The sequence below is a fragment of the Thermus sp. genome (assembly GCF_056332225.1).
Window position 1 is genome coordinate 1 of sequence record NZ_JBWGQW010000014.1, and the last position, 42,039, is coordinate 42,039.

The window sequence follows — 42,039 nt, forward strand, 5'->3', positions numbered from 1 at the left end:
TACTCCAGCACGCCCAGGTAGGCGTAGAGGTCGGGGCCGCCGGGAAGGATTTCCACCACGAGCTCGGGGAACTTTTCCGCCACCTCCTCGGCCTTCTCCTTGGGGGTGTTGGGCCCGAGGAAAAGGGTGAGGACCTCCTTCCCCTCCTTGGCCAGGCGGATGAGGCCCTCGAGGACCTCCTCCGGGGTCTCCCCCACCAGGACGAGCCTCCCGTCCAGGAGGCCGATGGGCTTGTCCTTCAGGACCTTGAGCCCGTCCACCTCGGCGTCGCGGCTGGCCCAGGTGACCTCGAGGGTCGCCGCCCCCTTCATGGCTTCCTCCATCTCGGGAAGGAGCTCCTCGGGAAGGCTTTCCGGGGTGTAGCGCACCGCCGCCGCCAGGCCCTGGCCCAGGGTGCGGCTCTTGAGCACGAAGGCCTCCTTCCCCTTCTCCTTGGCCAAAGCCGCCGCCCGCTCCGCCGCCAGGAAGACGTTGGGGTTGTTGGGCAGGAGGATCACCTTGGGGTTGGGCACGCTTCGGATGGCGGAAAGCAGCTCCTCCACGCTGGGGTTCTGGGTCTTTTCGCCCGCCACCACCCTGGCCCCCAGGCTGCGGAAGGCCCGGGCCACCCCGTGCCCCAGGGCCACCGCCACCAGGCCCGTGGGGGGAGGGGCCTCGTCCAGGAGGCCCGCCATGGCCAGGATCTCCGTGTGCTGCTCGGCCATGTCCTCCACCTTGGTGCGCACCATGCGCCCAAAGCGGGCCACGGTGGAAAGAAGGCCATCGGGGTCGTCCGTGTGGATGTGCCCCTTCACGTAGCCCTCGGCCCCCACCACCAGAAGGGAGTCCCCAAAGGGGGCCACGGCCTCACGGATGCGCTCTATGGGCACCTCCACCCCCTCCATGAGGAACTCGGTGCAGTAGCCAAAGGCCTCCGTGGCGAAGGCGGTCTGGGCGTAGCGTTCCACCTTGGGGGGCTCGGGAAGGGGAAGCCTAAGGGCGTAGCCCCTCAAGCCCTCCAGGAAACGCACGTACCCCGCCCCGCCGGCGTCCACCACCCCCGCTTGCTTAAGGACCGGCAGAAGCTCAGGGGTCCTCTCCAGGGCCTCGCGGGCGGCCTTCAGGGCGTTTTCCAAGACCTCTTCCAGGGTCTCCCCCCTGGCCCCCTCCCCGGCCGCCCGGGCCACGGTGAGGATGGTCCCCTCCACCGGGCGCATCACCGCCCGGTAGCCCGTCTTTGCCCCAAGGCGCAGGGCCTCGGCCAGGGCCTGGGCCTCCAGGGCCTCCCTCTCCCGAACGGCCTCGCTGAAGCCCCGGAGGATCTGGGAGAGGATGACCCCGCTGTTGCCCCGGGCCCCGAGGAGGCTCCCGTAGGCGATGGCCCGGGCCACCTCGGGCATCCTCGAGGTGTCGGCCAGGTCCAGCTCGCGCCTTGCGGACTGGAGGGTAAGGTGCATGTTGGTGCCCGTGTCCCCATCGGGCACGGGGTAGACGTTGAGGGCGTTGAGCTCCTCCACGTAGACCGCGAACCAGTCCGTGGCGTAGCGGAAGGCCTCCGCCAAGGCCTCAGGTCCCCAGCTAGCCACCCCCCACCCCCACCACGTGGACCTGCACCTGGGAGAGCTCCACGCCGGCAAGCTTCTTTGCGGCGAACCCCACCCGCTCCGCCAGGGACTCCACCACCGTGGGGATGCGGACCCCCGGGGCCACCACCACGTAAAAGTCCACCTGGTACTTCCCCGGGGCCTGGGGGTCAGGGCGGACCAGGACCCCTTCGCTGGCCTCCTGCCGCCCCAGGATCCGCACCACCTGCTCCTTCAGACCCGCCGGGGCCATCCCCACCACCCCCGGCACCTCGTGGGCCGCCAGGGCCAGGAGGGAGGCCAAAGCGCCCTCGGTGAGGGTGATCCGCCCTTGCATCCTACCTCCTCAGGGCCTCCTCCGGAGGCGTGTAGGGCAGGCCGAAGGCCTCGGCCACCCCGGGGTGGGTGAGGAGGCCCTTGTGGGTGTTGAGGCCCTTGAGGAGGGCCTCGTCCTCCAGGAGGGCCTGAAGCCCCTTCTCGGCGAGCTTCAGCACGTAGGGCAGGGTCTGGTTGGTGAGGGCGAAGGTGCTGGTCCTCGGCACCGCCCCCGGCATGTTGGCCACGCCGTAGTGGACCACGCCGTCCACCACGTAGGTGGGCTCGGCATGGGTGGTGGGGCGGATGGTCTCCACGCACCCCCCCTGGTCCACGGCCACGTCCACGATCACCGCCCCCTCCTTCATCAGGGGGAGCATGTCCCGGGTAACGAGCTTGGGGGCCTTGGCCCCGGGCACGAGGACCGCCCCGATGAGGAGGTCGGCGTGCTGGACGCTCTTCTTGATGTTGGCCTCGGTGGCGGCGAGGGTCACCACCCGCCCGCCGAAGACGTCGTCCAGGTACTGGAGGCGCCTGTGGTTCACGTCCAGGATGGTCACCTGGGCCCCCATCCCCAGGGCGATCTTGGCGGCGTTGGTGCCCACGGTCCCGCCCCCCAGGATCACCACGCTGGCCGGGGCCACCCCCGGCACCCCCCCGAGGAGGACCCCCCGGCCCCCCTTGGGCTTCTCCAGGAACTGGGCCCCCACCTGGGGCGCCATGCGCCCCGCCACCTCGCTCATGGGCACGAGGAGGGGGAGGGAGCCATCGGGGAGCTGGACGGTCTCGTAGGCGATGCCCGTGACCCCGCTACGGAGCATGGCCTCGGTGAGGCCGCGGTCTGCGGCCAGGTGCAGGTAGGTGAAGAGGACGAGGCCCTCCCGCAGGAAGCCGTACTCCTCGGGCAGGGGCTCCTTCACCTTCACCACCATCTCCGCCCCCCAGGCCTCCTCCCGGCTCACCAAGAAGGCGCCCGCCCGCTCGTACTCGGCGTCGGTGAGGCCCGAGCCTAGCCCCGCTCCCCGCTCCACCAAAACGGTATGCCCCCGCCTTACCAGGCTTTCCGCCCCCCCGGGGGTAAGGGCCACGCGGTTTTCCAGGGTCTTGATCTCCTTGGGTACGCCGATCACCATGCTAGACCTCCTTCACGAAAACCCGCTTGATCTTGAGCTTGAAGCCGTCCCCCTCGGCGATGGCCAAAAGCCGCCTCCGGGAGTCCACCAGGGTCACGTAGCCCAGGGCGGGGATGGGGAGGGGAATGCCCTCCAGGACCCGCCGGGCCTCGGTGTGGGAGAGCTCCACCACGGGAAAGGGAAGGGCGTCCACCTCGGGAATGGCCTTGTCGGGGGCAAGCTCCCCAAGCCTCACCGCCCGCTCCAGGCCGATTTTGCCGATGCGGGTGCGCACCAGGCCGGAGAGAAAGGCCTTGGTCCTAAGTCTCTCCCCGAGGTCCCGGGCGAAGGCCCGCACGTAGGTGCCGGGCCCCACCACGAGCCGCACCACGGCGGTGGGGTAAGGCCCCAAGGGCTTGGGAAGCTCCACCTTCCGCCCCCCCTTCTCCGCCAAGCGCCACCCCCTCGCCGAGGGGGCGATGGGGTGGGGGGTGGGCTCGGGGTCTAGGGCGAGGAGCTCCACCTCGAGGTACCGCACCGGCCTTGGCCCAAGCTCCAGGGGCTTGCCCTCCCGGGCCGCCTCGTAGGCCCGCTTCCCCCCCACCTTGATGGCGGAGAAGAGGGGGGGCACCTGCTCCTTGACCCCGAGGAAGGAGGCCAGGGCCATCTCCAGCTCCCGGCGGTCAAAGCGCACCGGGGCCTCCTCGCTGATGGGCCCCTCGGCGTCCAGGGTGGGGGTGGTGGCCCCAAAGGAAACCCAGGCCAGGTATTCCTTGTCCTCTGCGGAAAGGAAGGGGACCAGCTTGGTGGTCTCCTCGGAGACCAGAAGGAGAAGCCCGGTGGCCAAGGGGTCCAGGGTGCCCGTGTGCCCTACCCGGCGGGTAGAGAGGCGCTTCCTCGCCTCCTCCACCACGTCGTGCGAGGTGAGGTGGAGGGGCTTGTCCACCGCAAAGAGGGCCATGCCTAAGGGATTGTATCACCCACTAGAATGGTAGGGTGGACCTGGAAGGGCGGTATCCCAGCCTAAGCTTCGCCTGGCCCCGGCCCGGGGTGCTGGAGATCACCCTGGCGGGCGAGAAGCTGAACGCCCTGGGGCCCGCCGCCCACCGGGAGCTCGCCCGGGTGTGGCGGGACCTGGAAGGGGTGGAGGGCCTGCGGGCTGTCCTCCTTAGGGGGGCGGGCGGGGTCTTCTCCGCCGGGGGCTCCTTCGGCCTCATTGAGGAGATGCGGGCCTCCCGCAGGGCCCTCCTCCGGGTCTTCCGGGAGGCGCGGGAGCTGGTGCTCGGGCCCCTGGACTTCCCGAGGCCCGTGGTGGCCGCGGTGGAAGGGGTGGCCGTGGGGGCGGGGCTCGCCCTGGCCCTCGCCGCCGACATCGCGGTGGTGGGGAAGAAGGCGAGGCTTCTGGACGGCCACCTCCGCCTCGGGGTGGCGGCGGGGGACCACGCCGTCCTCCTCTGGCCCCTCCTCGTGGGCATGGCCAAGGCCAAGTACCACCTCCTGCTGAACGAGCCCCTTTCCGGGGAGGAGGCGGAGCGCCTGGGCCTCGTGGCCCTAGCGGTGGAGGACGAAAGGGTCTACGAGAAGGCCTTGGAGGTGGCGGAAAGGCTCGCCCAAGGCCCCCTGGAGGCCCTAAGCCACACCAAGCACGCCCTCAACCACTGGTACCGGAGCTTCCTCCCCCACTTTGACCTCTCCCTGGCCCTGGAGTTTTGGGGCTTTTCCGGAGAGGAGCTGGAGGAGGGCCTAAGGGCCCTCAAGGAGAAGCGCCCGCCCGAGTTCCCATGAAGGCGCTCCGCCTCCAGGCCTTCCTCGCCCGAGCCGGGGTGGCGAGCCGCCGCAAGGCGGAGGACCTCATCCGCCAGGGGCGGGTGCGGGTGAACGGCCTGGTGGCCAGCCTCGGCCAGAAGGTGGGACCCCTAGACCTCGTGGAGGTAGACGGGAAGCGGGTGGCCCTGCCCCAAGAAAGGGTGGTTCTCGCCCTCCACAAGCCCCAAGGGTACACCACCACCCGCCAAGACCCCCACGCCCAGAAGACCGTCTTTGACCTCCTCCCCGAGATCCCCGGCCTCCACCCCGTGGGCCGCCTGGACCGGGACTCCGAGGGCCTTCTCCTCCTCACCAACGACGGGGCCCTCACCCACCGCCTCACCCACCCCCGGTTCGGGGTGCGGAAGGTCTACCGGGTCTGGACGGAAGGGGGAACGCTGCCCAAGGAGGCGTGCAGGAGGCTCCTCCTGGGCGTGGACCTCGAGGACGGCCCCGCCCGGGCCCTGGCCTGCCGCCCGGCCCCTGGGGGAGCGGTCCTCGTCCTGGGGGAAGGGCGCAAGCGGGAGGTGCGGCGGATGCTCGAGGCGGTGGGCTACCCGGTAAAGCGCCTCCTCAGGCTAAAGGTGGGGCCCATCCGCCTCGGGGACCTTCCCCCTGGGAAGTGGCGGAGGCTTTCGGAGGAGGAGGTGCGGGCCCTGGAGGAGGCGGTGGGGAAAGGCCCGTTAGAATAAGGGCCATGTTCACGCCGGGGGACGGACCGGTGCAGATCAGCGCCGAGGCCATAAAGAGGCGGGTGGAGGAGCTGGGGAGGGAGATCGCCCGGGACTACCAGGGCAAGACCCCCCACCTGATCTGCGTCCTGAACGGGGCCTTCATCTTCATGGCCGACCTGGTGCGGGCCATCCCCCTGCCCCTCACCCTGGACTTCATCGCCATCAGCTCCTACGGGAACGCCTTCAAGTCCAGCGGGGAGGTGGAGCTCCTCAAGGACCTCCGCCTTCCCATCCACGGCCGGGACGTGATCGTGGTGGAGGACATCGTGGACACGGGGCTCACCCTCTCCTACCTCCTGGACTACCTCGAGGCCCGCAAGCCCGCCTCCCTCCGCGTGGCCGCCCTCCTCTCCAAGCCCCAGAGGCGGCAGGTGGAGGTCCCCATCCACTACCTGGGCTTTGAGATTGAGGACGCCTACGTCTACGGCTACGGCCTGGACCGGGCCCAGTTTGACCGCAACCTGCCCTTCATCACCTCCATCCGCCCGGAGGAGGAATGAGGTACCTGGACCTGCTCACCGCCCTCTTCGCCACGGTCCTCCTCGTCTCCAACGTGGCCTCCACCAAGCTCGTGGTCCTGGGGCCCTTCACCTTTGACGGGGGCACCCTCCTCTTCCCCCTGGCCTACATCTTCGGGGACGTCCTCACCGAGGTCTACGGCTACCGGAAAAGCCGCAGGGTCATCTGGGCGGGCTTCTTCGCCCTCCTCCTCGCCACCCTCACCTTCCAGGCGGTGGCCGCCCTTCCCACGCCGGAAGACGCGGAGAGCCGCCGCTTCGGCGAGGCCTTCGGCCTCCTCCTCGGCCTCACCCCAAGGATCGTCCTGGGAAGCCTCCTCGCCTACCTCCTGGGGGAGTTCGCCAACGCCTACGTCCTGGCCAAGCTCAAGGTGCGCACCGGAGGGCGGTTCTTCTGGCTCCGGGCCCTCGCCTCCACCCTGGTGGGCCAGGGGCTAGACACCGGGGTCTTCCTCCTCGTGGCCTTCTACGGGGTCTTCCCGAGCGAGGTGCTCCTCGCCGTCTTCCTCTCCAACTACGCCTTCAAGCTCGGGGTGGAGGCGGTCATGCTCCCCCTCACCTACGCCGTGGTGGGCTTCCTCAAGCGGGCCGAGGGCCTGGACGTCTACGACCGGGACACGGACTTCAACCCCTTCCGCCTGGCCTGAGCCCCGGAGGAAGTGGCGTAAGCTTTAGGGGGATGCCGGGGATCGCCATCATCGGGGCGCAGTGGGGGGACGAGGGCAAGGGCAAGGTGGTGGACGTCCTGGCCCGGGAAGCCGACTACGTGATCCGCTACCAGGGCGGGGCCAACGCCGGGCACACCGTGGTGGCCGAGGGGCGGGTCTTCAAGCTGAACCTCCTCCCCTCGGGGGTCATCCACCCCCACGCGGTGAACGTCCTGGGGGACGGGATGGTCATTGACCCCTTCCGCTTCCAGGAGGAGGTGGAAAACCTGCGGAAGGAGGGGTTCCACCCCAAGATCCTGGTCTCGGAGCGGGCCCACCTGGTCCTCCCCCACCACAAGCAGGTGGAAAGCCGCCACAACTTCGTGGGGACCACGGGGCGCGGCATCGGCCCCGCCTACTCCGACCGGGCGAGGCGGGTAGGGATCCGGGCCGGGGACCTCCTGGACGAGGCCACCCTGAAAGAAAGGGTGCGCCGCCTCCTCCTGGAGAAGCCCAACTCCACGAAGGAAGCGGGCTGGGACACGGAGGAAAAAGCCCTCGCCGACCTGCGCCGCATGCGGGAGATCCTAGGCCCCTACATCGCCGACACCGGGGCCCTCCTCCAGGAGGCCTGGAAGAAGGGGAAGCGCCTCCTCTTTGAGGGGGCCCAGGCCACCCTTTTGGACCTGAACTACGGCACCTACCCCTACGTGACGAGCTCCCACCCCACCGTGGGGGGGATCCTGGTGGGGACGGGCCTCTCCCACAAGGCCCTCACCAAGGTCTACGGCGTGGCCAAGGCCTACGCCACGCGGGTGGGGGAAGGCCCCTTCCCCACGGAGCTCCAGGGGGAGCTCGCCCACCACCTCCGGGAAAAGGGCGGGGAGTACGGGACCACCACGGGAAGGCCGAGGCGGGTGGGCTGGCTGGACCTGGTGGCCCTGAGGTACGCCTCCGAGGTGAACGGCTTTGACGGCCTGGTGCTCACCAAGCTTGACGTGCTCTCGGGGCTTCCCAAGGTGAAGGTGGCCGTGGAGTACCTGGACGGGGCCCGGCCCGGGGAGGCGAGGCCCGAAGCGGTGCGCTACCTGGAGCTCCCCGGCTGGGGCGACCTCTCCCACGTGAAGCGCCGGGAGGACCTCCCCGCAAACCTCCTCCGCTACCTGGAGCTCGTGGAGGAATACACCGGGGTCCCCGTGGTCCTCTTCTCCACGAGCCCCAGGCGGGAGGACACCTTCGGAGCGGTGAGCTGGGTGTAGCGCCCTCGTATACTAAAGCCATGCCCCGGAGCGCCCCCCTGCGCCGGGCCACCTTTGAAGAGTTCCTGGCCTTGGAGGCCTCCTCTCCCGAACGCCACGAGTTGGTGGAGGGGCTGGTCTTCGCCCTGGCCGGGGGAACGGACATCCACAACCGCCTGGTGACCCGCCTCCTCCTGAAGCTTCTCCCCAAAGCCGAGGAGAAGGGGTGCGAGGCCTTCGCCGAAGGCGTGCTCCTCAAGGTGGGCGAGGCCGCCTACTACCCCGATCTCTTCGTCACCTGCGAGGAAACCCTAAACGGGGCCCCCTTCAAGGAGACCGCCTGCCTGGTGGTGGAGGTCCTCTCCCCGGGAACGGAAGCCATAGACCGCGGGGAAAAGCTTCTCCGCTACCGCGAGCTTCCCGGCCTTCAGGCCTACGCCCTCGTGGCCCAGGAGGCCAGGCGGGTGGAGATCTACCGCCGCCTGCCCGACGGAGGTTGGCGCTACGAGGTGGTGGAAAAGGGCCAGGCAGAGCTTCCCTGCATAGGGGCGGTCCTGGATCTGGAGGAGCTCTACCGGGGACTCCCCTTAAGGAAGGTCACGTAGCGCTCCAGGAGGAGGTAGGCCTCCCCCGAGGCCAGGACCTCCCGGGCCAACGCCACCCCCTCCTTTAGGGAAGGGGTCTTCCCCGCGGCGTAGAACCCGGCCCCCGCGGCCAGGGCCACGGCGTCGGCCAGGGGGCCCTTCTCCTCCCCCTTGAGGAGGCGGCGGGCGAGGGCCGCGTTTTCCTCGGGGCCTCCCCCCTTCAGGGCCTCGAGGGGGGCCCTCCCCAGGCCCACCTCCTCGGGGGTGAGGGTGTAGGCCCCCTTCCCCACCTCCACCACGCGGTTCTCCCCGAGGACGAGCTCGTCCGCCCCCTCCCCGTGGACCACGAGGCCCCGGGCCCCAAGCCGCTCCAGGGCCTCGGCCATGGGGGCAAGCCACTCCGGGCTGAAGACCCCTAGGACGTAGGTGTCGGCCCCCGCGGGGTTGGTGAGGGGGCCGAGGAGGTTGAAGACGGTGCGCACGCCGAGCTCGGCCCGCACCGGGGCCACGTGGCGCATGGCGGGGTGGAAGACCCGGGCGAAGAGGAAGCCGAAGCCCAGGGCCTCTATGGCCTCCCCCACCTTTTCGGGAGGGGCTTCCAGATTCACCCCGAGGGCCTCCAAGAGGTCCGCGCTCCCCGCCTTGGAGCTCGCCGCCCGGTTCCCGTGCTTGGCCACGGCCACGCCCCCCGCCGCCGCCACCAGGGCGGCCAGGGTGGAGAGGTTTAAAAGGCCCTTCCCGTCCCCCCCGGTGCCCACGATGTCCAGAAGGGGACGCCTATGCACCCTAAGGGCCCTCGCCGCCTCCCGCATGGCCCTCGCCATGGCGGCGATCTCGTGGGGCCTTTCCCCCCTCACCGCCATGGCGGCGAGGAGCCCCGCCGCCCGCACCGGGGAGACCTCCCCCGCCATCAGGGCCCGCATGACCTCGTAGGCCTCCCCCTCCTCCAAGACCTCGCCCAAGATCGCCTTCTTCACCGCGTCCATGGGTCCTCCAGGAAGTTCTTGAGGATGCGTTTACCCGCCTCCGTGAGGTAGCTTTCCGGGTGGAACTGCACCCCGTGGGTGGGGTAGTCCCGGTGGCGGAAGCCCATCACCGTCCGCCCCCCCGCCTCCTCCGCCCAGGCGTTCACCAAAAGGGCCTCCGGCACCTCCTCCACCGCCAGGGAGTGGTACCGGGTGGCGGGGAAGGGGCTCGGCAACCCTCGGAAGACCCCGGTGCCGTCGTGGTGGATGGGGCTTACCTTGCCGTGCATGAGAACGGGGGCGGGGACCACCTTCCCCCCGAAGGCCGCCCCGATGGCCTGGTGCCCGAGGCAGACCCCCAGGATGGGGTAGCGGGGGGCGTAGCGCTGGATCACGGGGACGGAAAGCCCCGCCTCCAAGGGGGTGCAGGGCCCGGGGCTGATGAGGATCCGGTCCGGGTCCAGGACCTCCACCTCCTCCAGCTGGAAGCGGTCGTTCCGCCACACGATGGGGCTTGCCCCAAGCTCCCCCAGGTACTGCACCAGGTTGTAGGTGAAGCTGTCGTAGTTGTCCACCACCAAGACCCTCATAACCTCTCTCCCCTTCGCTCCGCCAACGGAAACACCTGCCAGGCCTCCTTACCGGGGCCCCCATGCCGGCAGGGGCCGGCATGAGGGGTATCATAGCCCCTCCTCCGCCATCTCCACCGCCTTGAGGAGGGCCCGCGCCTTGTTCCAGCACTCCTCGTACTCCCGCTCCGGCACCGAGTCCGCCACGATCCCCGCCCCCGCCTGGACGTGCATCCACCCCTTCGCCACCACGAAGGTGCGCAGGGTGAGGGCCATGTCCATGGCCCCGTCGTAGGCCAGGTAGCCGAAGCTCCCCCCGTAGGGCCCCCGGCGGTGGGGCTCCAGCTCCTCAATGATCTCCATGGCCCGGATCTTCGGGGCCCCGGAGACCGTGCCCATGGGCAGGACGCTGGCCAGGGCGTCCAAGGGGGTCTTCCCCTCGGCCAAGACCCCTTCCACCGTGGAGACCAGGTGCATCACGTGGGAGTAGTGCTCCACGTGCATGGGCTCGAGGACCCGCACCGTGCCGAAGGCCGAGACCCGGCCGAGGTCGTTGCGGGAAAGGTCCAGGAGCATCACGTGCTCCGCGAGCTCCTTCTCGTCCTTGAGAAGCTCCTCGGCAAGCCTTCGGTCCTCCTCCTCGTCCTTCCCCCTCGGCCTCGTGCCCGCGATGGGCCGGGTGACCACCTTTTTGCCGTCCGAGCGGAGGAGGCTTTCCGGGCTCGCCGAGACCAAAACCACCTCCCCCAGGTCCAGGTAGCCCATGTAGGGGCTCGGGTTCACGCTCCTCAAGGCCCGGTAGAGGGCGAAGGGGTGGACGGTGAGGGGGGAGGAGAGCCTCAAGGAGAGGACCACCTGGAAGATGTCCCCGGCCCGGATGTAGCGGAGGGCCTTCTCCACCGCCTCGAGGTAGGCCTCCCGGGAAAGGTCCTCCTGGAAGCGGGCCCTCCCCCCCGCCCGCTCCCCCGGCACCCCGGGCAAGGGGCCCTTGAGCCTCCTCTCCGCCCAGGCGAGGCGGCCTTCCGCCTCCTCGAGGTCCCTTCCCGGGGCCACGAGGTGGAGGAGGTTTTTGAGGTGGTCAAAGACGGCCACCACCTCGGGCTCCACGAAGAGGAGGTCGGGGAGGCCCAGGTCGTCGGGCTTGAGGCTGGGAAGCCGTTCGTAGTAGCGGATGAGGTCGTAGGCCGCGTAGCCCACCACCCCGCCGAAGAAGGGGGGAAGGTCGGGGTGGCGCTCCAGGGGAGCATAGACCCGCTCGTAAAGGGCACGCAAGGGATCTTCCGTTTCCACCCGCTCCCCGTTCACCGTGAAGACCCCGTCCTTCAGGCGGAAGGTGCGCCGGGCCCCCACCCCCACGATGGAGAAGCGGCTCTGCCGGCCCCTTTCCACCGACTCCAAAAGGAAGCTCACCGGGGCCTTCTCGGAGAGCTTCAGGTAGGCGGTCACCGGGGTTTCCAGGTCCGCCAGGAGGGTTTTGCGAAAGGGTCTTATGGTCTCCATGCCGCCTCCTAAAGAAAGCCCCGGGGCGTGCGCCCCGGGGGAAAGACCGCCTCCCTCCCGGGGCCTAACCGGGCCACCAGCGAAGGAGGGTCAGGGTCATGCTCCCAGGATAGCCCAAAAGGTTCGCGGGGTCTAGGGGTTTTCCGGGGCGGCCCTAGAAGCGCTCGGCCACGGTCTTCATCTGCAGGAAGTGGAGGAGGTAGTCGGGACCGCCCGCCTTGGTGTCCGTGCCCGAGAGGTTAAAGCCGCCGAAGGGCTGGACCCCCACCAGGGCCCCGGTGATCTTGCGGTTAAAGTAGAGGTTGCCCACGTGGAACTCCCGCCGGGCCCATTCCAGGTGCTCCCGCTTCCTGGAGTAGACCCCGCCCGTGAGGCCGTAGGGGGTGTCGTTGGCCACCTCCAGGGCCTCGGCGAAGTCCTTCACCCGGATCACGGAGAGCACCGGGCCGAAGATCTCCTCCTGGGCGATCCTGGCCTTGGGGGGCACCTCGGTGAAGACCGTGGGGGCGATGAAGTACCCCTCCCCCTCGAGGCGCTTCCCCCCGAGGACGAGCTGCCCTTCCCCCTTGCCGATCTCAATGTAGGCGAGGACCTTCTCCTCCTGGGCCTTGGAGGCCACGGGGCCCAGGTCGGGGTTCTCCTCCGCAGGGCCCACCACGAGCCTCTCCGCCCGTCTGAGGACCCGCTCCAGGACGGGCTCGTAGGCCTTCTCCGTGAGGATGAGGCGGCTCGCCGCCGAGCACTTCTGCCCCTGGAAGCCGTAGGCGGAGACGAGGATGCCCTCGGTGGCGGCCTCCAGGTCGGCGGTCTCGTCCACGAGGATGGCGTCCTTGCCGCCGAGCTCCAGGAAGACCCGCTTGATCCACCTCTGTTCTGGGGCCAGCCGGGAAGCCGCCTGGAGGATCCAGAGGCCCACCTCGAGGCTCCCCGTGAAGTTGATGAACCGGGTCCTGGGGTGCTCCACCAGGTAGGCCCCCACCTCCTTCCCCTCCCCGGGGAGGAGGTTCACCACCCCCGGGGGGAAGCCCGCCTCGTGGAAGATCTCAAAGACCTTGGCGGCGATGACCACCGTGTCCTCGGCGGGCTTGGCCACCACGGTGTTTCCCACCACCACCGGCCCGGCGATCATCCCGGTGAAGATGGCGATGGGAAAGTTCCAGGGGGCGATGACCACCCCGGCCCCCAACGGGATATAAAAGCTCTCGTTGTCCTCGCCGGGGTAGGGCACCACCTCCACCGAGGGGTACTTGTACTTCAGGGCCTGGCGGGCGTAGTACTCCAGGAAGTCAATGGCCTCGGCCACCTCGGCGCTGGCCTCCACCCAGTTCTTGCCGATCTCGTAGACCAAGGTGGCCTCGAGCTCCCGCCGCCTCCTCTTCATGAGGGCCGCGGCCTTGAGGAGGAGGCGGCTTCGGTCCTCCTGGGGCCAGTCCTTCCAGGTCTTGAAAGCCTTCCAGGCGGCCTCGAGGGCGGCCTCCGCCTCCGCCTTTCCCGCCTTGGCCACCGTCCCCACCACCTCCCTCGGCGCCGAGGGGTTGAGGGAGGCGATGCGCTCCTTCGTGTCCACCCACTCCCCCCCGAGGTAGAGGGGGTAGTGGCGGCCAAACTCGCCGCGAACCCGCCTCAGGGCCTCGCGCATGGCGCGCCGGGCCTCCTCCGTCTGGAAGGTCTCAATGGGTTGGTTCCGGAAAGGTTCCACCGTCATCCTCACTTCACCTCCTCTAGCCGGAGACCAGGCTCCTCAGGACCAGGAAGAGGTTCTCCGGCCTTTCCGCGATCCTCCGGGTGAGGTAGGGGTACCAGTCCCGGCCGTAGGGCACGTAGGCCCGCACCGTGTACCCCTCCCGGGCGAGCCTCCTCTGCTCCTCGGAGCGCACCCCGTAGAGGAGCTGGAACTCAAAGCCCTCCCTGGGGATGCCCATGGCCTCCGTGTAGCGCTTCACCTCGGCGATGAGCCTGGGGTCGTGGGTGGCGAAGGCCACGTAAAGCCCCTCCCTAAGGGCGAGCTTTCCCAGGTGCAGGTACTCGGCGTCAATGAGGCGCTTGTCCTGGAAGGCCACCTCCTTGGGCTCCCGGTAGGCCCCCTTCACCAGGCGGAGGTTGGGCCGGTAGGGGAGGAGGTCCAAAAGGTCCTTCTCCGTGCGGTAGAGGTAGCTTTGCAAAACGATCCCCACCCCGGAAAAGCCCTCCTCCCTCAGGGCCTTGTAGACGCGCAAGGTGGCCTCCACCCGGGGGGAGTCCTCCATGTCCAGCCGCACGAAGACCCCCCGGGCCTCCGCCTCCTTGAGGATCTCCCGGAGCAAGGAGAGGGCGAGGTCCTCGGAGAGGTCCAGGCCGAGCTGGGTGAGCTTCAAGGAGACGTACTTGGGCCAGGGCTTCTCCCCCAAGGCCCAGACGAGCTCAAGAAGCCCCCGCTGGAAGGCCCGGGCCTCCTCCTCGGTGCGCACCATCTCGCCCAAAAGGTCCAGGATGGCGTGGACGCCCTCCCGCTCCAGGGCCTCCGCCGCTTTCAGGGCCTCCTCCAGGGTCTCCCCCGCCACGTAGCGCCGCACCAGGCCCTTCGCCCGGGTGCGAATAAGGCGCTCCACCTGAGGGTTGCCCGCCACCTCCAGGACAAAGGACCGGTAGGCCAGGTCTAGGTTCATACCCCTCCTTTCAGCCGCCCCACCACCAGGTCGCGGAAGCGGAAGACGTGGGCCTCCACCGCCCGCCTCGCCCCTTCCGGGTCCTTGCGGGAGAGGGCCTCGAGGATGGCCCGGTGCTCCCGCCTCGTGGCCTCGTCCTGGGAGAGGGTGGGGAGGGCGCTCCGGGCCAGGGCCAGGGTGGCGAGGAGGTCCTCGTAGAGGCGGTAAAGCGTCCGGTTCCCGGATAGCCGCACCAGGGCGCGGTGGAACTCCAGGTCCCGGCGCATCTGCTCGGGGTAGTCCTCCCGGGGGGCCTCGTCAATGGCCCGAAGAAGCCCTGAAAGCTCCTCAAGCTCCCAGGGCGTGGCCCTAAGGGCCGCCTCCCGGGCCGCCTCCCCCTCCAAAAGGGCCCGCACCCCGTAGACCTCCTCCACCTCCTCCGGGGTGAAGGCCTTGACCCTCGCCCCCTTCCCCGGGACGAGCTCCACCAGGCCTTCCTCGGCGAGGCGCATCAGGGCCTCCCGCACGGGGGTGCGGGAGACCCCCAGGTCCTGGGCCAAAAGGGGCTCGGAGAGCCTCTCCCCCGGGGAAAAGCGCCCCGAGAGGAGGAGGTCCTTGAGGTGGCGGTAGACCGCCTCGCGCACCTGGTTGGGGCGGCGGAAGCCCAAGGTCTGCATCCTGTATACAGGATGTACCAAGCGTACCCAAAAGTCAAGCCAAGGGCGGCTCCTAGGGCCACCCCTGGCCTTTATTGAGGCTATTTAGCAGGCTGAGGCAACGGTTGCCCGTCCGGGCCGTATTTGAAGTAAGAGGGCGGAATACGACGAATTAGTTCCTCAACGGCCTTGCTCACCATTACAGCCAGGGCCTTACCCTCCACCCGGAAAGCGGCCACAACGGCGCCCGTCCTCACATCAACCGCACGGAAATCCACAGCTACGAAATCCACAGCTACGTACGCTTTCTTCTGCCCTCCTCCCAAAACTCCCAAGAGGCCTCCCATCAAGCCTCCGCCACGTGTACCCCCAGCATCTGTTTCGAAGGCCGTGATGGTCCCAGTTATCAAAATCTCCGCCCCTTGCAGCTGCTGGGCCTGGTTACCAATTTGGCTCTCCTTCTGCAGCTGCTCTAACACAGATCGTTCGTAAACAATGAAATGATTGGAGTTAATAAGGGCGGTAATAAGCATATCGGATATGCCAGCGCCCACGTCACCCTTACTGGTTGAAACCTCAACGCCGAAGAGCTTACCCAGAATAGCCACACCCACTTGTGAGGAGTCCACACCTGGGCCACACTTTTCTGCCTTGCACGGAAAGGAAGCCACGACTACCTTCGCCCGGGGCCCCGTGTAGTCAAGGTAGGGGTTATCTGGGAAAAGCCCCGAGTCCACCTTGGTTGTTACCTGGGGTGCGCAAGCGCCCAAAACTACCGCTCCAACCAGAAGAAGCCAGGTCCTCCGCACGAAACCTTTACCTCCTTGCTCATCCACCCCCATGGGGGGGTCGGTGAACAGTCTATTAGATATAGTAAAGGGAGAGCAAGCCCACTCAAACCTGACGAAAGATTTTTGGGTGATGATGTCGGCTTTTCCTCTCTAGCCTAGGGCTTTTTTAGCATTTCTTTGAACCATCCCCCCACCGCTTCCAGTAAGGTCCAAATCGCACCTCGTGGCTCCTCGCCGCCCCCTCGGGGCCGGGGTCCACCCCGAGCTCCTTCGCCAGGAAGTAGCGGTGGTCCATGACCCAGAGGTAGAAGTCGGCCTCAGTGCGGCCTGGGAAGTCCTTAAGGAGTCCCAAAAGAGCGTGAGAGGGCGGACAAGCGCCCCTGGACAACCGGGCGCCCGAGGGGTTAGATAGGGCCATGGCCTTGGACCTGCGGACCCGCGTGCAGGCAGAGCTGGAAAGGCTTAAGCGGGAGGGGCTCTATATCCGCCCCAGGGTCCTCGAGGCCCCCCAGGAGCCCATCACCCGGGTGGAGGGGCGGGAGGTGGTGAACCTCGCCTCCAACAACTACCTCGGCTTCGCCAACCACCCCTACCTCAAGGAGCGGGCCCGCCAGTACCTGGAGCGGTGGGGGGCGGGAAGCGGGGCGGTGCGCACCATCGCCGGAACCTTCCCCTACCACCTGGAGCTGGAGGAGGCCCTGGCCCGCTTCAAGGGGACGGAAAGCGCCCTCGTGCTCCAGTCGGGCTTCACCGCCAACCAGGGGGTGCTGGGGGCCCTCCTCCAGGAGGGGGACCTGGTCTTCTCCGACGAGCTGAACCACGCCAGCATCATCGACGGCCTCCGCCTCACCAAGGCCACCCGGCTGGTCTTTCGCCACGCCGACGTGGCCCACCTGGAGGAGCTCCTCAAGGCCCACGACACCGACGGCCTCAAGCTCATCGTCACCGACGGGGTCTTCTCCATGGACGGGGACATCGCCCCCCTGGACCGGATCGTCCCCCTGGCCAAGCGGTACGGGGCGGTGGTCTACGTGGACGACGCCCACGGCTCGGGGGTCTTGGGGGAGATGGGGAAGGGGACGGTCCACCACTTCGGCTTCCACCAGGACCCCGACGTGGTCCAGGTGGCCACCCTCTCCAAGGCCTGGGCGGGGATCGGGGGGTACGCCGCGGGGGCCTTGGAGCTCAAGGAGCTCCTCGTCAACAAGGCGAGGCCCTTCCTCTTCTCCACGAGCCACCCGCCCGCGGTGGTGGGGGCGCTCCTCGGGGCTTTAGAGCTCATCCAGAAGGAACCCGAGCGGGTGGAAAGGCTCTGGGAGAACACCCGCTACTTCAAGCGGGAGCTCGCCCGCCTGGGCTACGACACCCTGGGGAGCGAGACCCCCATCACCCCGGTCCTCTTCGGCGAGGCGCCCCTGGCCTTTGAGGCGAGCCGCCTCCTCCTGGAGGAGGGGGTCTTCGCCGTGGGCATCGGCTTCCCCACCGTGCCCCGGGGCAAGGCGAGGATCCGCAACATCGTCACCGCCGCCCACACGAAGGAGATGCTGAATAGGGCCCTCGAGGCCTACGAGAAGGTGGGCAGGAGGCTCGGTATAATCCGCTAAATGTTCTTCCCCCCTTCCCTCCCTCCCACGCCCTCCGGGCGGAGCCTGGGCCGGGTGGAAACGCCCCCCGAGGTAGTGCGCTTCATGGTGGGCCTGGCCGAGGCCCCGAAAGGGGGAAGGGTGCTGGAGCCCGCCTGCGCCCATGGGCCTTTCCTAAGGGCCTTCCGTGAAACCCACGGGACGGGCTACCGCTTCTTCGGGGTGGAGATCGACCCCTCCGCCCTGGACCTTCCCCCTTGGGCGGAAGGGGTGGTGGCGGACTTCCTCCTTTGGGAGCCGCCTGGGGAAGCCTTCGACCTGGTCCTGGGGAACCCGCCCTACGGTATTGTAGGAGAGGCCAGCAAGTACCCCATCCACGTCCTCAAAGAGGTCAAGGGCCTCTACAAGAAGGCCTTTTCCACCTGGAGGGGGAAATACAACCTGTATGGGGCTTTCATAGAGAAGTCCGTCCGGCTTCTAAGACCTGGCGGGATGCTCGTCTTCGTGGTCCCCGCCACGTGGCTCGTCTTGGACGATTTCTCCCTCCTTAGGGCGTTTTTGGCCCAGGAGGGAAGGGTGGAGGTGTACTACCTGGGCGAGGTCTTCCCCGGAAGAAGGGTGAGCGCCGTGGTCCTCCGATTCCAGAAGGGAGGAAAGGGCCTTGCCCTCTGGGACACGAAGCGGGAGGGGGGGGAGTTCGTTCCCGCACTTTGGGAAGAGTACCCCGACTGGCGAGGGGAGATGGTTCGCTTCGAAACCGAGGAAACCCGAAGGCTGGAAGCCTCCGGAACGCCCCTCGGCAAGCTCTTCCGCATACGCTTCGCCGCGAGGAGCCCGGAGTTCAAAAGGCACCCCGCCGTCCAAAGGGAACCGGGGCCAGGCCTGGTGCCCGTCCTCACGGGAAGGAATCTCAAGCCAGGCTGGATAGACTACGAGAAGAATCACTCCGGCCTTTGGATGCCCAAGGAGAGGGCCAAGGAGCTCAGGGACTTTTATGCCACGCCCCACCTGGTGGTGGCCCACACCAAGGGGACCAAGGTGGTGGCCGCTTGGGACGAAAGGGCCTATCCCTGGCGGGAGGAGTTCCACCTTCTCCCCAAGGAAGGTGTGAGGCTAGATCCCTTGCTCCTGGCGCAATGGTTAAACTCCGAAGAAATGCAGGCGCACGTTAGGACCCTTTATCGGGACTTCGTACCCCACCTGACGCTGAGGATGCTAGAAAGGCTTCCCCTGAGGAGGGAATATGGCTTCCACACAAGCCCAGTCCGCTGGGAAAGGGTGGCCCAGGAAGCCCTCACCGGCCTGTGAAGTACGCCCGGAGGACGAGCCCCAAAGAGAAGAGGAGTCCCAAGGCCACGAAAAGCTCGGGGCGCTTCGGGGGGTCTTTCAGGCCGCGGTGGAGCCACCCTCCGGGCTCGAGGCCCCCCAGGTAGTGGAGCCCCGCCGCCAGGAGGAGGCCGTAGAGGAGGTGGAGGCCGTCCTTGGGCCTGAGGCCCTGGGGGAGGAGGAGAAAGCCCAAGAGGACCTGGAGGATGGCCGCCCAGGCCACCCCCCGAAGAAAGGCGTAGAAGCGGGAAGGGAGGGGGCGGAAGAAGCCAAAGAGGCCCACGAGGGCCAAGGCGGGCACCGCAACCAGGAGGAAAAGGCCCAAGGAGGCGTGCAGGAAGATCCCAACCATGAGGGCAGGATACCCGGGGAACGCCCGGGCGGGAAGCGCCGATACGCTGGCCCCAGTCCGATAAACTTTCCGGGCCCAGGCGGGGAGAGCCTCCTTCGCAAGGGGAAAAACCCCACTCCGGTTGTGGTATACTGAAGGGGTGAGCTACGACGCTTCCGCCATTAAGGTGCTCAAGGGCCTGGAGGGGGTCCGCCACCGCCCGGCCATGTACATCGGCGGCACGGGGGTGGAGGGCTACCACCACCTCTTCAAGGAGATCCTGGACAACGCCGTGGACGAGGCCCTGGCGGGCTACGCCACGGAGATCCTGGTGCGCCTCAACGAGGACGGCTCCCTCGCCGTGGAGGACAACGGCCGCGGCATCCCCGTGGACCTCATGCCCGAGGAGGGGAAGCCCGCCGTGGAGGTCATCTACACCACCCTCCACTCCGGGGGCAAGTTTGAGCAGGGCGCCTACAAGGTCTCCGGGGGGCTCCACGGGGTGGGGGCGAGCGTGGTGAACGCCCTTTCCGAGTGGACCGTGGTGGAGGTCTTCCGCGAGGGGAAGCACTACCGGATCGCCTTCAGCCGGGGCGAGGTCACAGAAGCCCTCCGGGTGGTGGGCGAGGCCCCCAGGGGGAAGACCGGAACCCGGGTCACCTTCAAGCCCGACCCCGAGATCTTCGGGAACCTCCGCTTTGACCCGAGCAAGATCCGGGCCCGCCTCCGGGAGGTGGCCTACCTGGTGGCCGGGCTCAAGCTCGTCTTCCAGGACCGCCAGCACGGCAAGGAGGAGGTCTTCCAGGACCGGGGGGGCGTGGCCTCCTTCGCCAAGGCCTTGGCCGAGGGGGAGGATCTCCTCTACGAGAAGCCCTTCCTCATCCGGGGCACCCACGGGGAGGTGGAGGTGGAGGTGGGCTTCCTTCACACCCAGGGGTACAACGCCGAGATCCTCACCTACGCCAACATGATCCCCACCCGGGACGGGGGCACCCACCTCACCGCCTTCAAGTCCGCCTACAGCCGCGCCCTGAACCAGTACGCCAAGAAGGCGGGCCTCAACAAGGAAAAAGGGCCCCAGCCCACGGGGGACGACCTTCTGGAGGGGCTTTACGCCGTGGTCTCGGTGAAGCTTCCCAACCCCCAGTTTGAGGGGCAGACCAAGGGGAAGCTCCTGAACCCCGAGGCGGGGACCGCCGTGGGCCAGGTGGTCTACGAGAGGCTTCTAGAGATCCTGGAGGAGAACCCCCGCATCGCCAAGACCATCTACGAGAAGGCCCTAAGGGCCGCCCAGGCCCGGGAGGCGGCGAGGAAGGCGAGGGAGCTTGTCCGCAGGCAAAACCCCCTGGAGTCCGACGAGCTTCCCGGAAAGCTCGCCGACTGCCAGACGGAAAACCCCGAGGAGGCGGAGCTTTTCATCGTGGAGGGGGACTCGGCGGGGGGAAGCGCCAAGCAGGGCCGGGACCGCCGCTTCCAGGCCATCCTGCCCCTTAGGGGCAAGATCCTCAACGTGGAGAAGGCGGGGCTTTCCAAGGCCCTGAAGAACGCCGAGGTGCGGGCCATGGTCTCGGCCATCGGCGTGGGCATCGGGGGGGATGGGGAGGCCCACTTTGACCTCGAGGGCCTCCGCTACCACAAGATCATCATCATGACCGACGCCGACGTGGACGGGAGCCACATCCGCACCCTTCTCCTCACCTTCTTCTACCGCTACATGCGCCCCCTCATTGAGCGGGGCCACGTCTACATCGCCCAGCCCCCCCTCTACCGCCTGCAGGTGGGGAAGAAGGTGGAGTACCTCTACTCCGACGAGGAGCTCCAGGCCCGCCTCAAGGAGCTGGAAGGAAAGAGCTACGAGGTCCAGCGCTTCAAGGGCCTGGGGGAGATGAACCCGGAACAGCTTTGGGAGACCACCATGAACCCCGAGAAGCGGGTCTTAAAGCGGGTGGAGCTCCAGGACGCCCTCGAGGCCAGCGAGCTCTTTGAGAAGCTCATGGGGCAGGAGGTGGCCCCGAGGCGGGAATTTATTGAGGAGCACGCCCGCTACGCCGAGCTGGACGTCTAATACCCCCTATGCCAGCCCAAGGCGTGGGGGCCCGGAAAAGGGGTCCCCACGCCCCCGGTTTGGGCGGGGGTTTTCCTCCTTCCCCAAAGGGCGGGGGCCCCGAAGGGCGCCCCCCTAGGGCCGGAAGAGCTCGGCCCTCACCCCGAGGGCGCGGGCCCGCTCCACCCATAGGGGGTTATCGTCCCAGTAGCGCACCCCCTCGGGGGGAAGGCCCAGGGCCTCGAGGGCCAGGGCGAGGGCCTGGATCTTTTCCGGATGGAAAAAGGCGGAAACCCCCTCGGGAGGGGGCCAGTCGGAAACCAGGAAGAAGGGCTCGGGGAAGGCGTGGGGCCGCCGCCGAAAGGCCAAGGGGTAAAGGCGGGAAGCCCCGGGAAACAGGGCCTCCAGAACCCCCGGGCCTTCCTCCTTGAGGCGGGGCAGAAGCCCGTAGAAGGCCTGGGAGAGGTAAAAGAGGGGCTCGCCGCTCCTCTCGGAAAGAAGCCGGAGGAGGTGGGGCTCCAGAGGCTCAAAGTAGACCCCGGAGAGGTCCAGGAGGTGCACCACCGAAAGAGCGTACCCTAAAGGGAACGGGCGGGTCTATGGCTTTTGGCCGCACCCACTTTCTGCTCGGACCTCTTCATTTTATCACGGGTTGCCCGTATGTAAAGTGGTATGCAGCAAACGCCCTGGGAAAGCGGGCTCCCGGGGCGAGGCGCGGGGTTCATCGCTTCCATTCCAAAAAGCATGGGCGCACCCTCTTGCCCCGCCCAAGCCCCCATGGTGGGCCCCTGGGGAAGCTCGTCCCTTTCTCACCAAGGCCCCGTATACTTCACCCGTGCTCAGGCGCTACCTGCTTCGGGAGGTCCTCCTTCCCTACCTGGCGGGGGTCTTCCTCTTCGCCGCCCTCCTCACCTTTGACCTCCTCTCCAGCCTCTCGGGGGTCCTCCTGAGCCGGGGGGTGGGGGCCCGGGAGGTGGGGCTTCTCGTCCTCTACCGCCTGCCCTGGACCCTAAGCCTCGCCCTCCCCCTGGGCCTGGTCTTCGCCGTGCTGGTAGGGCTTGCGGGGCTCATCCGCCGCTCGGAGCTCAAGGCGGCCTACGCCGCGGGGGTTCCCCCCTTGGCCCTCCTCAGGCCCCTCGTCCTTCTCGCCCTCGCCGTAAGCCTCCTCAACCTCCTCAACCTGGCGGAGCTGAGGCCCCGGTCCCAGGAGGCTTATGATGGGCTCTTGGGCCGCATCCTCTACGGGGAGGGCGGGGCCTCCGGAATCCTCCGCCGCCAGGTCTACGCCCCCCCGGGCCTCGGCGTGTACTTCGCCGAGGAGGTCTACCCCGAGCCCCAGGAAAACCGGCTCCGGGGGGTGCGGGCGGTGGACGAAAAGGGCCGGGTCTACAGCGCCGAGGAGGGCCTTTGGGACGAGGAGGGGTGGCACCTAAAGGGCTACGTGGTGGAGGGGGAGGAGGTCCGGGCCTTCGAGGGCGTCCTCCCCTTTCCCGCCCGGTTCCGCCCCAAGGAGAGCCTGGGCTCCCGGGACCCCTACGACTCCACCCCCCTCGAGGAGCTCTGGGCCCGGGCCCAGGTGGAGCCGGAAGCCCGGTTCGCCTTCCACCGCCGCCTGGCCGACGCCCTGGGGGGCCTGGTCCTGGGGGCGGCGGCCGCCGCCTTGGGCCTTTCCCTGCGGGAGGCCGCCTGGGCCTTTCTGGGGGTGGTCCTCCTCATCTTCGGCTACTACGTCCTCTGGACCTTGGCCGCCCAGCTCGCCCGCTACGACGTAAGCCCCCTCCTCGCCTACCTCCCCGACCTCCTTTACGGGGCCTTGGCGGGGGCGCTCGCCTGGAGGCTGCGGTGAAGACCCTGGACCGCTACCTTTTGCGGGAAGCCCTGCCCCTCTTCGGCGGCGGGCTCCTCGTCATCGTCCTCCTCTTCCTGGGCGGGGCGGTGTACGAGGTCCTGGCCCCCCTGGTGGCCAAGGGGGCCGACCCCTACACCCTCCTCCGCTACCTCCTTTTCCGCACCCCCGAGGCCCTGGTGCGGGGGGCGCCCGTGGCCTACCTCTTCGCCCTCCTCGTCCTCCTCTCCCGCCTGGGGGAGGACGCGGAGCTCAAGGCCCTCCTGGCCCTGGGGGTGCGGCGGGAGCGCCTGCTCCTTCCCCTCCTCCTCCTCGGGGCCGCCATCGCCCTCGCCGCCTTCCTCCTCGGGGAGGGCCTGGTGCCGCGGGCCCTCGCCCAGGGGCAGGACCTCCTGAGGCGGGAGGTCCTGGAGCGCCCGAGGGCCCTCCTCACCCCCGGCACCACCTTTCAGGACGCCAAGGGCCGGGTGGTCTACGTGGGGGAGGTGCGGGGGGAGGAGATCGGGAAGCTTAGGGTCCTCTCCCGGGAAGAGGTGCTCCTGGCGGAGAGGGGCCGCTTCCAGGGGGGGGTTTTGCGGGTGGAGGAGGGCCTGAGGGTCACCTACGAGGGGGACCGGCCCCGCACCCTGACCCGCTTTCAAAGGGGGGAGCTTTTCCTCCAGGACCTCACCTTTGACCCCTGGCCGAACCCGGCGAACCGGATGACCCTGGCCGAGCTCCGGGAGGAGGTGAGAAGGCTCCGCCAGATGGGGGTGCGGGCCGGCCTCGAGGCCACCACCTACTACCGCCGCTTCGCCGAGCCCCTGGCCGCCCCCGTCTTCGCCCTCTTCGCCGTGGGCCTCGCCTTCTACCTCCTCGGGGGAAGCCGGAGCCTGGGCCTCGTGGGGGTGGCCGTCCTCACCTTCTTCTACTACGCCACCTGGAGCGTGGGGCGGATCATGGGGGAGCAGAACGCCCTGGACCCCTTCCTCGCCGCCTTCGGGCCCAACCTCCTCTACGGGGCCTTGGGGCTTCTCCTCTTCCTGGGAGGGCGGCGGTGAGGTGGCTTTTCCTCCTCCTTCTCCTCGTCCCCGCCCTGGCCCAAGGGGGGGTGATCAAGGTCTTGGAGGCGGAAAGGCTGGAGCTCAGGGAGGAGGGGGGGGAGGAGGTCTTGGTCCTCACGGGAAGCCCGGTGCGGCTGGAGAGGGAGGGGGAGGCCCTGGAAGCCGAGCGGGTGGTCTACCTGAGGGGGAAGAGGCTCCTCCTCCTCTCGGGGAAGGTGCGCTACCGGGACCGGGAGGGGCGCCTTATTGAGGCCGAGGAGCTCCAGGTGGACCTCGCCGACGAGGGCTTTGACGCCCTCGAGGTCCGCATAGAGGCCAAGGACCTCCTCCTCACCGGCCCCCTCTGCCAGCGGGCGGCGGGGGCCATCCTCCTCAAGGAGGGCTACGCCACCCCCTGCTTCGGGTGCGGCCAGGAGGTCCCCGACTACGCCTTCCGCGCCCAGGAGCTCGTCCTCTACCCCGGGGACCGGGTGGTGGCGCGGGGGGTGACCCTCCTGGTCCAGGAGAAGCCCGTCCTCACCCTCCCCGTCCTCCTCCTCTACCTCTCGGAGAGGCGGCCCCGCCTCGAGGTGGGCCAGGACGAGGGAGGGCTCTACCTCGAGGCCGCCCTCCCCTACGCCAGCCCCTTCGGCCTCGGCTACACCCTCCTCGGCTACTACCAGGGCCGGGGCTACGGCTTCGGCCTGGACCACTTCGGCGTGGGCGAGGCCAAGGAGCGCTACTTCTTCTACCACAAGCCCCCGGACACCTTCCGCTACCGGGGGGAGTACGAGCTGAAGCGGGGGGAGTTTTCGGTGGCGGCCCTCGTGGAGCGGGACGACACCCGGGAGAAGCTCACCCGCTTCCGCCTTTCCGCCCTCCTCCCCGGCGCCCCAAGCCCACAGGACTGGCGCTACGCCCTGAGGCTCGAGGGCTTCCTGGACCACGACCCCGCCACCCCCCCGCCCCGCACCCTCCAGCGCCTCCCCGAGCTGGAGGTCCAAAGCCCCACCCTCCGGGAAGGCCCCTTCAGCCTCCAGGGAAGCCTCCAGGCGGGGCGCTACCTGGCGGAGACCAACCCCCTAAACCGCTCCGCCCGGGCCCTCGGGCCCTACGCCGAGGCGGGAAGGCTTCTCCTGGCCCACGCGGAAACCCTGGCCCTCTCCCCCTGGCCCGGGGCGAGCCTCCAGGGGGAGAACCGCTTCCGGGGCTTCTACTACACCACCCAGAACCCCGACGGGGAGCCCGAGCGCCAGGTGGACTGGACCACCCGCCTGGCCCTCCGGCAGGCCCTGGGGGGGGTTAGCCTCGAGGCGGGCTACTTGAGGAGCGTCCAGGAGGGGGAAAGCCCCTTCCGCTTTGACGCCCTGCCCCAGCGGAGGACCCACCAGGCCACCCTGGCCCTCGGCTTCCAGGAAAGGCCCCTCGCCCTCTCCCTCAAGGGAGGGCGGGACCTGGAGGGCGGGAAGTACCTCCCCCTGGAGGCCGAGGCCAGGCTTCAGGACCAGGGGTATGGCCTCCTCCTCTACCACAAGCGGGGCCTGGAGGAAGGCCCCCTGGAAACCCGGGCCGAGGGAAGCCTCACCCCCTACCCCTTCTCCCTGCGGGCGAGCCTCCGCTACGACCACCAGGGGGCGCGCTTTGACCCCCTCCTCCTCCAGGCCGGCTACGCCCTCCCCGGGGGAAGCCTCAACCTCGCCCACCGCCACGGCCTGAACGGGGAGGGGGCGCTGGACACGAGCCTCACCCTGGCCTTCCGGGAGGGGCAGGAGGCCTACACCCTGCAGGCCCGAAGGGACTGGACGAAGGACACCCTCCAGGCCTCGGGGCAGGCCATCTTTGGACCCAATAGCTTTTCCCTCCAGGCCGCCCTGGACCCCCAAGCCCTCGCCTACCAGTCGAGCTTCCGCTCGGGAAGCGCCCCTGGGCCCCTTTGGGACCTCCTCCTCTCGGGGCGGTACCGGGAGGGCTTCCGGGAAACTAACCTCCGCCTCGGCCTCGCCCAGGCCCTGCCCGAGGTGGGCTTCCGCCTCGCCGCGAACCTCCACCTGCCGGAGGTGGAGGACGGGGAGGTCTACCTCAAGGACCTCGCCTTCTCCGGCGGCGTGGAGCTTTGGGGGCCCACCCCGCCCGACGAAAGCGGGGAAAACGCCCTCCCCGGGCTTTCCTTTTCAGGAAGCCTCACCTACACCCGAAGGCCCACAAGCCCGGAAGGCTACGCCCTCGCCCTCCGGAACTTCGGGCCCACCCTCACCTTCCTCGGCCGGGAGAACACCAAGCTCCACCTCTCCGCCCTCCTCACCCAAAACCTCCCGGGAACCCCCTTAAAGCCCAAGTTCCTCCTCACCCTGGACCGCTGCTGCTGGGCCATGCGCTTCACCCTGGACGCGGCCAAGGGCGAGGTGCGCCTCGCCTTCCTCTACGGGGGGCAGGCGGCGGAGGTGCTCATGAACGAAGAAGGCGTGCGCTTGGGAGGTGTGCCGTGAAGCGGCTTGGGTTTCTCCTGCTCTTCCTCACCGCCTGCACGGGAAGCCAGGAGCCCCCCCTCCCCGCCCTCCTGGCGGCGGGGGGGGAGAATGAGGTGCGCTTTTACCGCGCCCGGGACCTCCAGGGGGGCGCGGCGGCCCCCGTGGGGACCTGGAGCGCGCCCGGGCTTCAGGACCTGGCCTACAGCACCCCTTCCCGCAGGCTCTACCTCCTCTTCCCCGACCGGGTGGAGGCCTACGACGCCGCGGGCTTCACGGAGGCCTCGGTCCCCAAGGGAACCCCCTCGGTCCAGGCCTTTCCCGGGGGCGTGGACTGCACGGGGGGCTACCTCCGCCTGGGTCAGGCCCGCCTCCTCGCCCACTGCCCGGGGGCGGGGCGGGCCTTCCTCTGGAGCCTGGACGGGGGCGGAAGCCTGGAGGAGGCGGACCTCACGGGCCTGGACCCCGCTTCCCGCCTCGCCCTCCTCCCCCAGGGGAGCCTGGACCTCCTGGCCTACCTGACCCGGGGCGTTCTGGGCTTCCGCCCGGCCCAGGACCCCCAAGGAACCCCTTCCCTGGAAAAGCCCCTGAGCCCCCCCTTGGACCGGGCCCCCTTTGACCTCCGGGCGGACGCCGCTAAGGGGAGGCTTCTTGGCCTCGGGGCCACCGCCACCGAGGCCCGCCTCTACACCCTCCAGGGGGAGGCCCTGGGAAGCCAGAAGGTCCTGGGGGACTTCTTCGGCACCCCCCACCTGGCCCTGGACCCGGTGGCGGGCCTCGCCGTCTACGGCCGGGGCTTCCAGGCCCTGGAGCCCAAGGCCTCCCCGGTCCTCGAGGCCTACGCCGACTTCGCCGCCGGCGCCGTGGGCCAGGACGGGTACCTGTACCTGGCCTCGGGAAGCCTCCTCTACGTCTACGACCTCGTCCCCTCCCCGCCCCAGAGGGTGGCCACCCCCTCCTTGGGCTTCGCCCCTAAGGCCCTGGCCTTCCTCCCCGTAGAATAGGGGCATGCTCCAAGGGAAGGCTTTTCTCATCACCGGGGCCGGAGGGGCCCTGGCCCGGGCCCTCATCCCCGCCTTCCACGAGGCGGGGGCCAGGCTCTTCCTCTCCGACCCCCGCCCCGAGCGCATGGCGGAGAGGGCCAAAGCCGTGGGGGCCAAGACCTTCGTCGCCGACCTCACCAAACCGGAGGAGGCCCTGGCCCTGGCCCGCTTCGTGGAGGCCGAGGCCCCCCTCCACGGGGTGGTCCACACCGTGGGGGGCTTCGCCGCCGGGCGGTTTCTGGACTCGGACCCCGGGCTTTACGACTGGATGCTGGACCTGAACCTCCGCACCGCCTACAACCTCCTCCGGGCCGTCCTCCCCTACCTGGAGAAGCGGGGAGAGGGCTTCTTCGCCGCCTTCGCCGCCGGGCCCGCCTGGACGGGAGTGGGCCCGGGAAGGGCCCTCTACACCGCGGCCAAGACCGCCCTGGCGAGCCTCCTAAGGTCCTTGCAGGGGGAGGTGGAGGGGGTGCGCTTCCTCGTGGTCTACCCCATGGGCACCCTGGACACCGAGGCCAACCGCAAGGCCATGCCCGAGGCGGACTTCTCCCGCTGGATCGCCCCCGAGCTCGTGGCGGAGATGGTGGTGGAGGCGGCCAAGGCTAAGGGCGGGAGGCTTCTTGAGCTTCCCATCTACCCGCCCCTCTAGCCCCCAGGTAGGCCCCGAGGAAGTCCGCCACGAGGTCCAGGCCGAAGGCCTCCCGCCCGGGGACGAAGCTCTGGTGCCATTCGTCCACCACGCCGTAGAGGGCGGAAAGGAGAAAGGCCGGGGCAAAGCGGGAAAGGCCCCGCCGCCAAAGGGCTCCCAAAAGGGCGTAGGCCAGGAAGTGGGCGAGCTTGTCCCAAGGGTGGGGAAGCCCGGCCCCCGGGGCGGGCCGGTCGGAAAGCCACCAGAGCGCGCCCATCCAGAGGAGGGCGAGGAGGGCGAAGAAGGGGCGCACTAGGCCTCCACCAGCTCCCAAAGGACCCCAAGGCCGAAGCTTGGGTGGAGGAAGGCCACCCGGTGGCCCCCGAAGCCGGGCCTTGGGGCCTCGTCAATGAGCCTCGCCCCCTCCGCTTTAAGCCGGGCGAGGGCCTTTTCTATCTCGGAAGTGGCGAAGGCCAGGTGGTGGAGGCCGGGGCCCCGCTTGGCCAAAAACCGCCCCACGGGGGTATCCGGGCCCAGGGGGGCGAGGAGCTCCAGGAGGGTTTCCCCTTCCCCCTCCAGGAGGGCCACCCGCACCCCCTGGGCGGCCACCTCCCCTTCCGCCACCACCTGAAAGCCCAGAGCCCGGTAGCGGGCCTTGGCCTCCTCGAGGTCCTCCACGGCGATGCCCACGTGGTGGAGCCGCATGGGCCCATTCTAAAGGTCGTACCAGGGGGGCTTGCCCCGGAAGAGCTCAAGCTCCTTCCCCACCTCCTCCTTAGGGGCCTCCTCCAGCCGGATCACCTGGGGCGGGCAGCTCTCCACGCAGGCCCCGCACCCCGTGCAGGCCTCCACCTTCAGGTAGAGGACGTACTCCTCCCCCTCCCTCACCCGCCTCACCGCCTCCGTGGGGCAGACGTTGGTGCACACCGGGCAGAGGGTGCACCCCTCCTCCACCCGGATCCTCGGCCAATGGGCTTCCGGGGCGCGGCTTGCGGCGAGGCGCCTAAGGCGGAGCTCGGCGGGAAGCTCCCCCTCCTTCTCCTCCGGGGCGGGCAGGGGAAGCTCGGGAACAAGGTCGGCGGCGGTGCGCTTGGCGCTTCCCAGGAGGGCCTGGAAGAGCTCCCGCCGCGCCACGGGCTCCCCCGGAAGCGCCCCTTCCACCACCTCCACCTCCACGGGAAAGTAGCGCCGGGCCTCCTCGGCCATCCGCGCGAGGTGCTCGGGGACCTCGAGGCCCCCGATTCTGCACTCCGCGCAGTCCCCCCGGGCGAGGACCACCTTCCCGAAGCGGCTTCCCGCCTCGGCGAGAAGCCCCGGGGTGAGGCGGCCCAGGCAGAGGACCTCCTCCCCCTTGCCCTCCGCCTGGGAGCACCTGAGCTTCCCCTTCCCCCGGATGAGGGCCTCCTGGATGGCCCCGAGAGGGTACTCCAGGGCGAGGCCGGGGCAGACCCCGGTGCAGAGGCCGCACCCCGTGCACAAGACCTCGTCCAGCTCCACCCGCCACCCCTCGAGCCGCACCGCCCCCTTGGGGCAGGCCTGGTAGCACCTGTCGCACCCCCCCACGCTGTTCTTAAAAAGGAGGCAGCGGGCCTCGGTGTAGCGGGGCCTCGGGTCCGTGGCCTTGAGGAAGGCGTTGAGGAGGTTGTCCCAAAGGCCCATCAGCCCTCCGGGAGGAGGTCCCGGATGGCCTCCAGGAAGCGCTCAAACTGGGCGAAGTCCATCTGCTGCTGGTTGTCGGAGAGGGCCACCTTGGGGTTGGGGTGGACCTCCACGTGCACCCCGTCCGCCCCCACGGCCAAGGCGGCGCGGGCCAGGGGGGCCAAAAGGTCCGTGCGCCCGGCGGCGTGGGTCACGTCCACCACCACGGGAAGGTGGGTCTCCTGCTTGGCGAGGGCCACGGCGGAGAGGTCCAGGGTGTTCCGCGTCCAGCGCTCAAAGGTGCGGATCCCCCTCTCCGCCAGGATCACCGCCTCGTTCCCCTGGGCGAGGACGTACTCGGCGGCGTAGAACCACTCCTCTATGGTGGCGGAAAGCCCCCGCTTTAAGAGGACGGGGCGCCGGGCCTTCCCCACCTCCTTGAGGAGGGCGAAGTTCTGCATGTTCCGGGCCCCCACCTGGAGGATGTCGGCGTACTCCGCCACCACCTCCACGTCCCGGGTGTCCATGACCTCGGTGACGAAGACCATGCCGAAGGCGTCCGCCGCCTTGCGGCCAAGCCTAAGCCCCTCCACCCCGAGGCCCTGGAAGCCGTAGGGGCTGGTCCTGGGCTTGAAGGCCCCACCCCTTAAGACCTTCACCCCCTTGCCGGCGAGGAAGCGGGCCGTCTCCAGGATCTGCTCCTCGCCCTCAATGGAGCAGGGCCCGGCGATGAGGAGGGGCTTCTCCCCGAAGACCACGTCCTTGACCCGCACCCGGGTGGGCTCGGGCTTGTGCTTTCTGGAGTAGAGGAACTTCTTCTGGTCCTGGCGCTCCTCGAGGTCCAGGCTCGCCTGGAAGATCTCCTTGAAGAGCTTCCTTATGGTCTCGTTGGGAAAGGGCCCCGGGTTTTCCCGGGTGAGGTAGGCGAGCATCTCCTCTTCCCGCTTGGGGTCGTAGTGGGGAAGGCCGAGCTCCGTCTGGATGCGGCCGATCGCCTGAACAAGCCTTCCACGCTCCGAGAGGAGCCTAAGAAGCTCCCGGTTCACCCGGTCCACCTCTTTGCGGAGGGCCTGGATGCGCTCGTCCATGGCCTATTCTATGGCCCCCCCGCCCTCAGGGTGTCAAGCGGCCTCCTGGGGCCTCTGCCTCTCCGCGAGCCGGGCCACCAGGACGGAGACCCAGTAGAGGACGAGGAGGGGCCCGCTCACGATGAAGAGGGAGACCACGTCCACCGTGGGGGTGATGACCGCGGCCAAGGTGAGGAGGAGGACCACGGCCACCCGCCAGTTGCGGGCGAGGAAGGCGGAGGAGAGGATCCCCAGGCGGGCGAGGAGGTAGCTCACCACCGGCATCTCAAAGACGATGCCCATGACCCCCATCATCATGAGGATCTGGCCCATGTAGCGGCCGATGGAGATCTGGGGGGTGACCACGTCCCCCAGAAAGCCCAGGAGGAAGGGGACGGCGAAGGGCAGGAAGGCGTAGTAGGCGAAGAGCGCCCCGAGGGCAAAGCTGAACCCCGCCCCCAGGAGGAAGGGCACGGCCAGGCGCTTCTCGTGCTCGTAGAGCCCGGGGGCGATGAAGGCCCAGACCTGGTAGACGATGAAGGGAAGGGCGAGCACAAGCCCCCCGAAGGCCGCCACCTTCAGGGAGACGAGGAAGGGCTCGGTGATGTCCAGGACGATGAGGTTGACCTGGATGCCGTGGGCCTTGGCCGCAAGGTCCAAGGGCCTCTTCAACCACTCCAAAAGCTGGACCCTGAAGGTCCAGGCCACACCCGTCCCCACCGCCCAGGCGAGGAGGGACCAGAGGATCCGGGCGCGGAGCTCCTCTAAGTGCTCTACCAGGGGGGCTTCCTTCAAGCCTTGGGCTCCTCCTTGGCCTCCTGAGCGGTCGCGGGCTTGGGCTGGTCCTTCACCTCAAGGCTCTTCTCCAGCTCCTCCCGGATCTCCTGGGCCCCCCGCTTGAACTCGCGGATGCTCTGCCCCAGGGCGCGGCCGAGCTCGGGGAGCTTCCTGGGCCCGAAGATGAGGAGGGCGACGAGGAGGATGACGAGGATCTCCGGCATGCCGAGGGTCATGCCCTAAGTTTAGCACCCCGGAGCTGAAAGGGAGATGAAGGAAGCCAAGTGCCCGCACCTTGGCTTTGCAACACCGGATGCCCAAGCTTTGGCCGTGGGAAATTTTGGGGCCCCCACCGCGGCAAAAGCCGCGGTGGGGTACTTACCCTTCCCCGAGCTTCCTCAGGGCGTACCCCTCGAGGTTCTTCTGCCTCTCCCGGGCCACGGCCAGGGCGCCCTCGGGCACGTCCTGGGTGATGACGCTCCCCGCCCCCACCAAGGCGCGGTCCCCCACCCGCACCGGGGCCACGAGGACGCTGTTGGAGCCGATGAAGGCCTTCTTGCCGATCTGGGTCTTGTGCTTTCTCTTGCCGTCGTAGTTCGCGGTGATGACCCCGGCCCCGATGTTGGTCCCCTCCCCCACCTCGGCGTCCCCCAGGTAGGCCAGGTGCCCCGCCTTCACCCCCCGGTGGAGGACGCTCTTCTTCACCTCCACGAAGTTCCCCACGTGGGCCTCCCCCATGAGGACCGCCCCCGGGCGGAGCCTGGCGAAGGGCCCGGCGGAGGCCCCGGGGTGGAGGTGGGCCCCCTGGGCCACGGTGTGGGCGAGGACCTTGGCCCCGGGTTCCAACACCGTGTCCTCGAGGACGCTGTAGGCCCCCACCTCGCACCCCTCGCCGATCCGGGTCTTCCCCCTTAAGACCACCCCGGGCCAGAGGGTGACGTCGGGGGCGAGCTCCACCGAGGGCTCCAGGTAAATGGTCTCGGGGAGGATCATCCGCACCCCCTTCCCCATCCACTCGGCGCGAAGCCTCCTAAGAAGCACCCCCTCCACCCGGGCGAGCTCCTCCCGGGTGTTCACGCCCAAGGCCTCCTCCGCCACGCCCCGCACCGCCACCACCCTTTTGCCGTGGGCGCGGTAGATGGCGAGGAGGTCGGGGAGGTAGTACTCCCGGGCGGCGTTTTCGTTTTTCACCTCCTTGAGGGCCCGGAAGAGGAAGCCGTCAAAGGCGTAGGCCCCGGCGTTCACCTCCCGGAGGGCCTTCACCTCGGGGGAAGCGTCCTTCTCCTCCACGTTCCCCAAGACCTCCTCCCCCTCCCTGAGGATCCGGCCGTAGCCCGTGGGGTCAGGAAGCTCCACGGTGAGGAGGGCCATCCCCGCCCCCTCCCCCACCCTTCGGAGAAGGGCCTCCAGGGTCTTCGGGGAAAGGAGGGGGGTGTCCCCCTGGGTGACGAGGAAGGGCCCGGGGAAGCCCTGGAGGAGGCTTTCCGCCTGGAGGAGGGCGTGGGCGGTGCCGAGCTGCTCCTTCTGCCAGGCCACCTCCACGGGGTAGCCCTCCAGGGCCTCCACCACCTTTTCCCCCCCGTGGCCCACCACCACCACGAGGCGCTCGGGCCTAAGGACCAAAGCCGCCTCCACGGCGTAGAGGAGCATGGGCTTTCCCAAAAGGGGGTGAAGCACCTTGGGCAGGCGGGACCGCATCCTGGTCCCCTGCCCCGCGGCCAGGATCACGTGGGCGTGCATAAAGCTATCTTAGCCCCTTTCCGGTGTGGTCCTGCGCCACCTTTAAGCCCAGGGTCTGCAGAAAGCGCGCCAGGGCCGCCACCGCTTCCCTGACCCCGTCGGTGATGAGGGGGCTTCCGAAGCGGCTCACCCCGGCGTAGATCCCGTGGGCGCTCGTGCGCACCTCCAGGAGGAGGTCCTGGGTCAGGTCCTCCTCCTCCACGTGGGTGAGGACGTAGAAGCCGTGCTCTCCCCGGGCCACCTCCAGGAAGACCGCCACCCCGCCTTCCAGGGGCAGGGGGGTCTTGGCCAGGGGCAGGGCCTCGGGCAAGATTCCTTCCAAAAGGGCGTGGGCCACGGCGTACCTCCTTACGGGGGGCCAAGGGGTGGGGTCCTCGGCCACTTTGGTAAAGACGGCGTGGAAAAAGGGTCTTCCCGCCTCCTTCCACTTGAGGGCGTACTTGGTGCGGAGGTGGCTTTCCGGGGGGGGCCTCACCTCTATGCGGTAAAGCCCCGTCCTCTCGGCTTCCTCGAGGGCGAAGCGAAAATACTCCTCGTGGTCGGTGGTGAGGAGGAGGCTTCCCCCTTCCGCAAGCCTAGTGGAAAGCTTCCGGAAAAACCCCTCCTGCAGGAGGCGCCTTTCTTGGTGGCGCTTCTTGGGCCAGGGGTCGGGGAAGTTGACGATGACCCGGTGAAGGCTCCCCGGGGGCACCAGGTTCCTTAGGGCGAAGGGGCCCTCCCCGTGGTAGAGGCGGACGTTCCCCAAGCCCTCCCGGCGCATCCTCCGGTAGGCCCTGAGCACGCTCGCCGCCGAGACCTCGGCCCCCAGAACGAGCCAGTGGGGGTGGGCCCTGGCGAGCTCCGCCGTGAAGCGCCCGTCCCCGAAGCCGATCTCCAGGACCAAGGGGCCTTCCCGCCCGAAGAGGTCCTTAGGGCCAGGAGGCCAGGAGGGAAGGAGGGCGGGGCGCACCAGCACGAGGAGCGATTATAGGGGTTTTCACAGCGCCTTCAAAGGGAGTTAAGGACATCCCGCCCACCACCCTTTACCTCAAGCCCGGGTACATCCGCTCGGTGGACCCAATAAGGCCGTACTCCTCCCACCTCGCCTCCACCAGGGCCTTCACCTTGGGGGCCATGCGGATCCTCTCGGGCCAGACCCGCTGGAACCCCTCCTCGGGAAGCTTCCTCGTGCCGTCCAGGACCAGAACCGGCCCCTCCGCCCCCGGCATGACCCGGGCGTCCCGCTCGGGGTCTATGTTGTTGAGCACGTACCAGAGGAGTTCCTCCGGGGTTAGGGCGGTATCCCCGTCGGCGAGGAGGAGGAGGCGGACCCCGGCGCTTTGCGGGGTGCTTAGGAGCCTCTCCGCCACCTCCCAGGCCTGGTGGGGGCGGCGCTTCTCCAGCACCGCCCCCCAGAGGCCCGGCCACTGCCTCTGGGCCAGGACCTCGGGGTCCTCGGGGAGCTCGGGGTGGGCCCTCGGGGTGAAGGCCACCTCCCCCCCTTCCTCGGGGAGTTTCCTCGTGCCGTCAATGACGAGCTTCCCCCCGAAGGCGAAGGCCCGGGAGCTATGGTCCAGGGCGTCCAAGGGGCCCCTTAGGAGGAGGGTGTCCCGCCCGGGGAGGGCGCGCTTGAGGGCCTCGAGGAGCGCGGGAAACCCGGGCTTCACCGGCACCCCCTCGTCCACGGCCAAGAGGACCTTGGCGAACATCATCTGCCCGAGGCCCAGCATCCCGTAGGCCACCTTGTAGGCCTGCCCCGGGTACTCCTTGCGCAGGGCCACGTTCACCCAGTTGTGGGCCACCCCCTCGGGGGGCAGGTGGTAGTCCGCCACCTCGGGGAGGACGAGGCGGATTGCGGGGAGGAAGAGCCTCTCCGTGGCCTCAATGAGGTAGGCGTCCTCCATGGGGGGGACCCCTACCAAGGTGGCGGGGTAGATGGCCCCCTTGCGGTGGGTGAGGGCGGTGACGTGGAAGCGGGGGTAGAGGTCTATGGGGGTGTAGAAGCCCGTGTGGTCCCCGAAGGGGCCTTCCTCCACCCAGGGCTCCTCGGGGTCTATGTAGCCCTCGAGGACAAACTCCGCCTCGGCGGGCACGGGAAGGTCCACGGTCACCCCCCGGGCGAGCTCAATGGGGGCTCCCCGGAGGAAGCCCGCCAGGTGGAACTCGCTCACCCCCGGCAAAGGGGGCAGGGGGGCGGTGGCGGCGTAGGTGAGGACCGGGTCCCCCCCCAAGGCCACGGCCACCTCTAGCCTCTTCCCCAGCTTCTTCGCCTTCTCCAGGTGGCGGCGGCCCACCTTGTGGAGCTGCCAGTGCATGGCGGTGCTCCTTCGGTCCAGGACCTGCATGCGGTACATGCCGAGGTTGAGCTCCCCGGTCTCCGGGTCCTTGGTGATGACGAGGGGCAGGGTGAGGAAGGGCCCCCCGTCCAGGGGCCAGGTCTTGAGGACGGGAAGGCGCCCTAGGTCCACCGCCTCGCCCCGGAGCACCACCTCCTGCACCGGGGCCCTCTGCACCCTCCTCGGGAAGAAGCCCCTAAGGAGAGGAAGCTTGGGGAGAAGCCCCATGAGGGCGGAAAGCCCCCCCTTCCCCGGCTTGAGCTGCAAAAGGAGCTCCACCTTCCTCGCCAGCTCGTCCAGGTCCTCCACCCCCAGGGCGAAGGCCGTGCGGGCCCGGGTGCCGAAAAGGCCGATGGCCACGGGGAAGTCCTTGCCCAAAACCCGCTCAAAGAGGAGGGCGGGGCCCCCCGCCTTCACCACCCGGTCCGCGATCTCGGCGATCTCCAGCTCGGCGCTCACCGGGACGCGGATGCGCCTGAGCTCCCCCCGCCTCTCCAGGGCCTCGAGGTAAGCCCGAAGGTTCCGAAACACGGGCCTTAGCTTACCCCTAGAGCTCCAGAACAAGGTGCTCTAAGCGGAAGTCCCGAGGGGTGCCCCGGACCAGGACGGCCTCGAGGCGCACCGGGAGGTCGTCCCGCCCGAGGAGGAAGCGGGCGCTTTTTAGGAGCCTTTCCACCTTCTTTGGGGTGATGGCCTCGAGGGGCGTGCCGAAAGCCGAGGAGCCCCTCTGCTTCACCTCCACCACCACGTAGACCCCCTCCTTCTCCAGAAAGAGGTCCACCTCGCCGAAGGGGGTACGGCGGTTTTTCCCCAGGAGGCGGTAGCCCTTGCCGAGAAGGAAGCGGAGAGCCTCCTCCTCGGCCCACCTTCCCCTCAAGGCGCCCATTCCTGGAAGAGCTCCCCGTCCAGGTAGAGGCGGAACCGGGCCTCCCCCTGGACCTGGTAGCTTCCCTCCAGCCTTAAACCCTCCCGCCCCATCCCCTCGTAGACCACCCGCTCCCCCCGCTCGTCCAGGAGGACCAGGCGCACCCCCTTGCCCTCCGCCTCCGGGGGGAGGTCCAAGGCCAGGCTCACCGTTCGGGCCTGGGGCTCGGGAGGGGCGGGAGGCAGGAGCACCTCCCCCCGCACCGCCACCCGGAGGCGCACCCCGCCCCCCGGGGGCACGGGGGTGCCGGGGGCGGGGTCCTGGGCCAGCACCGTGCCCTCCGGGGCCCCGGAGGGCACCTCCTCCACCTGGGCCTGGAGGCCGGCGGCGTTCAGGAGGAAGAGGGCCTCTTCCCGGGAAAGGCCCGTGAGCCTGGGCAGGAAGACCGAGGCCTCCTGCCGGGCCCCCTGGGAGAGGAGGAGGCGCACCCCGCCCCCCGGGGGCACGGGGGTGCCGGGGGCGGGGTCCTGGGCCAGGACCACGCCCAGAGGCTCCTGGCTCGGGAGATAGGCCTTCCTCGCCACCTTAAACCCCAGCTCGGCAAGACGGGCCTCGGCCTCCTCCTCCCTAAGACCCCCGAGGTCGGGCAAGGGGTTGAGGCGGGCCTGGTTCAGGAGAAGGCGCACCGCCCGCCCCTCCCTCAGGCGGGTGCCCGGGGCCGGGTCCTGGGCCAGGACCACGTCCTTGGGCTTGGTGGGGTCGTTGCCCGCGGCCGCCTCCACCCTAAGCCCCGTGTCCTTGAGGAGGAGGAAGGCCTCGCGGGCGCTTTTGCCCACGAGGTCAGGCACGGTGTACTCCGGCGGGTTGAAGTAGCGGTAGAAGGCCTGGCCCAAAAGGAAGAGGCCCAGGAGGGAAAGGAAAAGGCCCGGGACCACCCCTAGAAGCCTTTCCCCGGGCTTTCTCCCCTTGGGCCTGGGAAGCCTCCCCTGGAGGGGCCAGGGGGCGAGGTAGGCCACCCCGTCCTCGGCCATGGCCAGGTGCTCCCGCCCAAAGCCCAGGGGGGCCAGGGCCTCGAGGGCCGCCTTGGGCGGGGCCTTGCGGGCCAGGGGCTTCTCCGGGAAAAAGACGTAGTGCCTCCCGGGCTTGGCGGAGACCTGGGCCTCCAGAAGGCCGAGCTCCTGGAGCCGGCGCACGGCGGCCCGGTAGCGGTAGAAGCGCTCCTTGTCCTCGGGGGTTTTCACGTCAAAGAGGAAGACCAGCCCCCCCTCTACCCGGTAGAGGGTGACGCCCTCCTGGGCCCTCAGGGTCTCCAAAACCGGGTAGCGGTCGTCCAAAAGCATGCGTGGCCCATTATACCCGCCGCCAGAGCCCCTCCCTCGCCTATACTTGGAAGTGCTATGTGGGACGTTCTCGTGGTGGGTGGGGGGCCTGCTGGGCTTTCCGCCGCCCTTTTCCTGGCCCGGGCCGGGCTCAAGGTCCTGGTGCTGGACGGCGGCCACGCCAAGATCGCCCAGGTAAGCCAGGTGCCCAACTACCCGGGGCTCTTGGACGAACCTTCCGGGGAAGAACTCCTAAGACGCCTGCGGGAGCACGCCGAGCGCTACGGGGCCGAGGTGCGGCGGGGCCTGGCGCGGGGGGTGCGGGATATGGGCGGGGTCTTCGCGGTGGAGACCGACGGAGGCCTGGAGGAGGCGGAGAGGCTCCTCCTCTGCACCCACAAGGACCCCACCCTGCCCTCCCTCCTAGGCCTCGCCCGCCGGGGCACCTTCCTGGACACCGACGAGGGAGGGCGCACCAGCTACCCCCGGGTCTACGCCGCCGGGGTGGCCCGGGGTAAGGTGCCGGGTCACGCCATCGTGAGCGCCGGGGACGGGGCCTACGTGGCCGTGCACCTGGTCTCGGACCTGCGGGGCGAGCCCTATAAGGATCACGCCAAGTAGGCCTACACCGGGCGGCCCGCCATCATGAAGCTCGCGGTCATCCCCCCGTCCACGGGGAGGATGGCCCCGGTGATGAAGCTGGCCTTCGCCGAGGCCAGGAAGAGCACGGCCTCGGCCACCTCCTCGGGAAGCCCGAGCCTTCTTAGGGCGTGGAGGTCCTCCCAGTCCCGGCGGGTCCTCTCGGGGTCCGGAGAGAGGGCGATGGCCTCCAGGACCGCCTCCGTGGCGATGGCCCCCGGGGCCACGGCGTTCACCCGGATGCCCAGGGGGGCGAGGTCTAAGGCCATGGAGCGGGTGAGGTTGACGAGCCCTCCCTTGGAGGCGTTGTAGGCGGCGTTCTCCTGCTCGGCGAAGAGGCCCTGGACGCTGGCCACGTTCACGATGGCCCCGCCCCCCACCTTCTGCATCTCCCGGGCGGCCAGGGCGGAGAGGTGCATGGGGGCGGTGAGGTTCACCTCCAAGACCCGCCGCCAGGCGGGGAGGGGCACGGTGAGGACGGAGCCGGGATGGGCGGTGGCGGCGTTGTTCACCAGGACGTCCACCCGCCCCAGGGCGCGGGCCGCCTCCTCGAGGAACCGCACCCGGTCCTTCTCCTCGGCGAGGTCCGCCTGGACGAAAAACCCTCCCACCTCCCGGGCCACCTCCCGGCCCTCGGGCAAAAGGTCGCACAGGGCCACCATGGCCCCCTCCCGGGCGAAGGCCAGGGCGATGGCCCGGCCGATGCCCCGGGCCGCCCCCGTGACCAAGACTCCCTTGCCCTCAAAAAGCCCCATGCCCCTAGCCTAAAAGCCCCAGGGCCTCCAGGGCCCTTTCCCGGGGCAGGGCTCCCTGGACCACCTCCCTGCCGCCCCCCTTGGCCCCCAGGGCCTTGAGCCTCGCCAGGACCTCCTGGGCCCTCGGGCCGAGGAGGGCGAAGCGCCCTTCCGGGCTCACGAGGAGGAAGGTCCTTTGGCTCCAGGCGAGGAGCCTCTTGGCGAGCTCCCCCAGGACCGCCTCCGGCACGAGGAGGGCCTCCTCCTCCAGGGCCCGGGGCAGGAGGGCCTCCACCAGGGCCTCCTTCAGGGCCTGGTTTTCCCCCTTCAGGGCGTAGAGCTCCTCCTGGAGCCTCTTGATGGGCTTTTCCAGCTCCAGGGGGTTCGTGGAGAAGGCGAGGGCCAGGCGGGAAAGGAGGGCGTGCTTGGCGTGGTAATCCTCCAGGGCCTCCCACCCGGCCATGAAGTGGACCCGCGTCCCCCCCTTGTAGCGCTCCCACTTCAGGACCTTGATGGGCCCCGCCTGGGCGCTGGTCTTGAGGTGGGTCCCCCCGCAGGCCGCCAGGTCAAAGTCCCCGATCCTTACCAGGCGCACCTTGCCCCGCACCTTGGGGGGGCGCCGCAAGGGGTACTGGGCGAGCTCCTCCTCGGAGACGAAGAAGGCCTCCACGGGGTAGTCGGCGTAGACGGCGAAGTTGGCCAGGGCCTCCGCCTCCCGCACCCGGGCCTCCTCCGCCTCCTCCTCGAGGTCCACGGTGCACACCGGCGAGTCCAGGCTCACGGCCACGGTGTGGTACCCCCCGGCCCGGAGAAGGGCCTGGGAGAGGAGGTGCTGGGCGGTGTGGCGTTGCATGTGGCGGAAGCGCCTTCCCCAGTCAATCTCCCCCTCCACCTCCGCCCCCTCGGGGATGGGGGCGGAGAGCACGTGGACCACGTCCCCGAAGGCCTTCTCCTCCTCGTAGGCCTCGAGGACCCGGACCTCCCCGAAAGCCCCCCGGAGGACCCCGGTGTCCGCGGGCTGGCCCCCGGACTCGGGGTAGAAGAGGGTCTCGGAGAGCACCGCGTAGTGGCCCTTCTCGTCGCTCCAGGCCCTTTGCACCCGGGCCCGGAAGCGGGTGGCGTAGCTGTCCTCTTGGTAAAGCCTCACGCCCCTTAGGATAAGGAGGGCCGGGTGCAGAAAGCCCAGGTTGCCCTCCAGGGTTTAACCTGGTACGGGTGGAGGCCCTTGGGTGGCCGGAAGGCGCCGCCCCACGCTCCCGGCAAAAGCCTCCATGGAGCACGGGAAAGGGCATGAGGGGGGAGAGGCTGGATAAAATCCTCGCCCGCCTGGGCCTGGGAAGCCGCAAGGAGGTGGCCCGGCTGGTGCGGGCGGGGAAGGTGCGGGTCCTGGGCCAGGTGGTCAGGGACCCCGGCTTCCGCCTGCCGGAGGGGGCCGGGGTGGAGGTGGAGGGGAAGCCCCTGGAGGTGCGGCGCCACCACCACGTCCTCCTCCACAAGCCCAGGGGCTTCGTGACGAGCCGGGCCGAGGGGCCCTCGGTCTACGCCCTCCTGGAGGGCTTTCCCACCCGGGACCTCTCCCCGGTGGGCCGCCTGGACAAGGACGCCGAGGGCCTCCTCCTCTTCACCACGGACGGCGAGCTCCTCCACCGCCTCACCCACCCCCGGCACAAGGTGGAAAAGCGCTACTTGGTGCACCTGGAGCGGCCCGTGGGGCCCGAGGACGTGGAGGCCTTCCGGGAGGGGATTCTCCTTTACGGCGAGAAGACCCTACCCGCCGAGCTTTTCCCCCTGGAAGACCCCACCTGGGCCGAGGTGGTCCTGAGGGAGGGCCGCTTCCACCAGGTGAAGCGCATGTTCCAGGCCCGGGATAACCGGGTCCTCTACCTCAAGCGCCTCTCCCTGGGCCCCCTGGGGCTTGGGGACCTCCCCCCGGGAAAGGCCCGCTTTCTCACGGAGGAAGAGGAAAAGGCCCTTTACGCCGCCGTGGGCCTTCTGCCGTGAGGCGCCGACCCGAGCCGGGTGGATGGCCGTGGCCCACAAGCTCCTCAGGCGGATGATGGGGCGGCTCAGGGAGTACTACGCCGGTCGGTTGGCCCAGGGGGTGGCTTGACGCTCAAGACAGTATCAATCCCCTTACGGGGCTATGTGGTTTGCAACGAGGGTAGTGAAGATCGGCTTTCTCCTTAAGAGCTTGTCTTGGTCGCAATCCCCTTACGGGGCTATGTGGTTTGCAACCCGTTTCCTGAAGGATGGTGAGCTTTGCTGGAGAGTGCTCTAGTCGCAATCCCCTTACGGGGCTATGTGGTTTGCAACCTGGTGGCCGGGGAGCCCGAGGTGGAGGCTCAGGATGACCGGTCGCAATCCCCTTACGGGGCTATGTGGTTTGCAACGCGTATGGAGAATCAGATACTAGCTGGGATTTTTCGGAGTCGCAATCCCCTTACGGGGCTATGTGGTTTGCAACGAATGGGAGAGGCCCCTTGAGGCTTTCGAGGGGCTGGACGAGTCGCAATCCCCTTACGGGGCTACGTGGTTTGCAACTGGGGAGGCTTCGGCTTCCCCTACACATGGAAGAAAGTCTACAGGTCGCAATCCCCTTACGGGGCTATGTGGTTTGCAACTTGAGAGAAAAGGGAAGCCCGAAGAAAAGAGTACTTGGAGTCGCAATCCCCTTACGGGGCTATGTGGTTTGCAACCTGTCTGTTCTATGGCGTGCTAGATGATTTTCCGATAGTTTAGGTCGCAATCCCCTTACGGGGCTATGTGGTTTGCAACTAGGGGAGGAGGGCCTCCTCGAGGGGGCCGCGGAGACGTCGCAATCCCCTTACGGGGCTATGTGGTTTGCAACTCTACCCCCCTAAGAACCCCGTCCTGGAGGGCATTGCCAGAGGGGGGTTTATGAGAAAGATGAAGCTTGGAATATGCACACGGCGAATAACGGGGGTTTTCGGGGGTTTATGCCGATGAAAAGCCACAGGAGAAAGGGGCGATGAGAAGGGGAAAACGCATATTGCCCATCCCCAAGGGAAGAACTGG

42 protein-coding genes, 1 pseudogene and 1 CRISPR repeat array are annotated in these 42,039 nt (G+C 68.8%); of the genes and pseudogenes, 16 read left to right on the top strand and 27 right to left on the bottom strand.

The window, feature by feature from the left end; all coding sequences use genetic code 11:
* The 4 genes from AC01Y6_RS04320 to truB form a co-directional block, all read right to left on the bottom strand.
* The coding region (locus AC01Y6_RS04320) for a DAK2 domain-containing protein (RefSeq protein WP_347240872.1) at positions 1-1,565 on the bottom strand (1,565 nt) is incomplete at its 3' end.
* Entirely contained in the window at positions 1,558-1,899 is a 342-nt protein-coding gene (locus AC01Y6_RS04325) for an Asp23/Gls24 family envelope stress response protein (RefSeq protein WP_428720836.1), read from the bottom strand. The genes AC01Y6_RS04325 and AC01Y6_RS04320, both read right to left, overlap by 8 nt.
* Position 1,900: 1 nt before the next feature.
* Positions 1,901-3,010, bottom strand: a complete 1,110-nt coding sequence (gene ald / locus AC01Y6_RS04330) for an alanine dehydrogenase (protein ID WP_476670390.1) — start codon at positions 3,008-3,010, stop codon at positions 1,901-1,903.
* A gap of 1 nt (position 3,011) precedes the next feature.
* A complete protein-coding gene (truB, locus tag AC01Y6_RS04335) occupies positions 3,012-3,950 on the bottom strand; it encodes a tRNA pseudouridine(55) synthase TruB (RefSeq protein ID WP_476670391.1) in 939 nt (312 codons plus the stop codon).
* 35 nt (positions 3,951-3,985) lie between these two features.
* On the opposite strand from truB, the gene AC01Y6_RS04340 reads away from it, so the two are divergent.
* The 6 genes from AC01Y6_RS04340 to AC01Y6_RS04365 are packed head-to-tail and all read left to right on the top strand — an operon-like array spanning position 3,986 to position 8,537.
* Entirely contained in the window at positions 3,986-4,774 is a 789-nt protein-coding gene (locus AC01Y6_RS04340; protein WP_476670392.1) for an enoyl-CoA hydratase/isomerase family protein, read from the top strand.
* Complete coding sequence (locus tag AC01Y6_RS04345; RefSeq protein ID WP_476670393.1) at positions 4,771-5,487, top strand: pseudouridine synthase; 717 nt, start codon at positions 4,771-4,773, stop codon at positions 5,485-5,487. Before AC01Y6_RS04340 ends, AC01Y6_RS04345 begins: the two co-directional genes overlap by 4 nt.
* A gap of 5 nt (positions 5,488-5,492) precedes the next feature.
* Entirely contained in the window at positions 5,493-6,029 is a 537-nt protein-coding gene (hpt, locus tag AC01Y6_RS04350; protein ID WP_347240865.1) for a hypoxanthine phosphoribosyltransferase, read from the top strand.
* Positions 6,026-6,694, top strand: coding sequence for a queuosine precursor transporter (locus AC01Y6_RS04355; RefSeq protein ID WP_476670394.1), 669 nt, complete (start codon positions 6,026-6,028; stop codon positions 6,692-6,694). The genes hpt and AC01Y6_RS04355 overlap by 4 nt, the downstream gene beginning before the upstream one ends.
* 32 nt (positions 6,695-6,726) lie before the next feature.
* Positions 6,727-7,953: an adenylosuccinate synthase gene (locus AC01Y6_RS04360; protein ID WP_476670396.1), complete on the top strand. Its 1,227-nt coding sequence runs from the start codon at positions 6,727-6,729 to the stop codon at positions 7,951-7,953.
* 20 nt (positions 7,954-7,973) lie between these two features.
* Complete coding sequence (locus AC01Y6_RS04365) at positions 7,974-8,537, top strand: Uma2 family endonuclease (protein WP_476670397.1); 564 nt, start codon at positions 7,974-7,976, stop codon at positions 8,535-8,537.
* On the opposite strand, the gene trpD is transcribed toward AC01Y6_RS04365, so the two are convergent.
* The 8 genes and pseudogenes from trpD to AC01Y6_RS04405 all read right to left on the bottom strand — a co-directional run.
* The gene (trpD, locus tag AC01Y6_RS04370; RefSeq protein WP_476670398.1) at positions 8,504-9,502 is read right to left on the bottom strand and encodes an anthranilate phosphoribosyltransferase; all 999 of its coding nucleotides are present in this window, start codon (positions 9,500-9,502) and stop codon (positions 8,504-8,506) included. The genes AC01Y6_RS04365 and trpD overlap by 34 nt on opposite strands.
* Positions 9,490-10,071 carry an anthranilate synthase component II gene (locus AC01Y6_RS04375; RefSeq protein ID WP_428720286.1) on the bottom strand — a complete coding sequence of 194 codons (582 nt, stop codon included), beginning with the start codon at positions 10,069-10,071 and terminating at the stop codon, positions 9,490-9,492. The genes trpD and AC01Y6_RS04375 overlap by 13 nt, the downstream gene beginning before the upstream one ends.
* Positions 10,072-10,161: 90 nt before the next feature.
* Positions 10,162-11,550, bottom strand: coding sequence for an anthranilate synthase component I (trpE, locus tag AC01Y6_RS04380; protein ID WP_428721563.1), 1,389 nt, complete (start codon positions 11,548-11,550; stop codon positions 10,162-10,164).
* A gap of 154 nt (positions 11,551-11,704) precedes the next feature.
* Positions 11,705-13,255: an L-glutamate gamma-semialdehyde dehydrogenase gene (gene pruA / locus AC01Y6_RS04385; protein ID WP_347240857.1), complete on the bottom strand. Its 1,551-nt coding sequence runs from the start codon at positions 13,253-13,255 to the stop codon at positions 11,705-11,707.
* Between the two features lie 16 nt (positions 13,256-13,271).
* Positions 13,272-14,195 carry a proline dehydrogenase gene (locus AC01Y6_RS04390; protein ID WP_428715667.1) on the bottom strand — a complete coding sequence of 308 codons (924 nt, stop codon included), beginning with the start codon at positions 14,193-14,195 and terminating at the stop codon, positions 13,272-13,274.
* The gene (locus AC01Y6_RS04395) at positions 14,192-14,851 is read right to left on the bottom strand and encodes a GntR family transcriptional regulator (RefSeq protein ID WP_347240855.1); all 660 of its coding nucleotides are present in this window, start codon (positions 14,849-14,851) and stop codon (positions 14,192-14,194) included. The genes AC01Y6_RS04390 and AC01Y6_RS04395 overlap by 4 nt, the downstream gene beginning before the upstream one ends.
* Before the next feature lie 80 nt (positions 14,852-14,931).
* Complete coding sequence (locus AC01Y6_RS04400; RefSeq protein WP_476670401.1) at positions 14,932-15,567, bottom strand: CsgG/HfaB family protein; 636 nt, start codon at positions 15,565-15,567, stop codon at positions 14,932-14,934.
* A 220-nt stretch (positions 15,568-15,787) separates the two neighbouring features.
* Positions 15,788-15,973: pseudogene (locus AC01Y6_RS04405) on the bottom strand (transcriptional regulator); the annotation flags it as partial.
* Positions 15,974-16,037: 64 nt separating this feature from the next.
* On the opposite strand from AC01Y6_RS04405, the gene AC01Y6_RS04410 reads away from it, so the two are divergent.
* Together AC01Y6_RS04410 and AC01Y6_RS04415 are read left to right on the top strand one after the other, a co-directional pair.
* Positions 16,038-17,225, top strand: coding sequence for a glycine C-acetyltransferase (locus tag AC01Y6_RS04410; protein ID WP_476670402.1), 1,188 nt, complete (start codon positions 16,038-16,040; stop codon positions 17,223-17,225).
* Positions 17,226-18,512 (top strand): N-6 DNA methylase family protein, encoded by a 1,287-nt coding sequence (locus AC01Y6_RS04415; RefSeq protein WP_476670403.1) that lies wholly within the window; start codon positions 17,226-17,228, stop codon positions 18,510-18,512. It begins immediately after the preceding gene.
* On the opposite strand, the gene AC01Y6_RS04420 is transcribed toward AC01Y6_RS04415, so the two are convergent.
* Entirely contained in the window at positions 18,499-18,882 is a 384-nt protein-coding gene (locus tag AC01Y6_RS04420) for a hypothetical protein (RefSeq protein ID WP_347240851.1), read from the bottom strand. The two genes, AC01Y6_RS04415 and AC01Y6_RS04420, sit on opposite strands and share 14 nt — an antisense overlap.
* Positions 18,883-19,021: 139 nt before the next feature.
* Here AC01Y6_RS04420 and gyrB point away from each other — a divergent pair, with 139 nt between their 5' ends.
* Complete coding sequence (gyrB, locus tag AC01Y6_RS04425; protein ID WP_476670404.1) at positions 19,022-20,926, top strand: DNA topoisomerase (ATP-hydrolyzing) subunit B; 1,905 nt, start codon at positions 19,022-19,024, stop codon at positions 20,924-20,926.
* 114 nt (positions 20,927-21,040) lie between these two features.
* On the opposite strand, the gene AC01Y6_RS04430 is transcribed toward gyrB, so the two are convergent.
* Entirely contained in the window at positions 21,041-21,469 is a 429-nt protein-coding gene (locus AC01Y6_RS04430; protein ID WP_347240849.1) for a hypothetical protein, read from the bottom strand.
* A 271-nt stretch (positions 21,470-21,740) separates the two neighbouring features.
* On the opposite strand from AC01Y6_RS04430, the gene AC01Y6_RS04435 reads away from it, so the two are divergent.
* The 5 genes from AC01Y6_RS04435 to AC01Y6_RS04455 are packed head-to-tail and all read left to right on the top strand — an operon-like array spanning position 21,741 to position 27,930.
* Positions 21,741-22,751, top strand: coding sequence for an LptF/LptG family permease (locus AC01Y6_RS04435; protein ID WP_476670405.1), 1,011 nt, complete (start codon positions 21,741-21,743; stop codon positions 22,749-22,751).
* A complete protein-coding gene (locus AC01Y6_RS04440; protein WP_476670406.1) occupies positions 22,748-23,791 on the top strand; it encodes an LptF/LptG family permease in 1,044 nt (347 codons plus the stop codon). The genes AC01Y6_RS04435 and AC01Y6_RS04440 overlap by 4 nt, the downstream gene beginning before the upstream one ends.
* Positions 23,788-26,259: an LPS-assembly protein LptD gene (locus tag AC01Y6_RS04445; protein ID WP_476670408.1), complete on the top strand. Its 2,472-nt coding sequence runs from the start codon at positions 23,788-23,790 to the stop codon at positions 26,257-26,259. Before AC01Y6_RS04440 ends, AC01Y6_RS04445 begins: the two co-directional genes overlap by 4 nt.
* Complete coding sequence (locus tag AC01Y6_RS04450) at positions 26,256-27,242, top strand: hypothetical protein (RefSeq protein WP_476670411.1); 987 nt, start codon at positions 26,256-26,258, stop codon at positions 27,240-27,242. Before AC01Y6_RS04445 ends, AC01Y6_RS04450 begins: the two co-directional genes overlap by 4 nt.
* A gap of 4 nt (positions 27,243-27,246) precedes the next feature.
* Entirely contained in the window at positions 27,247-27,930 is a 684-nt protein-coding gene (locus AC01Y6_RS04455; RefSeq protein ID WP_476670412.1) for an SDR family NAD(P)-dependent oxidoreductase, read from the top strand.
* Here AC01Y6_RS04455 and AC01Y6_RS04460 read toward each other — a convergent pair.
* From AC01Y6_RS04460 to AC01Y6_RS04510, 11 genes are all read right to left on the bottom strand, one after another.
* Positions 27,884-28,222, bottom strand: coding sequence for a VanZ family protein (locus AC01Y6_RS04460; protein WP_476670413.1), 339 nt, complete (start codon positions 28,220-28,222; stop codon positions 27,884-27,886). The genes AC01Y6_RS04455 and AC01Y6_RS04460 overlap by 47 nt on opposite strands.
* Positions 28,222-28,614 (bottom strand): methylmalonyl-CoA epimerase, encoded by a 393-nt coding sequence (gene mce, locus AC01Y6_RS04465; protein WP_428721550.1) that lies wholly within the window; start codon positions 28,612-28,614, stop codon positions 28,222-28,224. The genes AC01Y6_RS04460 and mce overlap by 1 nt, the downstream gene beginning before the upstream one ends.
* Positions 28,615-28,623: 9 nt before the next feature.
* Entirely contained in the window at positions 28,624-29,568 is a 945-nt protein-coding gene (locus AC01Y6_RS04470; protein ID WP_476670416.1) for a 4Fe-4S dicluster domain-containing protein, read from the bottom strand.
* Positions 29,568-30,635, bottom strand: coding sequence for a bifunctional 3-deoxy-7-phosphoheptulonate synthase/chorismate mutase (locus AC01Y6_RS04475; RefSeq protein WP_476670418.1), 1,068 nt, complete (start codon positions 30,633-30,635; stop codon positions 29,568-29,570). The genes AC01Y6_RS04470 and AC01Y6_RS04475 overlap by 1 nt, the downstream gene beginning before the upstream one ends.
* Positions 30,636-30,668: 33 nt before the next feature.
* Positions 30,669-31,409, bottom strand: coding sequence for a twin-arginine translocase subunit TatC (tatC, locus tag AC01Y6_RS04480; protein ID WP_347240837.1), 741 nt, complete (start codon positions 31,407-31,409; stop codon positions 30,669-30,671).
* Positions 31,406-31,627 carry a Sec-independent protein translocase subunit TatA/TatB gene (locus tag AC01Y6_RS04485; RefSeq protein WP_428715681.1) on the bottom strand — a complete coding sequence of 74 codons (222 nt, stop codon included), beginning with the start codon at positions 31,625-31,627 and terminating at the stop codon, positions 31,406-31,408. The genes tatC and AC01Y6_RS04485 overlap by 4 nt, the downstream gene beginning before the upstream one ends.
* A 142-nt stretch (positions 31,628-31,769) precedes the next feature.
* Complete coding sequence (gene glmU, locus AC01Y6_RS04490) at positions 31,770-33,131, bottom strand: bifunctional UDP-N-acetylglucosamine diphosphorylase/glucosamine-1-phosphate N-acetyltransferase GlmU (RefSeq protein ID WP_476670421.1); 1,362 nt, start codon at positions 33,129-33,131, stop codon at positions 31,770-31,772.
* 4 nt (positions 33,132-33,135) lie between these two features.
* Positions 33,136-34,086: a tRNA (guanosine(46)-N7)-methyltransferase TrmB gene (gene trmB, locus AC01Y6_RS04495; protein WP_476670424.1), complete on the bottom strand. Its 951-nt coding sequence runs from the start codon at positions 34,084-34,086 to the stop codon at positions 33,136-33,138.
* A 67-nt stretch (positions 34,087-34,153) separates the two neighbouring features.
* Positions 34,154-35,977, bottom strand: coding sequence for a menaquinone biosynthesis decarboxylase (locus tag AC01Y6_RS04500; protein WP_476670426.1), 1,824 nt, complete (start codon positions 35,975-35,977; stop codon positions 34,154-34,156).
* 16 nt (positions 35,978-35,993) lie between these two features.
* Positions 35,994-36,332 (bottom strand): YraN family protein, encoded by a 339-nt coding sequence (locus AC01Y6_RS04505; protein WP_347240832.1) that lies wholly within the window; start codon positions 36,330-36,332, stop codon positions 35,994-35,996.
* Positions 36,320-37,651 (bottom strand): PASTA domain-containing protein, encoded by a 1,332-nt coding sequence (locus AC01Y6_RS04510; protein WP_428715687.1) that lies wholly within the window; start codon positions 37,649-37,651, stop codon positions 36,320-36,322. The genes AC01Y6_RS04505 and AC01Y6_RS04510 overlap by 13 nt, the downstream gene beginning before the upstream one ends.
* Positions 37,652-37,708: 57 nt before the next feature.
* Between AC01Y6_RS04510 and AC01Y6_RS04515 the strand changes: the two genes are divergently transcribed.
* Positions 37,709-38,251, top strand: a complete 543-nt coding sequence (locus AC01Y6_RS04515) for an NAD(P)/FAD-dependent oxidoreductase (RefSeq protein WP_428715688.1) — start codon at positions 37,709-37,711, stop codon at positions 38,249-38,251.
* 2 nt (positions 38,252-38,253) lie between these two features.
* Here AC01Y6_RS04515 and AC01Y6_RS04520 read toward each other — a convergent pair whose 3' ends face one another.
* Positions 38,254-39,024: an SDR family NAD(P)-dependent oxidoreductase gene (locus tag AC01Y6_RS04520; protein WP_347240829.1), complete on the bottom strand. Its 771-nt coding sequence runs from the start codon at positions 39,022-39,024 to the stop codon at positions 38,254-38,256.
* A 4-nt stretch (positions 39,025-39,028) separates the two neighbouring features.
* The gene (locus tag AC01Y6_RS04525) at positions 39,029-40,150 is read right to left on the bottom strand and encodes an alanyl-tRNA editing protein (protein WP_476670430.1); all 1,122 of its coding nucleotides are present in this window, start codon (positions 40,148-40,150) and stop codon (positions 39,029-39,031) included.
* A gap of 143 nt (positions 40,151-40,293) precedes the next feature.
* Between AC01Y6_RS04525 and AC01Y6_RS04530 the strand changes: the two genes are divergently transcribed.
* Complete coding sequence (locus tag AC01Y6_RS04530; protein WP_476670433.1) at positions 40,294-41,004, top strand: pseudouridine synthase; 711 nt, start codon at positions 40,294-40,296, stop codon at positions 41,002-41,004.
* Positions 41,005-41,124: 120 nt separating this feature from the next.
* Positions 41,125-41,851: direct repeats of the CRISPR family, unit length 36 nt; unit sequence GTCGCAATCCCCTTACGGGGCTATGTGGTTTGCAAC.
* Positions 41,852-42,039 lie beyond the last annotated feature (188 nt).

Coding starts and splice junctions, on each gene's coding strand:
- AC01Y6_RS04325 (WP_428720836.1), bottom strand. CDS start 1,899: ATGCAAGGGCGGATCACCCTCACCGAGGGCGCTTTGGCCTCCCTCCTG.
- ald (WP_476670390.1), bottom strand. CDS start 3,010: ATGGTGATCGGCGTACCCAAGGAGATCAAGACCCTGGAAAACCGCGTG.
- truB (WP_476670391.1), bottom strand. CDS start 3,950: ATGGCCCTCTTTGCGGTGGACAAGCCCCTCCACCTCACCTCGCACGAC.
- AC01Y6_RS04345 (WP_476670393.1), top strand. CDS start 4,771: ATGAAGGCGCTCCGCCTCCAGGCCTTCCTCGCCCGAGCCGGGGTGGCG.
- hpt (WP_347240865.1), top strand. CDS start 5,493: ATGTTCACGCCGGGGGACGGACCGGTGCAGATCAGCGCCGAGGCCATA.
- AC01Y6_RS04355 (WP_476670394.1), top strand. CDS start 6,026: ATGAGGTACCTGGACCTGCTCACCGCCCTCTTCGCCACGGTCCTCCTC.
- AC01Y6_RS04360 (WP_476670396.1), top strand. CDS start 6,727: ATGCCGGGGATCGCCATCATCGGGGCGCAGTGGGGGGACGAGGGCAAG.
- AC01Y6_RS04365 (WP_476670397.1), top strand. CDS start 7,974: ATGCCCCGGAGCGCCCCCCTGCGCCGGGCCACCTTTGAAGAGTTCCTG.
- trpD (WP_476670398.1), bottom strand. CDS start 9,502: ATGGACGCGGTGAAGAAGGCGATCTTGGGCGAGGTCTTGGAGGAGGGG.
- AC01Y6_RS04375 (WP_428720286.1), bottom strand. CDS start 10,071: ATGAGGGTCTTGGTGGTGGACAACTACGACAGCTTCACCTACAACCTG.
- trpE (WP_428721563.1), bottom strand. CDS start 11,550: ATGGAGACCATAAGACCCTTTCGCAAAACCCTCCTGGCGGACCTGGAA.
- pruA (WP_347240857.1), bottom strand. CDS start 13,255: ATGACGGTGGAACCTTTCCGGAACCAACCCATTGAGACCTTCCAGACG.
- AC01Y6_RS04390 (WP_428715667.1), bottom strand. CDS start 14,195: ATGAACCTAGACCTGGCCTACCGGTCCTTTGTCCTGGAGGTGGCGGGC.
- AC01Y6_RS04395 (WP_347240855.1), bottom strand. CDS start 14,851: ATGCAGACCTTGGGCTTCCGCCGCCCCAACCAGGTGCGCGAGGCGGTC.
- AC01Y6_RS04410 (WP_476670402.1), top strand. CDS start 16,038: ATGGCCTTGGACCTGCGGACCCGCGTGCAGGCAGAGCTGGAAAGGCTT.
- AC01Y6_RS04415 (WP_476670403.1), top strand. CDS start 17,226: ATGTTCTTCCCCCCTTCCCTCCCTCCCACGCCCTCCGGGCGGAGCCTG.
- AC01Y6_RS04420 (WP_347240851.1), bottom strand. CDS start 18,882: ATGGTTGGGATCTTCCTGCACGCCTCCTTGGGCCTTTTCCTCCTGGTT.
- AC01Y6_RS04455 (WP_476670412.1), top strand. CDS start 27,247: ATGCTCCAAGGGAAGGCTTTTCTCATCACCGGGGCCGGAGGGGCCCTG.
- mce (WP_428721550.1), bottom strand. CDS start 28,614: ATGCGGCTCCACCACGTGGGCATCGCCGTGGAGGACCTCGAGGAGGCC.
- AC01Y6_RS04470 (WP_476670416.1), bottom strand. CDS start 29,568: ATGGGCCTTTGGGACAACCTCCTCAACGCCTTCCTCAAGGCCACGGAC.
- AC01Y6_RS04475 (WP_476670418.1), bottom strand. CDS start 30,635: ATGGACGAGCGCATCCAGGCCCTCCGCAAAGAGGTGGACCGGGTGAAC.
- AC01Y6_RS04485 (WP_428715681.1), bottom strand. CDS start 31,627: ATGACCCTCGGCATGCCGGAGATCCTCGTCATCCTCCTCGTCGCCCTC.
- glmU (WP_476670421.1), bottom strand. CDS start 33,131: ATGCACGCCCACGTGATCCTGGCCGCGGGGCAGGGGACCAGGATGCGG.
- AC01Y6_RS04505 (WP_347240832.1), bottom strand. CDS start 36,332: ATGGGCGCCTTGAGGGGAAGGTGGGCCGAGGAGGAGGCTCTCCGCTTC.
- AC01Y6_RS04510 (WP_428715687.1), bottom strand. CDS start 37,651: ATGCTTTTGGACGACCGCTACCCGGTTTTGGAGACCCTGAGGGCCCAG.
- AC01Y6_RS04515 (WP_428715688.1), top strand. CDS start 37,709: ATGTGGGACGTTCTCGTGGTGGGTGGGGGGCCTGCTGGGCTTTCCGCC.
- AC01Y6_RS04520 (WP_347240829.1), bottom strand. CDS start 39,024: ATGGGGCTTTTTGAGGGCAAGGGAGTCTTGGTCACGGGGGCGGCCCGG.
- AC01Y6_RS04530 (WP_476670433.1), top strand. CDS start 40,294: ATGAGGGGGGAGAGGCTGGATAAAATCCTCGCCCGCCTGGGCCTGGGA.